The sequence below is a fragment of the Amycolatopsis sp. MEPSY49 genome (genome assembly GCF_051337345.1).
Classification (GTDB): domain Bacteria; phylum Actinomycetota; class Actinomycetes; order Mycobacteriales; family Pseudonocardiaceae; genus Amycolatopsis.
In genome coordinates this window covers 283497-338425 of the sequence record NZ_JBDLYJ010000009.1, presented here as the reverse complement: position 1 = coordinate 338425, position 54929 = coordinate 283497, and the positions used below count along the sequence as shown (strand labels likewise).

Here is a 54929-nt window from a genome sequence, read left to right as displayed (position 1 = left end):
GCGACGGGCGCGATCGCGGCCGGCGCCACGGCGACCGTCGCCATCTCCGGCACGTGGACGGCCACCAACGGCGGTGCCACCCTCACCGCGACCGCCGACGCGACGAACACGGTCGCGGAGACCAACGAGTCCAACAACGAGCTCTCGCGGGCGATCGTGGTGGGTCGCGGCGCGGCCGTGCCGTACACCGAGTACGAAGCGGAATCCGCGCAGTACCAAGGACAGCTGCTGCAGGCCGACGCGCTGCGCACGTTCGGGCACACGAACTTCGCGACCGAGTCCTCGGGCCGCCAGTCCGTCCGGCTCGCGAGCCAGGGCCAGTACGTGGAGGTCACCTCCGCGAACCAGGCGAACTCGATCGTCGTGCGCAACTCGGTCCCCGACGCCGCGGGCGGTGGCGGCCAGGACTACACGCTCAGCCTGTACGTCAACGGGACCTTCGCGCAGAAGCTGACGCTGTCGTCGAAGCACAGCTGGCTCTACGGCACCACCGACGACCCCGAAGGCCTGACGAACACGCCGCAGGGCGACGCCCGGCGGCTGTTCGACGAGTCGCACGCGCTGCTGTCCCAGTCCTACCCGCCGGGCACGAAGTTCAAGCTGCAGCGGGACAACGGCGACAACGCGGCGTACTACGTGATCGACCTGGTCGACCTGGAACAGGTGGCCCCGGCGCTGCCGAAACCGGCCGAATGCACGTCCATCACCGAGTACGGCGCCGTGTCCGGCGACGGCGTCGACGACGCCCCGGCGATCCAGCGCGCGGTCACCGACGACCAGAACGGCAGGATCGCCTGCGTCTGGATCCCGGAAGGACAGTGGCGTCAGGAAGCCAAGATCCTGACCGACGACCCGACCGTGCCCAACGGCGGCGGCCAGTACAACCAGGTCGGCATCTCGAACGTGACGATCCGCGGCGCCGGCATGTGGCGGTCGCAGCTGTACTCGCTGATCCAGCCGCAGGACGCCGGCACGATCAACCACCCGCACGAAGGCAACTTCGGCTTCGACATCGACAAGAACGTGCAGATCTCGGACATCGCGATCTTCGGTTCCGGCCGCATCCGCGGCGGGGACGGCAACGCCGAGGGCGGCGTCGGGCTCAACGGCCGGTTCGGCACCGGTACGAAGATCTCGAACCTGTGGATCGAGCACGCGAACGTCGGTGTGTGGGTCGGCCGCGACTACAGCAACAAACCCGAGCTGTGGGGCCCGGCCGACGGTCTCGAGTTCAGCGGCATGCGGATCCGCGACACCTACGCCGACGGCATCAACTTCACCAACGGCACGCGCAACTCCAAGGTGTTCAACTCGTCCTTCCGCACCACCGGCGACGACTCGCTCGCGGTGTGGGCCAACCAGTACGTGAAGGACCCGTCGGTGGACATCGCGCACGACAACGCGTTCACCAACAACACGATCCAGCTTCCCTGGCGTGCCAACGGTCTCGCGATCTACGGCGGGTACGGGAACCGGATCGAGAACAACCTGGTGTCCGACACGATGAACTACCCGGGCATCATGCTGGCGACCGACCACGACCCGCTGCCGTTCTCCGGGCAGACGACGATCGCGAACAACGCCCTCTACCGCTGCGGCGGCGTCTTCTGGGGCGAGCAGCAGAAGTTCGGCGCGGTCACGTTCTTCGCGCAGGGCAAGGACATCCCGGGGGTGACGCTGCGGGACACCGAGATCCACGACTCGACCTACGACGGCATCCAGTTCAAGACCGGCGGCGGCGTGGTGACCGCGGCCATCGGAGGTGTCATCGTCGACAAGTCGAACAACGGGGCCGGGATCCTCGCGATGAGCGGCGCCCGCGGCAGCGCGACGCTGACGAACGTGCGGATCACCGGCTCGGCGAAGGGTGACGTCGTCGTCGAGCCGGGGTCGCAGTTCGTGATCGCGGGAGCTCCTGTCCCGGCGGTGGTCGCGACGGGCCGCCGCGGGGCCAGGTAGGGGACCGGGTGCCGGGGCGACCCGGCACCCGGCCTGTCATGCGGGGTCTCGACGGCTCGGGCTCACGCGTCGCTGGGGGAGCGGCTCCACACCAGCGCCGCGTGCCAGGCGGCGATCAACGCTTCGTCGTCGGCGTAGCTCGGGCAGGTCCCGACCGGGACCCACGCCTGCTCCACGGGTTCGCCGTCCTCGACCCGCAGCACGGTCACCCCGGCGTATTCCACCACTTCGCGCCCGTGCCCGGCGGGGACCGAAACCGCGCGGGTGCCCAGCCGCAGCCGCACCTGCCGTTCGCCCGTCATCGACCCCGCTTTCCCCTTGGCATTCTCCACGGTGGTGTCGCGCACCGGCCGGGATCTGTAACAGCCCGGCGCCCCCGGCTGCGGTGAACGGCCGGAACGGCCCGCTCAGTGGCGGCCGGCCGACGAACCGATGCGTCCGTTCGTGCTAATTCCCGTGTGAGGGCGCCGCGGATCGGCTATCCGGTTCGAGGGGGGATCGTTCTGGGGGAGGTGCCGAAGACGTGACGCGGGAAAGCTTCGAGTTCGAGGCCGAGCCGGCGCAGATCAGGCTGGTGCGGTCCTGGGTGCGCGAGCGGCTGGCCGCGGGGAACATCCCGGCCGAGGTCGCGGCGGACATCGTGCTGATCACCGGCGAGCTGGCGACCAACGCGGTCCGCCACGCCGCCGGGCCCCTGCGGGCGCTGCTGATCTGCGCCGACGCCGCGGTCTGGATCGGCGTGGAGGACGCCGGCGGGTCGGCGTGGTTCGACCCGGTGGCCCCGGACGCGGCGCCGGCGGGGACCGGGCTCACCCTGGTCGCCGCGTGTTCCGGCCGGCGCGGGCTCTTCCACCGCGACGACGGCGGGAAGACGGTGTGGGCGGAGATCCCGCTCGCGTCCTGAACGGGGTCAGCTCCGGCGCAGGGCGATGGCCACCGTGTCGTCGGCGTAGGTGACGACGTCGTGCATCCGGGTCACCAGCTCGCGGGGCAGGACCGCGGCCGGGCGGGTGCGGAGGTCGCGGGCCAGCGGCAGCAGCCGGGCCTGGCCTTCGTCGAAGTTCTTGCGGCTTTCCACGAGACCGTCGGTGTAGAGCAGCAGCGTGTCGCCCGGCGCGAGCGTGGCCTCGGCCAGCCGCGGGCTGCCGGGGGCGGGGAAGCCGATCCCGCGGCCGACGACGGGTGAGGGCAGCAGCCGCGCGTCGCCCGCCGCCGTGACCAGCAGCGGCTCCGGGTGGCTGCCGTTCGCGAGCCGCGTGCGGCCGGTCGCCGGGTCGACGCGGGCGAGCAGCACCGTGGCCATCAGCCCGGGCTCGATCGCGGCGAGCGTGCGGGCGGCGTGCGCGATCAGGTCCGCGAAGGGGTGGCCTTCCAGGGCGAGCGTCCGGATCGCGTGGGTGACCGTCAGGGCGTGCCGGGTCGAGGTGACGCCGTGGCCGACCGCGTCGACGAGCGTCACGTGCAGGTCGCCGCCGGGCAGGACGAACCAGTCGTAGAGGTCGCCGCCGGTGGGGGAGTCCTGGTCGGTCGGGGAGTAGTGGACGGCCAGCTCCAGGCCCGGCACCACCGGGGGCGGCGGGCGGAGGGCGTCCTCCAGCTCGCGGAAGATGCGCGCGTGCGCGTGCCGCAGCTCCTCGTCGCGTTGTTCGAGGTCGACGTACATCGCGAGCACGCCGCTGTTGGTCTCGGCGAGCTCGTGCTTGAGGTCCCGCTGCTCCTGGGCGAGCGTGTCGGCGCGGGCGATCAACGCGAGCATCTCCGCCCGCGTCGCCGGCCCTTCTTCGAAGTCGTCGGGAACCGCGGGCCGGCCGCCGGTGAGGTGCCAGGTGAGGGTGCCGTCGGCGCCGGCTTCCGGGAGCAGCGGGAGTTCGTTGCGCCGGCGCTGGCTCACGGCGTGGGCGAGCCGGACGGTGACGGCGAGCCGGTGGCCGTCGGCCGTCGTGGTCACGTCGACGGCTTCTCCCGCGGCGAAAGCGGCTTCGGCGAGCAGTGTCACGGCGAGCACGAGACGCGCGCGATCGTCGGCGGGGACGCCGGCCTCGCCGCAGGCGGTGCGCAGCCGCCGCCGGAGCCGGAGGAGGTCGCCGGGCATCAGCCGGGGCGGACCGGGTCGAGGGCGAGCAGGGCGGCGTCGTCGCGCGGGTTGCGGTAGCGGTGGGCGACGTCCGCGGCGAACAGCAGCACGTCCGCCGGCCGCCCGGGACCGCGCCAGCCGCTGCCGACGCCGTCGGTGTGCAGCACGACGGCCTCGTCGCCGGCCAGCGTGAGCTGCCGGACCGGGGCCGCCGGCAGCGAGAACCCGACGATGCCGGGCGTGCTGAGCAGCAGCCGCGACGCGCCGCCGACGGTCGCGCCGCTGACGTTGCCGACGCCGCAGAACTCGAGCCGGTGCGGCGCGACCCGCACCAGCGCGACCGCGGCGCCGCGGGTCGTGCGGAGCGCGCGATGCATGTTCGTCAGCTGGTGCGGCAGCGGCCGGTCCGGGTTCTCGGTGAACACGCGCATGGCGGCGTCCGCGGCCTCGGCGGCGTCCGGGCCGTGGCCGAGCCCGTCGGCGACGCACGCGGTGCGGCTGCCGGTCACCTCGGCCAGCGCGATGGCGTCGCCGCAGAACTCCTCGCCCTCGCGCGGCAGCCGGAAGTGCCCGGCCGAGCCCGAAAACGCCGGTCCGGCCGGGTCGAGGACGCGGGCGGCGGCGAGCGTCCCGGCCGCCGGCGAGGACGTGATCCGGAACCCGGTCGCCATCCGCTTCACCGCACCCAGGCCGGTGCCCAGCGTGGCGGTGGTCGTGTTGCCGTCGACCAGCCAGTGCTCGAGGTCGGCCATGCCCGGGCCGTCGTCGGCGGCCAGCACGTCGATGCCGCGCCCGGTCAGCGACCGCTGCACGAACACCGACCCGCCGCGGGTGTGCTTGTCGATGTTGCCGGCCAGCTCGGCGGCCACGACCGCGGCGCGTTCGGCGAGGACGTCGGGCAGGCCGGCGTCGTGCGCCGCTTCGCGCGCGACCCGGGCGGCGGCGTACGCGGCGCTCGGGTGGTCGACGCGGATCCGGTGGGTCGGCGCGGCGACGGTCGCGGTCACGGTTTCCAGCGCACGACGGTGACCGTGGTGCCGCGGCCGGGCGCGGTGTCGAGGTGGAAGTCGTCGACCAGGCGGCGGGTGCCGCCGAGGCCGTGGCCGAGCCCGGCGCCGGTGCTGAACCCGTCGGTCATCGCCTGCTCGACGTCGGCGATCCCCGGACCTTCGTCGCGCACCTCCAGCCGCAGCCCGACGCGGCCGCGGGCGTCGCCGACGACGCCGACGGTCATGGTGCCCCCGCCTCCGTGGAGGTAGGCGTTGCGGACGAGCTCGCTGGCCGCGGTGACGATCTTCGTCTGGTCGACGATCGAGAAGCCCGCGGCGACCGCGCCGGCCCGCACGGCGTGGCGGGCGGCGAGCAGGTCCTCCTCCACCCGCACCGGGTGGACGTCGTGCTCCTCGCCGATCCGCTCGTCAGGGCGCATGGGGCGCCTCTTCGGCGGGGCGGCGCCAGCCCAGCAGCTCCATGGCCTGCTCGGCGTCGAGCGCGGTCGTGACGCCGGTGAGCCGCAGCCCGAGCTCGGTCAGGGTCAGCGCGACGGCGGGACGTATGCCGGCCACGATCATCCGCGCGCCGAGCAGCCGCCCGGTGCCCGCCAGCTGCATGAGCACGCGGGCGACGAACGAGTCGACGATCTCCAGCCGGGAGATGTCGATGATGACGCCGCGGATGCCCTCGGCCGCGATCCGCTCGGTCAGCTCGTCGGTGAACGCCAGCGCGGTCTTGTCGTCGAGGTCGTTCGGCAGCCCGGTGAGCAGGATGTCGCCGAGCCGGAGGATCGGCAGGCCGGCGTTCACCCGGTCACCCCGTCCGAGCGGGTGCCCTCGTCGATGAGCCGGATCGCGGTGGCCAGCGCGTCGGCGAGCGAGCCGCGGGTGACGATGTGCGAGAGGTCGATGCCCAGCTGGGTGATGGTCTGCGCGATCGACGGGCGGATGCCGCTGACCACGCACTCGGCCCCCATCAGCCGGACCGCGCCGACGGTCTGCAGCAGGTGCTGCGCCACGGCGGTGTCGACGGTGGGGACGCCGGTGATGTCGATGATCGCGACCCGCGCCTGGTGGGCCTGGATCGCTTCCAGCAGGCTGGTCATCACGACCTGGGTGCGGGCGCTGTCGAGCGTGCCGATCAGCGGGACCGCGAGGACGTGGCGCCACAGCCGCAGGACCGGCGTCGACAGCTCGAGCACCTGGCTGTGCTGCTCGCGGATGATCCGTTCGCGGCCGCTCGCGTACACGGCGAACGTCAGCACGCCCGCGCTGTCGAGCAGCTCGTTGACCAGCAGCGCCGCCCGGTAGCGCAGCGCGGAGTCCTCGGTGTGGCGCTCGATCGAGCTCAGCATCGTCCGCTTCAGCGCGAGCATCGCCATCGCCGTGGCCGACGGCTCGGCGCCCACGCGCGCCCGGCGTTCCGACCACGACGTCAGCGCGTCGCGCACCGCCGGGTCCTGCTCGACGATCCGCGCCACCGGCAGCGTGCCGCCGACGGCGCCGCGCAGGGCTTCCAGCAGGCCGGTCGCCTCGCGCCGCAGCTCGGGACCGCTCTCCGGACCGGCGCCCGCCTGCTGCCCGGCCCAGTCGCGCACCAAGGTGGCCTGGTCCTCGGCCAGCATCCGCGCCAGCACTTCCCGGACCTGGCTTTCGTCCGTGCCCAGCACCGAACCCCTCCTCGACCCTCGGGGCGCGCGCTGCTGTACGCCGGATGACTGTTGTCATGCAACAACAATTATTCCGACTATACAACGAGGGGTTCAGGGCATCCCGGCGGACTCGCCGTCGGCGAGCGCGCGGTACTCGCGCAGCCCGGCGGCCAGCCCGGCCCGGCCCGCCGGGGTCATCTTCGCCAGCAGCGCCTCGACGTTCTCGCGGCGCCGGGCCCGCAGGTCCCGCAGGTAGGCGCGGCCGCGGTCGGACAGCCGCAGCGACAGCTCCCGCCTGCTGCGCGCGCTGGGCAGCCGTTCCAGGAAGCCCACCGCCTCGAGCCGGTCGCAGAGCCGGCTCACCAGCGGCGGCGTCGAATCCAGCTGTTCGGCCAGTTCCCGCAGGTTGACGCCGTCGTGGCGGTCCAGCGCGACGACCGCGCGTAGCTGCGCCACCGAGAGCGGCCGCGGCGACACGTCCCGCCCGCGCTCGAACACCGCCTCGAACAACTCGGCGAGGGTCGACTCGGCAGCCGCCCCGTCCGGGGCGGCCTGCTCGCGGGATCGATCCACGGCCTCCACTCTGGCATCTCTATGCTGAACCGGCAGCACGGCTCACGCGACTCGCCGTGGACCGGCCCGCCGGGACGGCGCTGACCCGTCCGGCCGGCGCCGGCGTGCGCACGGTGGACGGTGAGCAGGAGGCGGGCGTTGGACAGATCCCTGGCGGTGGAACGGCTCCTGCGTGACGTCCCGCCGCACGACCTGCCGGCCGCGCTGCGCTCGGCGCTGCGCGAGCACTTCGGCGCGCCGGCCGTCGAACTGCTGATGGCCGACTACGCGCTGACCGAGCTGTGCCGGGTCGGCCGGGAGCCCTACACCACCGAACCGATCCCGGTGACGGGCACGACACCGGGGGCCGCGTTCGTCGCGCAGGCGGCGACGTTCGACTCCGCGGGCGACGGCGTCACCGGGTACCTGCCGGTCAGCGTCCGCGGCGACCGGCTCGGCGTCCTCGCGGTGACCCTGCCGGCGGAGCCGGAGCCGTCCGTGTGGGCCGAGCTCGAGCGGTTCGCCGAGGCGGTGGCGCACGAGCTGTTCGTCGCCGACCGCGACACCGACCTCTACGTCCAGGCGCGGCGGTCGTCCCGGCTGACGCTGGCGGCGGAGATGCAGTGGCAGCTGCTGCCCGGCCGCGCCTGCACCCGCCCGGAGTTCGCGCTCGGCGGCCAGCTCGAACCGGCCTACGCCATCTACGGCGACTGCTTCGACTGGTCGGCGTCCGCGCGCAAGCTCGCCGTCACGCTGATCAACGGCATGGGGGAGGGCAGCGAAGCCGCGCTGCTGACCAACTTGGCGATCAACGCGCTGCGCAACGCCCGCCGCGCCGGGATCCCGCTCGACGCGCAGGCCGAACTGGCCGACCAGGCGGTCTACGCGCATTACCGCGGGGCCCAGCACGTGGCGGCGCTGCTGCTGGAGTTCGACCTCGCGACCGGCGCGGTGTCGGTGGTCGACGCCGGTTCCCCGCGGCTGTGGCGGCTGCGCGACGGCAAGGCCGAGCGCGTGTTCTTCGACGAGCAGCTCCCGCTGGGCACGTTCGACGGCACGCTCTACGAGTCCGAAGGCTTCCAGGCGACCGAAGGCGACCGGTACGTCTTCGTGAGCGACTGCGTGTACGACGCGCTCGGCCCGCACGGCGAGCACTACGGCGACCGCGAGCTGGCCGAAGCGGTCACGGCGACGGCCGACCTCCCGGCGGCGCACGTCCCGGGCGCGGTGCTGCGCGAGCTGTCCGGCCGCCGGCGCGGCGGCCAGGCCGAGGACGACTCGATGGTGGTGTGCCTCGACTGGTTCGGTCCGGTCCCGTCGCTCGGGGCGGCCCCGGCGGTGACGGTCCGCCGCGCCGAAGGGGCGCAGTAGGGCTTTCGGATTATCTCGCGCGGGGGCTTGAAAGAACCTGCGGTGGCTGCTATAGAAAATAGTGAAGCGCAGGACATGACCTGGTGATATCGCGAGACGATCCGGGGAGTGGAAGACGATGACCGTTCGTTCGGCAGGCGGGTTCGCCGACCTGGTGCTGGCGGACCCCGCGTGGCTCGAGGCGGAGTTCGAAGCCATCGTGGCCGCGAACTTCGGCCCGCCGCCGAAGCCGTCTCCGCCACCGCGCGCTTCGGGCCCGTCCCACCCGTCCGCCGGCCGCACCCGGTCGCGGCGGCCCCCGCGCGTCCGGGCCCGGGCCGGGAAGTGCCCGCGGCGGGAGCGTTCTCCGCCGGCCACAGTCGTCAGTTGCCGGTAACGAGCGGGAAAGGGGTGATGTGGTGACGGCACCGGGGCTTCCGGCGCAGGCCGCCTGCCCTGATCGCGGCCGGTGAGCGAGCACAGCCCGGCCCCGCGCCTCCAGGCGCACCTCCGCGGCGGCCACGTCCCGCGCCCGGTGCCGTCGAAATGCCAGTCACGACAACCGGTTCGACACGCAGTGTCTCCGCGCGGGGCACCGCGCCCCGCGCGGAGGACCGACGGCGGTCAGCCGGTCTGCTCACGGATCCAGTCCGCCACGACGTCGACCCGCGCGATCGTCTCCGCACCCGGGCCCGGGCACGGCGGCCCGGTGTTCACGATGGCCACCAGGGTCCCGCTGCGGTCGCCGTCGTCCGAAACGAAGAACGGGCCGCCCGAATCCTCCGGGCACGGGCCGTTGTCCACCGTGCGCGTGCCGATCGGCAGTGCCTCCAAAGTGGACTGCGCGATGCCGGAAACCCGGAACCGGCCGCGTTTGAGGTGGTCCGACGGGCCGAGCACGGTCGCCGAGTGCGAGCCCCAGCCCGCGAACTGCAGCTCCTCGCCGACCTTCGGCCGGGTCGAGGCCAGCGTCACCGGCGCGATGCCGGCCACGGGTGTGCTGAGCTTCGCCACCGCGAGGTCGTTGACCGGCGACTGGCGGACGTCGACGACCACGGCCGTGTGCCCGCCGGGGTCGGTGTCCTTGAGCCGCCCGATCGTCACGGTCATCGTGTACGGCGGCCGGCCGCCGATCCGGGCGTCCTTCAGGTCGTGGAAGCAGTGCCCGGCCGTGACGACCCACTGCGGCGCGACCAGCGAGCCGCTGCAGGCGCCGTCGCGCACGCCTCCACCGGGGACCGGGATGTCCGCGGACGTCAGCTTCGCGTTGAACGGCAGGATCGGCGCCGGCGCCGGGCTCGGTGGGGCGGGAGCCGGGCTGCGGCCCAGCGCGGTGGCGTCGGGCAGGTGGTGGCCGCCGGGGCCCGAGGCCAGCGCGGGTCCCCCGGCCGGCGTGCCGATGACGGCGCCCGCGCCCGCGATACCGGCCCCCACCAGCACCGCCAGGGTCACGGCCCGCGCGCGGAAGCGGCGCCGTCGATCCGAAGTCGTCCTCACACCTCTAATGCACGGATGGGAGCCCGGAATGGTTGCGCGCGGAGCTCACTTGCGTTTGCGAGGTGCCTTCGCGATGGCGGGCCACAGCACCGAAACGACCGCTTCGGGAATCTCGTCCCGGCCGTCGCCCCGGTAAAAGGCGGCGAAGTAGCTGCCGAAGCACAGCGTGGCGATGGTGTGCTTGTCGATGTCGTCCCGTACGGCACCGCTGTCCTGAAGCTGCGTCAGGACGTTCTCGACGAGCGTGACCCGCGGTTCGACGGCGTGCTCGCGGAGGATCCCGAGCAGCTCCGGCGTGCGGATGGCCTCGCCGGCGAAGTTGCCCATGAGGACCATGGCGTCCGGGTTGAAGTACGCGGGGTCCAGCCGCCGGACGGCCTCGGCGAACGCCTCGCGTGGCGCGAGGCCGGCCAGGTCCACGGCGTAGCTGTCCCGCTGCTTGCGGAAGCCGTAGTCGAGGGCGTCGACGACCAGCTCGAACTTCGTGCTCCACCGCCGGTACAGCGTCGGGCGGCTGACCTTGGCGTCCGCGGCGATGTCGCCGATGGTCATGAGCGAGTAGCCGTCCCGGACGAGCCGCTCCCGGGTGGCGAGGATGATCGCCTCGTCGAGCGCGGCGTCGCGGGGCCGGCCCCCGGGTCGCGAGGCATCTGCTGCTGCCATACCGGGAGCGTAGCGGATACGTTACGTCCTCTGGCTGTTAAGTTACGATACTTGACTGTAACGAAACATCGGCCTACCTTCGGGGCACCACGGAAGGAGCCCCCGATGACCACCGCCCAGCAGCTGATCGACCGCAGCATCCCGTTCCTCGACGCCGTCAAGAACCGGACGGCGGGCGGGGAGCTGGAGACCTGGCTCAACACGAACCACGGCCCCGGCAGCCCGCTCTACGACGACCTCGCCCGGATGATCACCGACGGCGTCCGGGACGGCTGGGCGGCGAACATCGAAGTCGACGGCCCGAAGTACCGGCGCAGCCGGATCGCCGACCCCCAGGACGTGCTGAACTACTTCAGCGTCACCGCCGTCTACATGGACAGCGTCGAGCCCTACCGCGGCCAGTACCACCAGCACCCCTACGGCGAGCTCAACCTCGTCGTGCCGCTCGACCCGGGCGCGCGGCTGATGGGCCCGCGCGGCTGGAGCGGCCCGGGCTGGACCGCGCCGGGGCCCGGCAGCCACCACTACCCGGAGGTGAAGGGCGGCGCGCTGATCGCCCTGTTCTACCTGCCCGCGGGCCGCATCTCCTACGACATCACCCCGCCGGCCGAGTGAGCACCACCGTCGAGGACGCGCTGCTGACCCGCCGCAGCTGCCGCGCGTTCCGGCCGGATCCCGTGCCCCGCGCGGAGATCGAGCGGCTGCTGGCGCTGGCGGCCCGCTCGGCCAGCAACTCCAACTGCCAGCCGTGGCGGGTGCACGTCCTGACCGGCGCGGCCAAGCGGGCGTTGAGCGCGGACCTGCTGCGCGCGCACGACGAAGGCCGCCGGGCCGCGAGCGAGTTCGGCTACCAGCCCGCCGCCGACGAGTGGCCCGAGCCGTTCCGCTCCCGCCGTCGCCGCTTCGGCGAAGGGCTCTACCGGGACGCGCTCGGCATCGAGCCCGGCGACACCGCCGGCCGCCTCGCCCACCACCGGCGCAACTACGACTTCTTCGGCGCGCCGGTCGGCATGGTCCTCACCGTCAGCAAGCTGCCCCTGCGCGGCGCGCTGGTCGACGCCGGCCTGTTCCTGCAGGGGCTCATGCTCGCCGCGCGCGGAGCCGGGCTGCACACGTGCGCGCAGGCGTCGCTGATCGACTACCACCCGGTCCTGCGCCGGCACCTGGACGTGCCGGCCGACCACGTGGTCGTCTGCGGGATCGCGCTCGGGTACGCCGACGAGGACCACCGGCTCGGGGCCCACCGCACCACCCGCGAGCCGGTGTCGGCGTTCGCGACCTTCCACGACCGCGTCACCGGTTAGGGCCGCTGTCCCGCCTCGTCGACGAAGGTCTTCACGGTCACGGCGCTGTCCTCGGTGCCCAGGAACTGGTACGTCGTGGCGTCGAAGACCAGCACGATCGGCTGCGCCTCCGGTGAGGAGCCCGGGGGCACCGGAAACGTGATCCCGACGCCCGGCCGGCCGGCGCCGTCGGTGACGTGGTCCAGCGCCTTCAGCCCCGGTGCCTTCGCCGCGGCCTGGTAGACGGCCGCGTAGGAGGCGGGGGTGAGGGCCCGCTCGCCGACGAGGCCCAGCACGTTCTTGCCCATCGTGCTGACGCTGTCCTTGCCGCCGGGGATGGTGCGCAGGTAGGCGAGCATCGCGTCGGCGGTCGTCGGCAGGTCCGCGCGGTAGGCGGGGGTGGGCCGGCAGTCCTCCAGGGTGCCCTTCTTCTTCGGGTCGTACGGGCCGGAGTACGGGGCCTTGCCGTCGTGGCAGCCGGGCAGCGGGGTGTCCTTGGCCAAGAGGCCGTCGCGGGTGCCGTCGACCGACAGCCAGATCTCGCGGACGTGGTGGTCGGGGTACTCCGTCTTCACGTACAGGAACTGGTCCGGCCGCGGTGGCGTGGCCGGTTCCCGCAGCGCCGCGCTCGCCGCCTCGGTCAGCACCTTGACCGGGTCGGCGTGCGCGACGCCGGCGCCGATGCCCACCCGGTCGGCCGGGGCGAGCGCGACGACCGCGGTGATCGCCGCGGCCAGGCCGATCGCGGTGCCGGCGGCCCAGAACCAGCGGCGGGACCGGTGCGGTCGTTCGCCGCGTGCCGCGGCCAGCAGCCGTTCCCGGGCGGGGGCGAGCTGCTCCGCCGGCGCGAAGCCGACAGCCTGCGCGCGCTCGCGGATCAGGTCGAGGTCATCCATGGCTGGCGGTCTCCTTCACGAGGTCGAGGGCGTCGAGCTCGGCGCGGACGCGGCCGCGGGCCCGGTTGAGCCGCGACTTGACGGTGCCGACGGGGATGGCGAGGGCTTCGGCGACCTCCTGGTAGCCCAGCCCCTCCGCGGCGACGAGCAGCAGGACGTCCCGCTCGCGCGGGCGCAGCTTGGCCAGCGCCCGGTCGAGGTCGGCACCGAGGGCCTGGGCGGTGACCTGCTCGGCGACGCGGTCGGCGTGCCCGGCGTCGACGTCGGGCGGCCCGACGGCTTGGCGGAGCTTCAGTTCGCGCACCTCGGACCGCCACTGCCGCGAGACGAGGTTCGTCGCGATGCCGTAGAGCCACGGCCGCGCGTCCGGCCGGGCGAGGTCGAACTTCGCCCGCTTGCTGAAGGCGACGAGGAACGTGTCGGCGAGGACGTCGTCGGCCGCGGTCGGCCCGAGCCGCCGGACGAGGTAGCGGTGGATGTGCCGCGAATGGCGGTCGAAGATGACCGCGAACAGGCTCGGTTCCGTCCGCGACCGCCCGATCACGCTCGCGTCGTCGTCGGCTTCGGTGTCTTCCGGGGTCATCGCCCGCCTTTCGCTGCGCCCAGTGTCATCTGCTGTTCTCACGGGCCGGCGAACGGGTTCCGGCGGCGGCGACCGAGGTGACGCAGGTCACGGGCGGGGGGCCGGTACGGTCGATCTTGTGAAACCCGTCTTCGTCCAGCCCAACCTCGACGGCCCCGCGATCGCGCTCGCCGACGTCGAGGTCCGCGTCGGCCGGACGCCCCTGGTCTCGGGGGTGAACTGGCACGTCGGCTACGGCGAGCGCTGGGTCGTGCTGGGCCGCAACGGCGCGGGCAAGTCGACGATCCTGTCCGTGGCCTCGACGCAGCGGTTCCCCAGCGCCGGGCGGGCGGTCGTGCTCGGCCACCGGATGGGCACGGTCGACCTGCGCGACGTCCGGACGCACATCGGGTTCGTCGGCGCGAACCAGCGGCTGCCCGACGCGGAGAACCACACCGCGCACACCGTGGTGCTGACCGGGCACAGCGGCAGCGTGCTGCCGTTGTGGGAGCGCTACGACGACGCGTTGCGCGACCGGGCGGCGAAGCTGCTGGACCTGGTCGGGTGCGCCGAGCTGGCCGACCGTCCGGTGCGGGTGTGCTCCCAGGGCGAGCGCGCCCGCGTCCGGCTGGCCAGGGCGCTCATGGCCGACCCGCTGCTGCTCCTGCTGGACGAGCCGTTCGCCGGCCTCGACCTGCCCGGCCGCGAGGACCTCCTGCTGGCGCTGGAGAACCTGACGCGCGCCCAGCCCGAGCTGGCGACGGTCACCGTGACCCACCACCTCGAGGAGGTGCCGGCCACGGCGACCCACGCGCTCCTGGTGCGCCGCGGCCGGGTCACGGCCGCGGGCCCGATCGAAGAAGTGCTGACCGGGCCGGGGCTGTCGGACTGCTACGAGCGGGACGTCGAGGTGCACCGCGTGGCCGGACGCTGGGTGGCGCACGCCCGCCGCCGGTCCTTCTGACGGCACCAGGTCCCGGTGCACTGACCACTTTGGACACTTCGGCCGGCCACCGCTCACCATGTGGAACGCGGCCCCGTCCGGGAATAGCCTCGCGATGATCCGGTTTGACCGGGGACGACGCGAGCCCGGAGAGCACGGAGAGCCACGCCATGAGATTCCAGGTCCTGGACATCCTGCCCCACCTGACCAACCCGGTGACGGGCCGCCGGGTCCGCACCGACGAGCGCTTCGCCCAGGCCCTGACGTCCGCGCGGTACGCGGAGGAGTTCGGCTTCGACGCCGTCGCGCTCGGGGAACGCCACGCCGGGCACTTCCTGAGCAGCGGCGTCACCGTCCTGCTGGGCGCGATCGCCGCGACGACGAGCCGGGTCCGGATCCAGACCGGCGTCTCGGTCCTGTCGGTGCACGACCCGCTGCGGGTCGCCGAGGACTACGCCACCGTCGACCAGCTCTCCCGCGGCCGGCTCGAGCTGGTCATCGGCAAGGGCAACGAGCTGCGCCAGCTGCCCATGTTCGGGATCGAGAACGGCGACCAGTGGGCCGCGCTCGCCGAGAAGTACGAGCTGCTGCGCCGGCTCTGGCGCGAAGAGGACGTCACCTGGGAAGGACGTTTTCGCGGCCCCCTGACCGAAGTGACCAGCCTGCCGCGCCCGTTCGCCGGCGCGCCCCGCGTCTGGCACGGCTCGGCGACCACGCTGACCTCGGCCGAGCTGGCGGCGAAGTGGGGTGATCCGCTCTTTTCGGCCAACGCGATCCAGCCGCGTGACAACTACACCGTGCTGATCGAGCACTACCGCAAGCTGTATGCCGAGCACGGCCACGACCCGCGGTTCGCCTTCGTCGGCGCCGGAGCGGGCTTCCTCTACCTCGCCGACACCACCCAGGAGGCGCGGGAGGCGTTCGGTCCGACCTACGAAAAGATCGTCGAGTTCTTCAACCAGCCGGGCAACCACACGCCGGGCAACGCGATGGAGTTCCCGACCATCGACGACGCGATCGCGCGCGGGCCCGTGCTGGTCGGCAGCCCGCGGCAGATCGCCGAGAAGATCCTCTGGTGGCACGAGGCGTTCGGGCACGACTTGCAGTCCTTCAGCCTGCCGACCATGATCCCGCACGAGCAGCAGCTGGCCATGCTCGAGCGCTTCGCCGCCGAAGTCGTGCCGGTGGTCCGCGCGGCCGCGCCGACGGCACTGTGGACCGACCAGGACCCGTACGGCGGCCGCCCCGCCGTCCACGGCCGCACCACCGCCGACGCGGCGGGCCGCATCGAAGGAGCCTCACTGTGACCGGGAAGTCCCTGCACTTCAACGCCTTCATCTGGCCGAACGGCTACCACGAGTCCGCGTGGCGGGTCGTCGAGGACGACGTCCGCGGCGTGCTCGGGCTGCCGTACTACGCGGACATCGCGCGGACCGCCGAGCGCGGCCTGATGGACTCGATCTTCCTCGCCGACAACATCGCCATCGCCGAGTACCGCGTCACGCACCTGCCGCAGACGCAGTTCGACCCGATCTCGGTGCTGTCCGCGCTGGCCGCGGTCACCGAGAAGATCGGCCTGATCGGGACGGGCTCGACGACCTACAACAAGCCCTGGGAGCTGGCCCGCCGGTTCGCCACGCTGGACCACCTCAGCGGCGGCCGCGCCGGCTGGAACATCGTCACCACCATCACCTCGCTGGCCGCGGCGAACTTCGGCGAGAAGGCCCACCCCGACCACGCCGACCGGTACGAGCGCGCCCACGAGTTCGTCGACGTCGTCACCCGGGCCTGGGACAGCTGGGACGACGACGCGATCGTCGGCGACCGCGAAAACGGCGTGTGGGCCGACCGCTCGAAGCTGCACGCGCCGCGGTTCCACGGCAGGTTCTACGACGTCGAAGGTGTGCTGCCGTTCCCGCGGTCGCCGCAGGGGCGCCCGGTGCTCGTCCAGGCGGGGCAGTCGGCCGCCGGGATCGGGCTCGCCGCCCGGTACGCCGAGCTGGTGTTCTCCGGGCCGCCGTCGCTGGAGGCGGCGGTGAAGTTCCGCGCCGAGCTGGACGCCCAGGTCGGCGCGGCCGGCCGTGACCCCGCACAGGTGCGAGTCCTGCCCGCGCTGATGGTGACGCTGGGCGGCACCGAAGCCGAGGCGAAGGCCCGGGCCGAGCGGCTCGAAGAGCTGGCCAGCCCGGAGTTCCGCTGGCAGAACGCGCTCTACACCGCGGGCCTCGACCCGGACGCGTTCGACCCGGACGCGCCGCTGCCCGCCGAGCTGCGGGCCGAGGGCGGCTCTTCGCGGCTGCAGCAACTCGCCGCGGCGGCCCGGGAGCGTCCCGAGGCGTCGCTGCGCGAGATCGCGCAGAAGGTGACCGGGGGAGCGGGGCAGGTCCACTTCGTGGGCACACCCGAGCAGCTGGCCGACCACGTGCTCACCTGGCAGGACGCCGGCGCCGTCGACGGGTTCACCATCATGGGCTCGACGCTGCCCTACGAGCTGGCCGCGTTCGTCGACCACGTCGTGCCGATCCTGCAGGCCAAGGGCCGGTACCGGACCGAGTACGCCGGCTCGACGCTGCGTGCGCACCTCGCCGGGTGAATCCCAGGATGTGGTTTCTGTCGGTGGGTCTCGTTAGGGTCCTGACCGTCGATCGTGATTGAGGAGTGTGGGACGTGGGCTGGACCCGGAACATCCGAGTGGCCGCGCTGGTGGCGGTGGCCGCTCTGGGCCTGACGGCGTGCGGCGGTGGGGACGACAAGCCCGCCGCGGCGGGCAAGGGCGGGGCGCCGATCGTCGTCGCGTCCTTCAACTTCACCGACAGCCAGATCCTGGCGGAGATCTACGCCCAGGCCCTGGAGGCCAAGGGCTACCCGGTGACGCGGAAGCTGAACCTGGGCTCGCGGGAGCTGATCTACCCGTCGCTGAAGTCCGGTGAGCTGCAGTTCATCCCGGAGTACCAGGGCTCGGCGATCGCCGCCGGGTTCGGCAAGGACCCGGTGAAGGACGCCAAGGGCGAGCACGAGCAGCTGGCGAAGCTCCTGGAGCCCAGCGGTGTCTCGCTGCTGGACTACGCGGCGGCCGAGGACAAGAACACCTACATCGTGAAGGCCGACCTCGCGCAGTCGAAGGGCCTCACGACCATCGGTGACCTGAAGAAGCTCGACAAGGTCGTGCTGGCCGGTGGGCCGGAGTGCGAGAAGCGCCTGACGTGCTTCAAGGGCTTCACCGACGTCTACAAGCTGACGAACGCGACGTTCCAGACCGTCCAGGAGCTCGGGCCGCGCGTGCAGCAGCTCGACTCCGGTGGTGTCACGGTCATCCCGGTCGACTCGGTGAGCCCGCTGGCCGGTGACCCGAAGTACGTCGCGCTGAAAGACGACCTGTCCATGGTGCCGACCGAGAACGTCGTCCCGGCCGTCACCAAGAAGGTCCTCGACGAGCGCGGCGCGGACTTCGCGGCCGCGGTCAACGCGGTGAGCGCGAAGCTCACGACGGAGGGGATGCGCGACCTGAACAAGCGCGTCGACTCCGACGGCGAGAAGGCCGCGGACGTGGCGAAGGACTGGCTCTCGCAGCAGGGCCTGGGCTGAGCCGGGGAGGACCTCAGCCGGGTGCCTGCCGGCTGAGGTCCTCCCACTTCGCGTACTGCTCCGCGCGCAGCCGGGCCAGCTCCCGGACCATGTCGAACGACGCGCCGCCGACGACGAGCCGTCGCGGCGGTTCGTCCATGGTGGCGACCCGCAGCACGACCGGTGCGGCCGTCTCCGGTGCCGGCCCGGCGTCGTCGCCCCACATCTCCGCCAGCTCGTCGCGCAGCTCCTGGTAGGCGGGGTCGGGCGCGGTGGTCGTCGTGCCGCTCGTGAAGAGTTCGGTCGCGTACCCGCCCATCTGCAGGTTCGTCACGCGCACGCCGAAGCGCTCGACTTCCATGGCCAGCGCCTCGGTCAGCGCGTCGAGCGCCGCCTTGCCGGCGCCGTAGAACCCGACCGACGCCATCCCGCCGCCGCTGCCCATCGACGTCACCTGCAGCAGCCGGCCGCCCCCCTTGAGGTGGGGGAGCACGGCCTGGGCGACCCAGAGCGCGCCGAAGAAGTTGACGTCGAAGTGCGCGCGGACCTGCTCTTCGGTGGCCTCCTCGACCATCCCGTAGAGCATCACCCCGGCGTTGTTGACGACGACGTCGAGCCAGCCGAAAACGGTGGCCGCGCGCTGCACCGCGTCGAACACGGCCGCGCGGTCGGTCACGTCCAGCGGGATGTGCACGAGCCGGCCGGAATGACCGTCTCCGAGCGTGCCTTTCGTCCGGGACGCGGCGATCACGCGGTGGCCGGCCTCGAGCGCGGCTTCGGCGATGGCCCTGCCCAGGCCGCGCGAAGCCCCGGTGACGAACCAGACCTGATCCTCGGTAGCCGTCATGGCTGCACCCCCGTCGTGTCGTCACGAGACGATTCGTCTCGTCTTGCGACAGCGAGTCTGCCTGGCTCGCCACAGCGTGTCAAGACGGAACGGTTCGTCTCGTCGTGCGCTAGGCTCCCGCCATGGCCACCAAGAAGCCCGACGCGGCCCGGCGCAGTGAACGGTCCCGGCAGGCGATCCTCGCGGCGACCCGCGAGCTGATCGTCGAGCTCGGCTACGCGAAGGTGTCGATCGACGCCATCGCCGCGCGCGCCGGCGTCGGCAAGCAGACGATCTACCGGTGGTGGCCGAACAAGGGCGCGGTGGTCTTCGACTCGGTCCTGGAACTGAGCGCGGACCCGTCCGGCGCGGTCGCCGCGCTGCCCGACACCGGCGACCTGGAAGCCGACCTGCGCCTGGTCATGCGCGCGACCGTCGCCGAGTTCGCCGACCCGGCGTTCGAGGCGCCGATCCGCGCGCTCACCACGGAAATCGCGAACGACCCGGACCTGGCCGCGCTCTACCACGAGCGGCTCGCCGCCCCCGTCGACGAAGCCAAGAAGGACCGGTTGCGCAGCGCTCAGCAGGCGGGTCAGCTCGCCGCCGACGCCGACCTCGACTTGGTGCTCGAAGTGCTCTACGCGCCGCTGTACCAGCGCTGGCTGCTGCGGACCGGCCCGCTCACCGAAAGCTACGCGGACGCCTTGGTCGCGACGGCGTTGAAGGCGTTCCGCCCCTAGCGGAACTCGACGCGGCCCAGCAGCTCGTCGATCAGCTCGGGCAGCGGCTGGTCCGCCGATCCCTCGAGCCACAGCACGCTCGCGGTCCGCACGGCCGCGAGGAACGTCGCCGTCATCAGGCGCGCCAAGGTTTCGTCGAGGTCGTGGCCGCGCGCGACGAGCACCGCGGCCAAGTCGCGCTCCAGGGCGATCTGGTCGCCGGCCTGCTGCGCGAGCAGGGACGGGTGGCGCCTCAGCAGGCGCAGCTGGGCCACCCATTCGCGGTCGGGGACCGCGCGCCCGTGGTACAGCTCGCGGCTGGCCGTCCGCAGCGCCCGCCATGGCGGCTCTTCGGCCGGCCGGTGCTCGACCAGGGACACGAGCACGCCGGTCCGTTCCCGGTCGGCGTGCAGGATCGCGTCTTCCTTGTTCGTGAAGTAGTTGGAGAACGTCCGGCGCGAGACGCCCACCGCGTCCGCGATGTCCTCGACCGTCACGCCGTCCAGCCCGCGCTCCATCGCCAGACGCAGCGCGGCCTCGTGCAACGACTGCCGCGTCGCCGCCTTCTTGCGGCTGCGGAGCGTGTCGAGGGTGTCCATGCGCACAGAGTAACCCCCGGAATAGTTTGCCCATTGTGCAAGTTTGCCCAATGGGCAATGATGGTCCGGAACGTGCGAAGGGATGCCATGAAGTCCGATAGAACCGACTCGTCCGGGTCGATGCGGCACCGCGAGGTGCTGGAGTCGCTGTCCGGGCTGCTGCTCGCGCTGTTCGTGGCCATGATCAGCTCGACCGTCGTGTCGACGTCGCTGCCGCTGATCATCGGCTCGCTGAACGGCACGCAGACGCAGTACACCTGGGTCGTCACGGCCACGCTGCTGGCCGCCACCGCCACCACCCCGATCTGGGGCAAGCTCGCGGACCTGTTCAACAAGAAGACCCTCGTGCAGGTCGCGATCGTGATCTTCGTGGCCGGCTCGATGATCAGCGGGTTCAGCCAGGACACCGGGCAGCTGATCGCCGCGCGGGCGTTCCAGGGCATCGGCGTCGGCGGGCTGCAGGCGCTGGTCCAGGTCGTGATCGCGGCGATCATCCCGCCGCGGGAGCGCGGCCGGTACAACGGCTACCTCGGCGCCGTGATGGCCGTCGCGACCGTCGGCGGCCCCCTGCTCGGCGGCCTGATCGTGGACGTGCCGTGGCTGGGCTGGCGCTGGTGCTTCTTCGTCGGCGTGCCGATCGCGGTGCTCGCGTTCGTCGTGCTGCAGCGCACCCTCAAGCTGGAGACCGTGCGCCGCGAGAACGTCCAGGTCGACTACTTCGGCGCCGGCTTCATCGCCGCCGGCGTGAGCGTCCTGCTGATCTGGGTGTCGTTCGTCGGCAACTCGTTCGACTGGATCTCCTGGCAGACCGGTGTCATGGTCGCGGCCGGGCTCGTGCTGCTCGCGGTCGCCGTGGTGGTCGAGAAGAAGGTCCGCGAACCGGTCGTGCCGCTGCACATCGTCGTCCAGCGGACGCCCGCGCTCGCGATCATCGCGAGCCTCGCGGTCGGCATGGCGATGTTCGGCGGCGCGGTGTTCCTCGGCCAGTACTTCCAGATCGGCCGTGGGTACACCCCGACCGAGGCCGGGCTGCTGACCATGCCGCTGATGGCCGGCGTCCTCGTGTCCTCGACGGTGTCCGGGCGGCTGATCAGCCGCACCGGCAGGATCAAGCCGTACATCGTGTCCGGCGCGATCGTCCTGGTGCTCGGCTTCCTCGGGCTCGGCATGGTCGACCACGCCACGCCGCTGTGGATCGTCGGGATCGCGATGGCCGTCGTGGGCATCGGCGTCGGCATGACGATGCAGAACCTCGTGCTGGCCGTGCAGAACGACGTCCCGCTGCGCGACCTCGGCTCGGCGAGCGCGTCGGTGACGTTCTTCCGCTCGCTCGGCGGCACCATCGGCGTCTCGGTGCTCGGCGCCGTGCTGGCGAACCGCGTCTCCGCCGACCTCGCCACGGCGCTGCACGTGCCCGAAGGGCAGGCGTCGACCGGCGGGGTCAGCGCGCTGAACCTCAAGGCGCTGCCGCCGCAGGTGCAGGCGGTGGTGCACACCGTGTACGGCGACGCGACCGCGCACATCTTCCTGATCTCCGCGGCGGTGGCCGTCGTCGGGGTGATCGCGGCGCTGCTGCTGAAGCCGATCACGCTGCGCACGACCATCGACGTTTCGGAACAGGCCGGCGAACCGGCGTCCGACGCAGTGGTGGGCTAGGGGAGCCGGCGATGGGCGGCCCCGGTGCGTTCGAGTCCACTGTGGAGCGCTTCGGCCCGCGCCGGGACACCCCGGCGCGGGCCATCCTGGCCGGCGTCGACGGCACGGACACGGCCATGCGGGCGGCGGCCTTCGCGTTCGGCATGGCCCGCCGCCAGGGGAGCAGGCTCATCGTCGTGTTCGTGGCGTGCCCCGCGCCGCTGGCCCCGCTGCGGCCGGCGGTCGCAGCGGTCCTGGAGCACGACACGGCGACGCACCTGTATGCCGAGTTGCGCGACCAGATGCGTTCGGCGGCCGAGGAGCTGCGGATCGCGGTGACGCTGGTGAAGACATACGGCGACCCGTACACGGCGTTGCGCGACACGGCCGATCGCTGCCAGGCCGACACGGTCGTGGTCGGCGCGTCCCAGAAGGCCGGCCACCGCTTCGCGGGTTCGGTCGCGACGAAGCTCATCCGGGCGGGCCACTGGCCGGTTCTGGTCGTCCCTTGAGGGAGAAAGAACCGTTCGAGTGACGGGGAAACGCGTGCCGCGGCGTTAGCCTCGAACGATGAAACGATCTTGGGGAGTACTGGTCGTCATCCTGCTGGCGCTGGCTTCGCCGGCGGCCCCGGCCGCCGCGGCGAGCCGTTCGGACGTCTTCTGCCGCGGTGCCGCGGTCGGGTTCCCCGTGAAGTGGGGGGCCGTGTCGAAGTCGTGCAGCTTCACCAGCCCGCCGCAGTGGCGCGGCTACCTCGAAGTCACCTGGTTCGTGGAGGCCGGCACGCAGCAGCGGGCCTGCGTGGACGGCCGGATGGCCAGCGTGCGCTCGCCGCGGCCGTGGGAGTCACTCGGCTGCGGCAAGGGCGCCACCGCGCGGGTGAGCTGGCCCGCGAACACGTTGTCGCTCCTGGAGATCCGGGTCAAGAGCGTCAACGTCGGGCTCGCCGAGGTCACCTACGAGATCTGACCGTCCCGGTAGCGGGTGGCGAGTTCCGTGCTCTGGCCGCCGAAAGCGGCCAGCTCGGCGCGGAAAACCGTCTCCAGCAGGCTCGTGTCCTCGACGCCCGGTGCGCACACGACCTCACCCAGCTCCAGGCCGCGCAGTGACGCCGTGACGACGTCGGCCGCGCTCATCCGGGGGACCGCGCTGAGGTCCATGCCCTGGCGCTCGTGGAACTCCGTCGCGACCACCCCCGGGCACACCACCTGCACCCGGACGCCGGTGCCTTCGAGTTCGGCGCTGAGGGTCTGCGACAGCGTGACCAAGTGGGCGAGCGAACCCGCGTAGACCGCGCGGCGGGGCATCTGCGAGTGCGGCGCCGGGCCGCTGAAAGCGATCATGCCCGCCACGTTGACGATCGCGCCCCGGCCGCGTTCCCGCATGCCCGCGACGGCCGCGCGGGCCAGCAGGGTCGGCGCGAGGACCTTGACCTTGACCAGCTCACGGGCTTTGGCGGCGGGCAGGTCGGCCAGCGGCATGTAGTGCGCGACGCCGGCGTTGTTCACCAGCAGGTCGAGCGGTTCGGCGGCGGCGATCTCCGCGACGGCGTCGATGCCGTCGTCGGTGGACAGGTCGGCGGCCACCGTGCGGACCTTGACGCCGGTGTGGGCGGCGGCGAACGCGTCCAGCCGGTCCTGCCGCCGCCCGACGACGACCAGGTCGTGGCCGTCGGCGGCGAGGCGTGCGGCGTACGCCTGCCCGATCCCGGAGGTGGCGCCGGTGACGAGGGCGAGCTTGCTCATGCGTGGTTTTCCTGTTCGGTCGTGGTGCGGGTGGTGGCCGGAAGGGCCGCGGAGGCCAGCAGGGCGAGCTTGTCCGCGGCGTCCGTGCCGGGGTCGGGGTGGTAGACGGCGAGCACGAGCCCCGGGGCTTCGCTGACCAGCAGCTTTTCCCGGTTCAGCACGAGCTCGCCGACCTGCGGGTGGTCGAACCGCACGGTCGCGCCCCGCCGGTTCGCGACGTCGTGGCGGGCCCACAGCTCCCGGAACCGGGGGCTGGCCAGCGAAAGCTCGCCGACGAGCTCGATGAACCGCGGGTCCTGCGTCTCGGTCCCGACCGACTGGCGGAAGCCGGCGACCAGGTCCCGCGTGGCGAGCTCCCAGTCGGGGAAGAGCGCCTGCTCGGCCGGGTCGAGGAAGACGTCCCGCAGCCGGTTGGCGCCCGCGACGAGGCGGGGCGAGATCGCCGCGGCGAGCGGGTTCGCCGCCAGCACGTCGAGGTAGCGGCCTTCGACGAACGCCGGCAGCGACAGGGCGGCCAGGAACTTGACGGTGCTCGGCGGGACGCGTTCCTTGCGGCGCCGGCGCGGCCGGCGGGGTTTCGCTTCGGTGAGGCTGACGAGGTACGCGGTGGTGTCGTCGTCGAGCTGCAGCACGCGGGCCAGCGACTCCAGCACCGCGCGGGACGGGTTGCGGTCGCGGCCCTGTTCCAGGCGCAGGTAGTAGTCGGCGCTGATGCCGGCCAGCATCGCGACCTCTTCCCGGCGCAGGCCGGGCACCCGCCGCACGCCGCCGACCGGGATGCCCGCCTGCGCGGGGGTGAGCAGCTCGCGGCGGGCGCGGAGGTGGTCGCCCAGCAGGTTCGGCTCGTCGGTCATGCCTCGACTGTAGGTCGCGCCGCGGGCCCGCGCCTGGTCCTGTCACTCCCAGGACCGCGAGGGCCGCCGGATTCTCGCGGGCCGCACGGAAATCGCCGTGATCGGCGGTCTCGCCACCGCCGCCTTCCTGAGCCGGGCCGGGCTGTGGTCCACTGTGTACGAAGGGGGTCGGCCGGCTTGGTCGTCGCGCCGAACCTGGCGCGTCTCCTGCGTGAGCTGGACGCGTTGCCCGCCGACGCGGTGTGCCGTGCGAAGCGTGGTACGGCGAGCGTACGTACACGGTCCATCGGGCGGCGCTGCGTGTCGGTCGAAGGCGCCGCCTCTGGCCCGCCGTCCCGCGCAGACGTTGTGGATCGGGCCGGGGCACCATTTGGTGCACTACCCGGTGTCGGGTGGCAGGCCGGTCAACTTGGTGGCGTTCGCCCCGGCGGGAGGCTATTCGGTGGAGTCCTGGACGGCGACGGCCACGGTCGAGGAGTTCCTGGCCGAGTTTTCGGGCTGGGACCCGCGGTTGGCCGAGTTGATCCGCGCGGGTGGGACGCCGGGTCGTGGGGCGTTGTCGGATCGTCCACCGCCAGGGAGCCGCTCAGTCGGTCGAGGACGCGGCGGTGCTGGCTCAGTGCTTGGCATCGGCTTCTTCAGAGGAGGCTTTGCGGCGGTACGAGGCTTTGCGGATGCCACGGACCACGCGGTTGCAGGAGGTCAGCCATGGGCGTGCGGAGGTGAACCATCTCCCAGACGGTGGCGTTCGCGGTGGGGGATCCGTTGCGGGACAACGGGTGGATCTACGGTTACGATGCTTTGCGGGCTTGCTTTCTAAAGACGACGGCTTCGCCGGGGCGCGGGAAATCGGCGCTTCTCATGGTCTTTCGCCGCTGGGTGCGAGAGCGCCGATTCCCCACGCAGTGGTGCCTCTGCTGGAGTCGTGTTCGGCACCTGATCGTGTGATGATCATGCGTTCGGGTTCGGCTAACCTTGTTGTATGGCAACGGAAGCGGTGTGGCAGACGGATGCGACGGTGCTGGCCGATCGCATCTCCGCGCTGCTCACCGTGGTGCGTTCAGCCGAGGCTTCGATCGGTGCGTTGCTGGTGGAGATCGAGTCCCGCGGGGTGATGGAGCTGTTCGGCTACCGCTCGGTGGCGCGCTTGCTCGAGCACCTGGCCGACATCCCCAAGTCCGCCGCGGAGACGATGGTCAAACGCGCCCGCTCCCTCCACCCCGGCCATCACCTCGACAGCACCCCTACCGTCGCCCCCGCGACCGCTGCTGCCGCCGCGGAAGGCCGCCTGAGCAACCCGATGATCGACACCATCGTCGGTGCCCTGACTCAGATCCCGCCCGAGCATCGCGAGGACGCCGAACACCACCTCCTGGGGTTGGCCGCCGACGCGGGCCACAAACAGGTCGCCGCCCTGGGCGCCCGCATCATCGCCCACCTCGACCCCGACGGCCCCGAACCCGACACCACCGAACCCACGATCCCCGACCGCGAACTGTCCCTCCGCCGCAAAAGAACCGGGGTCTGGGAGCTGCACGGCCGCTTCGACGACGAAACGGGAACCCGAGCCAGCGCCCTGCTCGACGCGCTGGCCGAACGCCGCACTACCACCGGCGAAGGCGCCGACCTGCGATCGCCGCAGGAACGCTACGGCGACGCCTTCTCCGACGCGATCGACCTGGCCCTCAACTCCCCGAACCTGCCGATGCAGGCCGGCGAACGAGCCCACGTCATGGTCGCGGTACACCTCAACGACCTCAAGTCCGGTCTCGGGCAGGCCACCCTCGGCGACACCGGCACCATAACCGCGGCCGAGGCCCGGGTCCACGCCTGCGATGCCATGATCATCCCCGCGGTGCTGGGCGAGAAAAGCGAGCCACTGAACCTGGGTCGCCTCCGCCGCCTGATCTCCGCTGGCCTGCGCCGAGCGCTTTACCTGCGTGACCGGGGCTGCGCGTTCCCGGGTTGCCACCGCCCGCCGAGGCATTGCCAGGGGCATCACATCCATCACTGGTCCGAGGGCGGCCGGACAGATTTGAACAACCTGGTGTTGATGTGCGCCCACCACCACCGGCTCCTGCACCGCTCCGGCTGGGAAGTCCGCATCGCCGCCGACGGCCTCCCCGAGTTCCTGCCACCAGCGTTCTTGGACAAGGAACGAAAACCCAGGCGCAACAACTTGCATGACCCGCTGCCCTTCGCAGCATGAGATAACCGAACACGGGAAAGGCCCGCAGCCAGACGGCTACGGGCCTACACCCACGCCCAGATCACAAACCCGCCCAAGCGTCGGCTCACATCACCGCTCATCTCCCAAGGCAAAGTCAACCCGAGCTGCACTTCCCGCCGAACGGGGAAACTCCAACCACTGCACCGGCTAAGGGCACAGCACCTCAGATCGCCGTTCGCGCTGAACGCCCGCCGAGCCCACGAGGCTCCCCGCGCCAGAACCAAATTCGCCGGTCGAGCGACTCTGGCCGCTGCTCCGACTGAACGCCAACAAACCGGCGTAGACCCCGCACGCCAGAGCCAAACACGCCAGCCGGGCAGAGCAGTCAATCCGCTGCTTGCGCTGTACACCGGCCGTGCCCACTAGGTTCCGTGCATCAGGACTAACTGCGCCAGTCTGGCGCAGCAGCTCAGACCGCTGCCCGCGTCAAGCAACAGCCGTGCTCACTGAGGTTCCCTGCATCAGGACCAATTACGCCAGCCCGGCACAGCACCTCAGACCGCCGCTCGCGCCGAGCATCAGCGAAGCCCGCCTGGCTCCGAACGCCAGAACCAACTACGCCGGACCGGCACAGTAGCTAGGCCGCCGCTCGCGCCGAGCATCGGCCGAGCCCGCCAGGCTCCGCGCACCAGGACCAACTACGCCAGCCGGGCGCAGCACCTCGGCCGCCGCTCGCGGTGAACGCCCGCCGCGCCCACAGGGCTCCGCGCGCTGAAGCCCAATTACCGAGCGCAGCGAGTCCGGCCGCGGCTCCGGCTGAACGCCAACAACCCCACTTGGACTCTGCGCACCAGAGCCGACCACGGCAGTCAAGTGCAGCAACTCCGATCGGAGCCGAGGCCATCGGTCAGCCAGGTCGGTCCAGACTTCGCGAACCAGAGCCAACCAGGCCGGCCGAGCATCGCAACTCCAACCACAGCCTCGGGCGTAGGCCGGCCAAGCCGCCGAGACTGCGCACATCAGAGCCGGCCGCAGCCGGTCATACCGCCCGCGAGCAGCCAACCAGGCACCAGCTCCCGTCCCCAGACCGAATCTACCGAAGGGTTCAAATCCGAACCCCCTGTTAGGGTCGGCACGTCGGTCCGAAGGAGTCGCGTGTCCGAAGCCTTGACGTTCGATCCGGGAGCCGCTGCCCGGGTGCGGTTGTGCAGCCGCCGGGACAACGGCTGGTCCGGGGTGCTCGTCCGGCTTCTCGACAACGCCGAAGCCGCCGAACTCGACCTTCCGGCCATCGATGACCAAATCCTCGTGCTCGTCAACCAAGGCTCCAACACCATCGAGTCGCGGCACGGCGCGACCTGGCGGCGGGCGGACTACGGGCCCGGGTCGATCGGGCTCACCGCTCCCGGGCATCCGACGCGGATCCGCTGGCGCGGTGCCGATCGCACGCAAACCACGCATGTGCACCTCCCCGGGGCCCTCGTCGACCGCACCGCCCTCGACCTCTGGGGCCGGGACGCCGGCCGGCTCGGCCGGCCCGATGCCCTCTCCGTCGAGGATCCCGTGCTGGCTTCCGTCATCGGGGCCCTCCGGTCCGCCGCCCTCGCCGGGGCCGATGAGCTGTACGCCGAGTCCGCCGCCACCTTTCTCGCCGTTCACCTGCTCACCCGGCACGCCGCCGCGCCGGCGCCTCGCGAGTTCGGGCGGGACGAGCTGCGGACGCGGCGGGCCGTTCAGTTCATCCGCGACAACCACCACCTGCCGCTGTCGCTGGCGGACATGGCCGCCGCCGCGGAGCTGAGCCCGTTTCACTTCCTGCGCGTCTTCAAGACCGCCACCGGGCAGACCCCCTACCGGTACCTCACCCGCATCCGGGTGGAACGGGCCTGCCGGCACCTCGAACGCGGTGAGCTCTCCGTCACGGAGATCGCACAGGCGTGCGGATTCGCGACCCCCTCCCGGTTCGCTTCGGCCTTCCGGGCCCAAATCGGACAGTCGCCGTCGGCCTACCGGGCCGCCGTGCGGTACCAGCAATAAACGGCCCCTCCCATCGCAATCACGGGAAAGCGCCGGGCCCCGGACGCGGGTTAGCGTCGCCGGCGTGTCCACTCCGGAAATCATCGTCAACGGCGAGGCCGTCCGGCTCGAGCTCGATCCGCGTGAGTCGCTCCTCGACGTGCTGCGCGAACGGCTCGGCCTGACCGGCACCAAGAAGGGCTGTGACCAGGGCCACTGCGGTGCCTGCACCGTGCACCTCGGCGGCCGTCGCGTGGTCTCCTGCCTGACCCCGGCCGTGCAGGCCGCCGGGCAGGATGTCACCACCATCGAGGGCGTCGCCGGCCCCGGCGGGGCGCTGCACCCGCTGCAGCAGGCCTTCGTCGACAACGACGCGCTGCAGTGCGGCTACTGCACGCCCGGCCAGATCATGTCCGGCCTCGCCTGCATCGCCGAGGGCCACGCGGAAGACGACGACCAGATCCGCGAATACCTCAGCGGCAACCTGTGCCGCTGCGGTGCCTACGTCGGCATTGTTGCCGCCGTCCGGCAGACCGCCGACGCACGGAAGGAGGGCTGATGCGTCCTTTCGCCTACGTCGCGCCCGGCAGCCTCGCCGACGCCGTCGACGCCCTCCGCGACGCCGTCCCCGGCACGAAGGTCCTCGCCGGCGGTACGACGCTCTACGACCTCATGAAGCTCGGCATCGAGACCCCGCCCGCCGTCGTCGACGTGCACCGGCTGCCCGAGCTGACCACCATCGACGCCGGCGACGACGAGCTTTCCTTCGGCGCCGGCGCCCGGATGGCCGACGTCGCCGACCACCCGGCCGTCCGCGACGGGTACCCGGCCCTGTCCGAGTCGCTCTGGCGGGCCGCGTCCCAGCAGCTGCGCAACATGGCCACCGTCGGCGGGAACCTGCTGCAGCGCACCCGGTGCGGCTACTTCCGCGGCGGCCCGGAGTTCCCCTGCAACAAGCGCGAACCCGGCAGCGGCTGCGCGGCGCGGGACGGCCACGACCGCACCCACGCGCTGCTCGGCACCAGCGACGCGTGCATCGCCACCTACCCCGGCGACTGGGCCGTCGCGCTGCTCGCCTTCGACGCGGTCGTCGACGTCGTCGGTCCCCGCGGCGAACGCACGGTCGCCCTCGAGGACCTGCACGTCGAACCGGGCGACGACCCGGCGCGCGAACACACCCTCGACGCCGACGAGCTGATCCTGCGGATCCGCGTCCCGGCGACGCCCGCCGGCCGCGGCTCCACCTACCTGAAGATCCGCGACCGCGAGTCCTACGCCTTCGCGCTCGCCTCCGCCGCGGTCGCGCTGACCGTCGAAGACGGCGTGATCGGGGACTGCCGGGTCGCGCTCGGCGGCGTCGCCACGCGGCCGTGGCGGGCCGAGGACGCCGAACGCGCCCTGCGCGGCGCGCCCTTGACCGCCGAAGCCGCCCGGCACGCCGGGGAGATCGCCTTCGCCGGCGCGCGGCCCGGCACCTACAACGGATTCCGAGTCGAGTTGGGCATCCGCACGGTCGCCGACGCCGTGCGCATCGCCGGGGAGAGAGCCACCCGATGACCGACACGCGCCGCGTGGACGCCTACGAGAAGGTCACCGGCCAGGCCGCCTACGGCACCGACCGCGTCCCGGACGGCGTCGCCCACGCCACGCTCGCCCTGGCGAAAACCGGCCGCGGCCGGGTGTCGCATGTGGACACCACGGCGGCCGAGGCCGTGCCGGGCGTCCTGCTCGTCGTGACCCGCTTCGACGCCGAAGAGCTGGGCGGGCCCGGGTTCATCATGGGCGGCGGGTTCTCCTTCCAGAGCCTGCAGCCGCTGCTGGACGACCACATCGCCTACCGCGGCCAGCCGATCGCGCTCGTCGTCGCGGACACCCTGGTCGCCGCGACCGAAGCCGCCGAGCTCGTCACCGCCGAGTACGAGCCCGAGCCCTTCGCCGTCCACCTCGACGCCGAAGGCGCGACCACCCTGGTCCAGGAAGAGGCGATCCCGCTGCCGTTCCTCGCCGACATCAAGGTCGGCGACGCGGACGCGGCGGTCGACGCGAGCCCGGTCCGGATCGAGCGCACCTACGAGCACGCCGCGCAGCACGCGGTGCCGATGGAGCTGAACGGCGCCGTCGTCGAGTGGCGGGGCGAGACGCTCGTCGTGCACGAGGGCACCCAGAACGCCGCCGCGGTCCGGGCCGGGCTCGCCCAGCAACTCGGCTTCGACCCCGCGCACATCGAAGTGCGCTCGCCGTACGTCGGCGGCGGCTTCGGCCAGAAGAACTCGCTCCAGCCGCACCTCGGCCCGCTCGCCCTGGTGGCGCGGCGGCTCGGGCGGCCGGTCAAGCTCGTGCTGGCCCGCACCCAGACCTTCCACAACGGCAGCTTCCGGCCCGCGACGCGGCACCGCGTGCGGCTCGGCGCGGACGAGTCCGGCAAGATCCTCGCCGCCGTCCACGAGGTCGACCAGCAGACGTCGCGGCACGACCTGTTCCCGGCGATGCACACCGAGGTCACCTCGCGGCTCTACGGCTTCCCGGCCTTCCGGGGCCGGCACCGGCTCGTGCAGACCGACGTGCAGACGCCTGGCTACATGCGGGCGCCGTTCGAAAGCTCGGCGATGTTCGCGTTCGAGTCGGCGGTCGACGAGCTGGCCTACGCCACCGGCCAGGACCCGGTCGCGCTGCGCCTGGCCAACGACACGATGACCGACCCGGTGACCGGGCGGCCGTTCTCCACCCGGTTCCTCGCCGAGTGCCTCCGCCGCGGGGCCGAGCGGTTCGGCTGGGCGGACCGGAACCCGGAGCCCGGCTCGATGCGCGCGGCCGATGGTTCGCTCGTCGGCTGGGGCGTCGCCGCGGGCAACTACCCCGGCAACGTCGCGCCCGCTGTCGCGCACCTGACCGCGTACGCCAACGGCCGCGTGACGGTCGGCGTCGACGGCCACGAGATGGGCCAGGGCATCCGGTCGGCGATCGCGCTGCTCGTGTCCGGGGACCTCGGTATCCCGGTGGGCGACGTCGAAGTCCGCGTCGGCGACACCCGGTTCGCGCCGCAGCACCTCACGGCGGGTTCGTGGGGGACGGCGACCGCGCTGCCGGCCGTCCACGCCGGACTGCGGGAACTGCGCAAGCACCTGGACGCCGCGGACACCGGCGCGGTCGACGTCGCCCAGGCCGTCGGACGCGCGGGGCACCCGGTCGAGGTCGAAGCGGCCACGGTCGGGCCGGGGCAGGGCCCGGAGATGGTGGACCAGTCGAAGTCGGGGCACCTCGCCATCGCCGGCCCGGTCTACCCCGAGTTCAGCACGTTCAGCTGGATCGCCCACTTCGTCGAGGTCCGCGTGGAGCCGACGACGTGCCGGATCCGCGTGCCGCGCGTGGTCAGCGTCGTCGACTGCGGCCGGGTGGCCAGCCCGGTCACCGCGGCGAGCCAGGTCCGCGGCGGCGTGGTGTGGGGCATCGGCGGGGCGCTGCGCGAGGAGAGCCTGGCCGACGACCGGTTCGGCGGCTTCCTCAACTCGACGCTCGAGGAGTACCCGATCATGGTCAACGCCGACGTCCACCGGATCGACGTCGACTTCGTGGACGAGCCCGACCTGCGGTTCAACCCGGTCGGGGTGAAGGGGCTCGGCGAGGTCGCGATGGTCGGCGTCGCGGCCGCGGTGGCCAACGCCGTGCACCACGCCACCGGACGGCGGCACCACCGGCTGCCGATCCGCCTCGATGACGTCCTCTGACCAGGCGTCCTCCGCGCGGAAGACGGACGACCGCCCGGCGGTCTGCCGGCCGGACGCGCTGAGCCCGGAAGCCCTGGCCGGTGCGCGCCGGGCGCAACCCCGGCGCGGGCTGCTCGGCCTGGTGTTCGTCCTGCCGGTGGCCGCGCTGCTGGCGGCGGGCGCCGGCGGCCCGGTGCGCTCGCTGGAGGTGCTCGGACCGCCGGTCACCTTCGCGCTGCCGATCGTCGCGATGATCGCGTTCTGGTGGGAGGACTGGCCGGGCACGCTCCTGCGCGGCGGCTGGCCCGGCCTCTCCGACACGGCGCTCGTGGCGGCCGGGGGAGCGGCGCTGACGCTGCTCGGCCGAGCCGTCACCGGGACGGCGGCCGTACCGCTGGCGGCCGGCATCTTCACGCTGATGCTGCAGGTGACGCTGGTCGGCGAGGGCTGGCCGGTGCGCGGCCGGGGTGTGCGCTGGCCGGGCGTCGCGGCCTTGGCGGTGTGCTGGATCGCCGGGTGGGTGCTGTACCGGGGCCTGGTCGGGACCGGCCTCGTGCCGGGCGAGGACTACGGCGCGTGGTTCGCGGTGCTGGGTGCCGCGCAGATGGTCTGGTACGTGGCGTTGCGCGGCTGGCCGTTCGCCCGGATCCGGCGGCGCGCGGTCCGGCTCGCGACGGCGCACGCCGCGGTCGTCGCCTGTGCCTGGGCGGGCTACCTCGCGCTACCCGGGGACTGGACCGCGCCGGTCGCCGGTGCGGTCATCGCGTCGGTGCTCGTCGTGGCGATGCTCTTCGAGGCGTGGCCGGGGATCCGGCTGACGCCGGTGCCGGGCCGCGGCACGGTCCTGGTGGTGGTGACGCTGCTGACGGCGGCGCTGGGGTGGCTCGTCCCGCTGGTGGCGCGCGGGGCCGGGGTGCCGGACCGGCTGGTCGCGGCGTGGACGACGCACACGACGTTGAACGCGCTCAGCCTGGCGGTGATCCTGCACGTGGCGGTCTGGCGCCGCTGGCCGGTTTCAGCGCCGTGACGCGGCGGTCGCCAGCTGCTCGGTGATCTGGGCGAGCAGCTCGGTCGCGGCCTGGCCCAGCGCGGCCAGGTCGGCCAGCGTCGTCTCTTCGGACTTCACAGGTCTTCCTCGAAGGCTTCGTGACGGGCGATGACGGCTTCGGCGAACGCCGTGTGCACGCGGAGGTACTCGTCGCGGCCGACCGCCGCGTCCGCCCACTCGTGCCAGCGGATGTGCGCCTCGGCCACGTCGATCTGCGCGGCCGCCGCGACCGTGGCGGGCGCCGTGCCGGCGAGGATCGCGTGGTGCATGAGGGACGGCGAAGACCGCCGGGCGAGCTCGGCCAGCGCGGCGAGGCGGCCGAGTTCGGTGAGCGCGTCGGAGGCAACCGGACGGCGACGCGGCACGGGGACCGGGCGCGAGCTTTCGAGGCCGTCGGTCAGGACGCTGGTCATCAAACGACTCCTGGGCGGAAGCGGCGAACAGACACCAACGGCGGACGTTTACCCCGCTCATACCGGGGTAAACGCCACCGCTGGTGATCTCCGTCTCACCGGTTCGGGTGGCCCCGCGTCAGCTGTAGCGGACCTTCCCCCGGCACTGCGGGATCCGCTCCGGCCGCACGCTCTCCAGCGTCGGCGTCACCGGCGCGATCGTCCCGTCGCGCCGGAACGTCAGCTTGTCGATCGTCGTCTCGCGGTGGGTGCCGTCGCCGCCCGGGATGCCGAACCGGTGGTACGCGAGGTACCAGTCGTCGGTGCCCGGGACCTGCAGCATCGAGCTGTGCCCGGTGCCGAGGACGCCCAGGTGCGCGTCCTTGCTCAGGATCAGGCCGTGGTTGGTGAACGGCCCCGTCGGCGACGGCGCCGTCGCGTAGCCGACGCGGTAGTCCTCGCTGCGGGTGTCGTCGATCGACCAGCTCAGGTAGTACGTCCCGTTCCGCCGCGCCATGAACAAGCCCTCGCGGAACCCGTCCAGGCCGGTGAGCCGGGTGATCTTCGCCGGGTCGAACGACACCATGTCGTCGTTCAGCGGCACCACGTACGCGTTCCCGTTGCCCCAGTACAGGTACGGCTGCCCGCCGGCGTCGACGAACACCGCCGGGTCGATCGCCTGGCCGCCGTCGGGGTTGGTCGCGATGAGCGGCTTCCCCGAGTCGACGAACGGGCCGGTCGGCGAGTCGCTCACCGCCACGCCGATCTTGGCCTCCGCGCAGAAGTAGAAGTAGTACTTGCCGTTGCGCTGCGCGATCGTCGGCGCCCAGGCGTTCTTGTCGGCCCAGGAGACGTCCGGGCCGAGGTCGAGGACGACGCCGTCGTCCGTCCAGTTCACCAGGTCCTTCGACGACCACGCCGAGAACTTCGTGCCGCTCCAGCCGTCGAAGCCGTCGGTCGTCGGGTACAGGTAGTACGTGTCGCCGAACGCGACGATGTTCGGGTCGGCGTGGTAGCCGGGCAGGACCGGGCTGCGCGTCTCGTGGGCCTCGACCGTCCACACGCGACGGTCACCGCCCGTGCCGGTCACGGTGAACCGCCGCGGCCGGCTCAGGTCCACGGTCCGGGTGTCCGGCGTGATCGTGGCGCCCGGGGCCAGCCCGAACTTCGGCGACAGCCGGTGCAGGTCCGTTCCGGGCTTGACCGGCAGCACGACCGTCGACGCGCCGGAGTCGATGACGGCCGGTGTCTTCAGCGAAGCCAGTTCCACCGAGCGGATCGTCGTGCTGTTGGACGGCAGCGCGGAGACCTCGAGTCCCGACAGGGCACGGTTGTAGAGCCGCACGTCCTTCATCTTGCCGCGGAAGTACTTGTCGCCCGCGTACACCGACCGGCCCAGGTAGTTGGCCGCGGTCACGCCGTCGCCGAGGTCGGCCGGCTTGATCGTCGCGTTCGCGTTGCGCCCCACTTCGACGCCGTCGAGGTAGAGCACCGCCACGCCGTCGCCGACGGTCAGCGTCAGGTTCTTCCAGACCCCGCGCGGCAGTCCGCCGCTCGCCGCCACCTGCTGTTCGGTCGTCCAGTTCCCGGTCGCGATCGCGCCGCGCAGCCCGCCGCTCGCGGTGCCGCCGGTGGTGAACAGGTAGCCGTCGCCGGTCCCGTCCTTCGCGGTGTTGCCCAGACCCCACAGGAAGTACGGCGTCTGCTGGGCCGGGTCGACCAGGACGTCGGCGGACACGGTCGCCGCGGCCGCGCCGGTCAGCAGGTTGTTCGGCAGCTGGACGTGGCCGTTCGTGCCACCGAAGGCCAGCGAGCCGCCGGCCCAGGAGACGTCCCCGGCGAGGGCGCCGTCGTAGCCGTGGCCGGTCGTGTCGGCCGCGACCGGGCCGGACTTCGCGTCCAGCGGCCAGTGCGCGACCAGGCCGTCCGCGTCCGCGCGCACGGGCGCCGGGGGAGCGCTCAACCGGTCCATTTCCGCCCGCGTGACCGGCAGGACGGTGCCGTGCCGCGGCGACGCGGGCAGGTGCGCGCCCGCGGACATCGTCCACTTGCCCGAGTTCAGGTCGGTGGATTCGAACGGGACGTAACCCCGGCCGCCGAACTCGTCGATGAACAGGTACCACTTGTCCTCGGTGTTGGACTTGAACCCGGTGGGGCCTTCGCCCGCGGACAGACCGGGACTGGTCGCGGTCGCCTTGCCGATGCAGTCGGCGACGAAGCCGTAGTGCGGGTCGAGCAGGTCGGTGGACTTCTCTTCGGTGATGAACTTGCTGCACGGCGTCGACGAGGTGTTGTTGCGCTCGTCCTTGGTGAAGCGATAGTAGGTGTCCTGGTTCTTGATGACCGTCGAGTCGATCACCGAGTAGCCCGGGTCGTTCCACACCTGCGGCGCGGTGAAGGTGACGAAGTCGCGCGTGGTCGCGTACATCATCCGGTTGTAGCTGTCCCCGGTGTGGTTCGGGTCGCTCTCGGCGTAGAGCTTGGAAGCCCAGTAGACGACGTAGGTTCCTCGCTTGGCGTCCCAGAACGCTTCGGGGGCCCAGGTGTTGCCGGCGGCCGGCGGGGAGACCTGGACGCTGCGCTGGCGCGACCAGTGCGCCAGGTCGGTGGACTCCCAGACCATGATCGACCGGCTGCCGGTGCGCTGGGCGGCGTCCCAGCCGCGGCCGGCGTAGATCCGCAGGTCGGTGGCGAGCAGGTAGAACTTGTCGCCGTCGGGGGAGCGGAGGATGAACGGGTCGCGCACGCCCCGCTCGCCGAGACTCGACTTGAGCACCGGGCGGCCGTGGTTCAGCTCGGTCCAGTTCAGCGGGTCGTTGCCCTTGCTGAGCGCCGAGTAGATCTGCTCGCCGTCGGAGGTGCCTTCGCCGGTGAAGTAGAAGAAGCTGTAGCCCGCCAAGGGTTCTTGCTTCGGCTTCGGGACGACGGTGGCGGTGAACCGCCGCGTCGTGCTCTGGCGGCCGAGGCTCACTTTCGCGGTCAGGACGACCTTCGCGGGCTGAGCGCCGGTCGGCGGCCGGGTGACCTCACCGGTCGGGGTGATGACGGCGGGCGCGGACGACGTCCAGGCGACGCTCGTGCCGTCCGCGCCGCTCGTCGGCAGGGTCAGGTTGCCGCGGACGTCGTCGATGCCGGGCACGGACAGGGTGCTCGCGGCTTCCCGGACTCCGTCGGACGGGGGCGCGGCGCCGGCACCGGCGGTGCCCAGCGGGACGAGTGCGGCCGCGACGGCCAGCACGACGCCGAAACGGCGCGGGGAGAACAACTTCATCGTTGTCGGTTCCTTCGGGGGCGCGTCGGGGACCAGTGAATGTTAACGTTAACATCGAATGGAGCACGCTGACCTTAGAGTCCGTCGTGTCCGCTGGTCAAGAGGCCGCCCGGGTTCCGGCACCGGTCAGTCGCGGCGAGGCGCTCCGGAAATACGCGGAAGCGTTGCCGACGACTCCGCGACGAGCGATGCCGCGGCACCTCGACCGGGCACCGCGGCATCCTTTGTGGACGGTCGGGTCAACGGGGCGTGGCGGACGTCCCGGCCGGCGTTCGCGAGGCCTGCCGCGCTCGCTTCCGCTGGATGGCTTCCTGTTCGCGCTGCAGTTTGGCGTGCCAGGCTCCTGAGTCGTTGGTCATGGTGCACTCCGGTGGGCGAAAAATGTGCGTGGCTGTGCCGTGCCGCGGGCGAACCCGGTCACGGGCGGAGGGGCGGCCCGGCGAAGGAGGACCTGGGATCCGGGGTGCCGTGCCGTGTCCCCGAAGTACCCAGGCTTCCCGCCGGTCAACCACGATTTTGTGGTCCGACCTGCGGATCTTCGCTGCGCGACCGGGGTTCACACGTTCGGCGCAAGGAGTGCTCCAGGCGGGCTAAGTGTGTTCCGCACCCGGCTCACGCGTAGCGGCCAGGCCGTCGAGGAACACCCGCACCAGGCGCTCGGCCGGTTCCGCCGCCACCAGCGCCGCCTCGTGCATCTCGAACAGCAGCGCCAGATCCGCCGGTTCCAGGTCCGCGCGCACACTGCCTTCGCGTTGCGCTTCCTCGAAAGCCGGGCGCAGCAACGAAACCAGCGCCTGCGTGTACTGGCGTTGGCTGCGCTCCGGCAGTTCGCGGAACAGCCGGACGAGCGGGCGCCGCCGGGCCTGCATGGCCAGCACCGTCCGCAGCAGCTCGCGGAACGGCTCCGGCCCGCGCGCCCGGTTCTTCAGTGCCGCCAAGTGGTGGGCCGCGACCGCGAGGGCCAGTGCCGTGCGGTCGGGGAAGTGCCGGTAGACCGTCGCGCGGCCGAGCCCGGCGCGGCGGGCGACCTCGTCCAGGACGACGTCGGCGTCCTCGCTGAACGCCTCGTCGGCGGCGCGGAGGATCGCCTCGCGGTTGCGGCGGGCGTCGACGCGCCGGGGCACGGCCGCGGACGGTCGCACAGCGCGCATGACCCCGGACCCTACTCGCGAGTAGTGAGACCGGCAATCCGTTCCATCTCTCGGTTCGGATTCCTAAGGTCACCGAAAGTCACCGTCGCCGAAGGAGCCGCCCCATGCGCAGCCTGAACCGCCGAACCGTCCTGCGGGGCGCGGCCGCCGTCGCGGGCGTCGCCGCGCTCGGGGCGGGCCGGGTGCCGGTCACCCGGGAAGAGCACCGGGTCGTCGTCATCGGGTCCGGGTTCGGCGGCGGGGTCACGGCGCTGCGGCTCGCGCAGGCCGGCGTGCCGGTGCTGGTGCTCGAACGCGGCCGCCGCTGGCCGACCGGGCCCGGCGCCGAGACGTTCCCGCACCCGACGTCGGCGCCCGACAAGCGGATCTTCTGGCTGGGCTCCGCCCCAGCGCTGCCAGGACTGCCGTCGCTGCCGCCGTTCGAGCGCTACACCGGGCTGCTCGAGCAAGTCAGCGGTCAGGGCATGAGCATGATGTGCGCGGCCGGCGTCGGCGGCGGGTCGCTCGTCTACCAGGGCATGACGCTGCAGCCGACGGCCGAGCTCTTCCACGCCTGCTTCCCCGAACAGCTCGACTACGCGCGGCTGGACGCCGAGTACTACCCACGCGTCGCCCGCATGCTGGGCATCGCGCCCGCCCCGGACGCCCTCATCGAAAGCAAGTCGTACAAGGCGTCACGGGTCTTCGCCCGCAACGCGCGCAACGCCGGCTACGCGGTCGAGAAGATCCCGATGCCGATCGACTGGGACTTCGCCCTGCGCGAGCTGAACGGCGAGATGAAACCGTCCTACACCAACGGCGACTGCGCGCTCGGCGCCAACAACGGCGGCAAGCACTCGGTCGACGTCACCTACCTCGCCGCCGCCGAGGCCACCGGCCGCTGCACGGTGGCGACCCTCCACAACGTCACCGACGTCGCCCTGGCCCCGGACGGCCGCTGGGAGATCCGCGCCGACCGCATCGACACCGCCGGAACCGTGCTGGAGCGGAAGGTCCTCACGGCGAAAGCGCTCGTCATGGCGGCCGGCACGGCGAACACGACCCGGCTGCTGATGCGCGCCGGCGCGAAGGGCGACATCCCCGACCTGCCCGACGCGCTCGGCGCCGGCTGGGGCAGCAACGGCGACCGCATCTACACCTGGACCGACCTCGCCGACGACTTCGGCGCCCCGCAGGGCGGCCCGGTCGTCTACGGCAGCAAGGAGTGGGCCGACCCGGCGACGGCCAACACCGTCATCCAGGCGTCGCTGCCGCCGCTGCCGGACCTGCGGACCACGATGCTCGTCGGGTACGGGATCAGCGGCGGCCGCGGCCGGTTCGTCTACGACGCGGCGAAGGACGACGCCGTCCTGCACTGGCCGGCGAACGCCGACGCGAAGCTCGGCGCGCGCATCCACGAACGCGTCTCCCGCATCGCCGGCCCGCTCGGCGTGCTGCTCGACACGACCGCCGTCGCGCCCAGCACGTGGCACCCGCTCGGCGGCGCCGCGCTGGGCTCGGTCTGCGACCTCGACGGCCGCGTGCTCGGCCACCGCGGCCTCTACGTCCTCGACGGCGCGCTGATGCCCGGCACGACCGCCGCCTGCAACCCCTCGATGACCATCGCCGCGCTCGCCGAGCGCGCGCTGGACCACCTGATCGCCGAAGACGTCGATCGCGTCTTCTGAAGCCCTGGAGATCTCATGCGTCGCTTGTGGACGGTCCTGCTGGCCGTCGTCCTGGTGCTCACCACGGCCGGCCCGGCGATCGCCGCCGATCCGCCGCGCGGGCCGGACGGCGACGCGTTCTACACGCCGCCGAGCCCGCTGCCGGCCGGCGCCGACGGCGACGTCGTCTGGTGGCGGCCGCTGCCGGACTCCGGCCCGGCCAAGGGATTCCTCGTGCTGTACCGGTCGAGGTCCGCGACCGGCAATCCGATCGCGGTGTCGGGCCGCGTCCTGGTCCCGACGGCGCCGTGGACCGGCGCCGGCCCGCGGCCGATCGTCTCGGTGGCCGGCGGCACCCGCGGCATCGGCGACCGCTGCGCACCCTCGAAGTTCCAGCCGGACTACGAGAAACCGCTGTTCGTCGACGCGATGCTGAGCCGCGGCTGGGCCGTCGCGATCACCGACTACGAGGGCCTCGGCACGCCGGGCCTGCACACCTACGTCGTCGGCCGCTCGGAGGGGCACACGGTGATCGACGCGGTCCGCGCGGCCACCCGGCTGCCGGCCGCGGGGCTCGCGGCGGGCGGGCCGGTCGCGTTCTCCGGCTACTCCCAGGGCGGCGGGGGAGCGGCGTGGGCGGGTGAGCTGGCGCCGTCGTACGCGCCGGAACTGCACGTCGCCGGCATCACGGCCGGCGGGACGCCCGCGGACCTGAACGTCGTGGCGAAGAGCCTCGACGGCGGTGTCGGGTTCGGGTTCCTGCTGCTGTCGGCGCTGGGCCTGGACGCGGCGTACCCGGAGCTGGACCTGCCGGACTACCTCAACGACCGTGGCCGCACGCTGTACGAGACGCAGCAGGACGCCTGCGTCGACGCGGTGTTCGGCTACGCGTTCGGGCGCATCGCCGACTACACGACGGCCAACCCGCTGACGACGGCGAAGTGGCAGGCGAGGCTGGCGGAGAACGAACTGGGCGCCCGGCCGCCGCACGCGCCGGTCTTCCTGTTCCACGGCAGCCTCGACGAGATCATCCCGCTGTCGCAGGCCCAGACGCTGCGGCGTGAGTACTGCGCGGCCGGGGTGGACGTCACGTGGGGCACGTACCTCGGCGAGCACGTGACGACGCTGGCGTTTTCCGCCGGCGACGTCGTGAACTACCTCGGCGACCGGTTCGCGGGCAAGCCCGCGCGCTCCAACTGCTGAGCGATCTCGTCCCGCGGGTACGGCGTCTTGCGGCTTTCGGTGTGGAGCGCGAAGTAGAAGGCGTTGACGACTGCGGCCAGTTCGGCATAGCCACGGAGGCCGGTGTCGTCGAGGTCGTGCCGGACGGCCCAGTTCAGCAGGCGGGTCAGCACGTAGGCCCGGTCGTGCGCGGAGTGGTCGGCGAGGAACTCCGCTTCGGCCGCCGAAAGCGCGAAGCCCGGCATCACGGCGAGGCCGAAGTCGGTGAGGTAGAGCCGGTCCCCGTCGGTGAGGATGTTCGCGAAGTGCGCGTCGAAATGCTGAACCCCCTGGCCCGCCAGGAACTCCGTGACGCGACGGAGGTCCCGGTGGGCCAGGGCCAAGCCGCCGGGGTTGGCGGTGAGCCAGCGCGCGAGGTCCTGCGGCAGGTGTTCGAGGAACAGCACGAGATCGGTGGTGGCGCCGGCGAGCGCTTCGAGCCGGCGCCGGACACCCGCGTCGCCGTGCCAGAACGCGACGTCCCGCTCGATGTCCGTGCTGGGGCGCGGCACACCGGGCAGCACCCGCCAGTGGTGCAGGAGCGGGAAGTTCTCGCAGGCGCCGGTGCTGACCCAGTCGGTCGCCGCCAGGTGCGCTTCCAGCTCGCGCCACGCCCCGCCGCCCGCCGAGCCGACGCCGTAGTGCGACCACGGCGGCAGCCCGTAGAGGTCCGCCGTGGAACGCGGGTTCGCCAGTTCGATGTCGGTCAGCGCGACCCGCTTCACGAACACCGGCTCGCCCGCCACCTCCAGCAGCCAGGTCGACCCGCCGATCCCGGTGCCGAGCGGGCGAGCCGAATCCAGCAGGTCGTCGGGTGCCTCGGCGAGGGCCGCGGCGATCTTCGCGTGGCGGTCGAGCCGGGTCATCCTTCGAAGCTACTCAAGGACGCACCACCGTGACGGCGAAGCGCGTCGTCGTGCCGGCCGCGTGGTCGAGCGCCGCCGCGATGTCGTCGAGCCCGAACTCGGTGACGGCGAACAGGTCCAGGTCCAGCAGGCCGGCGCGCGCGAGCGCGATCAGGCTCGCGTTCGCCGTCCGCGGGGCCAGCCACTGGCCGCGCAGGGTGATGTTGTTGCGCATGAGCCACGGGTACGGCAGGGCGAGGTCGTCGCCGCCGAGCATGCCGACCCCGCCCATCAGCACCACCCGGCCGTGCTCGCGGACGGTCATCGCCGCCACGCGCACGGGCGCCGTGCCCGCCGACGGCGGCAGCAGGTCCAGGACGACGTCGATCGGACCGGGCGCCGCGTGGCGCAGGCGGGCCGTGTCGTCGTCGCCGGTGAGCCGCACGGTCCGGACGCGCGCGCCGAACCGCCGTTCGAGGTCGTCGAGAGCCGCCTCGTTCCGGCCCGGCGCGACCACGCACGCCGCGCCCATCGCGAGCGCGACGGCGACGGCCGCGCTGCCGAAGTTCCCGGTGGCGCCGCTGACCAGCACGGTCTCGCCCGGCCGCAGATCCGCCGCGAGCAGTCCGCCGTACGGCACGAGACACAACGTGAGCGCGGTCCACCGGCCGGCGTCGGCGGGGTCGATCGGGCCGAGCGGGACCGCGTTCTCGGTCGGCACGAGCACCTGCTCGGCGTACGAGCCGTGGCCGAAGTGCCGCTGCAGGAACAGGCCGCCGTCGCCGCGTGCGCTCAGGCCTTGGAGCGTGATGTCCGGGGTGAGAGCGTCATCGCGGGAGCGGACGGTGGGATCGCACAGGACCCAGTCGCCGGGCTTCAGCCGGGTCGCGTCCGGGCCGGTCGCGCGCACCCGGCCGACCGCGCCGGCGCCGGGCACGACCGGCAGCGTCAGCAGGTAGTTCCGCTCGCCGCGGAACACCTCCGCCGCGTAGGGCAGCACGCCCGCCGCGACGACGTCGACCAGCACTTCGCCCGTGCCGAGCACCGGGTCGGGGACATCGCACACCGACAGCGGCTTACCGAATTCTTCGAGGACAGCGGCTTTCATACCGCCATCCTCGGGAAGATCGGGAGCGGTAACCAGACCTGGTATTGTCCTGGGACTGTCGAGTGCCACGGAGGTCCTCATGCCGGACGCGGCGCGAGCGGGGCTGGGAGAGTTCCTGCGGTCCCGGCGCGAGCGGCTGAACCCGGCAGCGCTCGGGCTGCCGGACCGCCGCCGGCGCCGGACGCCCGGGCTGCGTCGCGAAGAGGTCGCCGAACTGGCCGGCATCGGCGTCGACTGGTACATCCGGCTCGAGCAGGGCCGCACGGTCAGCCCGTCGGCCGCGACGGTCGAAGCCCTCGCGGGTGCCCTGCGGCTGGACGACGCCGAGCGCGCCCACCTGCGTGCCCTCGCCCGGAACCCGGCCCGGACCCCGTTCGCGCGCGAACAGGTGCCGGCAGCCACCCGCCGGCTCGTCGAAGGCCTGAGCGAGCCGGCGTACGTGACGGGCCGCCGCTGGGACGTGCTGGCCTGGAACCACGCGGCGGCCGAGCTGTTCACCGACTTCGCCGCGCTGCCGGAAGCGGACCGGAACGTCCTGGTCTTCCTGCTGCTCGACGCGCGCGGCCGGCTGTTGTTCGGCCGGGGCTGGGCCGCGCAGGCCGAGCACGCGGTGGCGCAGTTCCGCTCCGCGCACGACCTGTGGGCCGGCGACCCGGCGTTCACCGGGCTGGCGGCGCGGCTGCGCTCGGGCTGCCGCGAGTTCGCGAAGTGGTGGGACCGCCACGACGTCGGCCGGAGCGGTCCGGGCCGGAAGACGTTGTACAGCCCGGATCCGGCGGACTTCGACTACGCGACGTTCCAGGTCGCCGAGGATCCGGCGCTGCGCCTGACGATCTACGCGCCCACCAGCGGCAAGTAGACGTCGTCGACGATCCCGACGAGCACCGAATCGTCCACAGTGGTCAGTCCGCGCGTGAGGAATTCGTTGCGCAGCAGCACGAGCGCCACAGTGGCGACGCGCGGGTTCCGGGCTTCGGGGCGCGCCTCGCCGCGCGCGACGGCCCGGTCGACGAGCGTGAGCCACGGCTTCGTCCCGCCCTCGGCGGCCTGGTCGTGCAGCCGCTGCCGGAGCTCCGGTTCGTCGCCGACGCCGGTCAGCAGCCCGCGCAGGATCCGGGCGGCGGGGGAGGACTGGCCGCAGTTGATCGCGCGCAGCAGGGCCAGCGCGTCGTCGCGGAGGCTGCCGGTGTCGGGCGGAGTGAGCCGGTCCTCGGCGACGTGCCGGTAGGCGGCGACGCCGAGCGCGGCGCGGTTCGGCCAGCGGCGGTAGATCGCGTTCTTGTTGGTGCCGGCCCGGTGCGCGACGCGTTCCATCGTCAGGCCGGGGTAGCCGGCTTCGGCGAGCTCGTCCGCGGCCGCGCGCAGGATCGCGTCTTCCAGTTCGGCGCCGCGGCGGCGGGTCTTCTCGGCCATGTGCGGCAGTGTACCGCTTTAGGGTACGGTACGGACCGTACCCTAAATTTCCGGAGGAACTGTGAGAGCCAAGGGCATCGGCTACGACACGGGCTTGGCGCGCGGCGGGCGGTTCAACCGCCCGTTCGACCCGGACCTGGTCCGCCGCGAGCTGACGATCATCCGCGACGACCTGCACTGCACGGCGGTGCGGCTGATCGGCACGGACCTGGACCGGATCGAGCACGCCGCGCGTGAGGCGGCCGCGCTCGGCCTGGAGGTCTGGTTCTCGCCGTTCCCCTGGGACCTCCGCCCGGCGGAGATCCTGGACCTGCTGGCCGACGGCGCCGCGCGGGCCGAACGCCTCCGCACGGTCGGCGCCGAGGTCGTGTTCGTCACCGGGGCCGAGCTGAGCCTGTTCAACCACGGCTTCCTGCCGGGCGACGACCTCCCCGCCCGGGTGGCCGGGCTGAAGGCGTCGCGGGAGCTCGTCGCGGGACTGCCGGCGCAGGTGAACGCATTCCTGGCGCGCGCGGTCGAGGCGGTCCGGGCGCGGTTCGGCGGCCGCGTCACGTACGCGTCGGTGCCGCTGGAGCGGGTGGACTGGACGCCGTTCGACATCGTTTCGGTGGACGCGCACCGGTCGAAGGAGGTCGAGCACGTGTATCGCGAGGGCGTCCGCACGCTGGTCGCCTCGGGCAAACCGGTGGCGATCACGGAGTTCGGCGTGACGCCCTACCGCGGCGCGGCCGACCTCGGCGCCCGCTGCGGCGAAATCGTCGAGTACGAGGGCGACGAGCCGGTCCGGCTGAACGGCTCGTACGTGCGGGACGAAGAGGAGCAGGCGCGGTACTTCCGCGAGCTGCTGGAGGTGTTCGAGACCGAGGGCGTCGACGCGGCGTTCGCCTGCACGTTCGTGTGCTACGGGCTGGTGCACCGGGCCGATCCCCGGGCGGACCTGGACATGGCGAGCTGGGGCGTGGTGAAGGTGCTGGCGGAGGGCAAGGGGGAGACGTACGCGGACGTGCCGTGGGAACCGAAGGCGGCGTTCGGCGCCTTGGCCGAGTGCTACGCCGGTTGACGAATCCGCCTACGCCGAACCGGCCCGGCTGCTAACGTCCGGCGAAGGATGCACCGGGGGCGGCCCGCTCGCCGGCGAGCGATCACGCGTCGGCGAGGAGAGGCGATGGCGCAGCTCCTCCGGGGGCGGTACCGGCTCGGCTCGGTACTCGGCGAAGGCGGCTTCGGCAAGGTGTGGCGCGCGACCGACGAGCTGATCGGGCGGGTCGTCGCCGTCAAGGAACTGCGCCCGCCGGCCGGCCTCCCTTCCGACGGCCGGGAACTGATCGCCCGGCGCGCGTTGCGTGAGGCGCGCACCGCCGGGCAGATCAGCCACCCCGGTGTCGTCGCGATCCACGACGTCCTGCCCGCGACCGAAGACGACGACGCGGTGTACGTCGTCATGGAGCTGGTCGACGCTCCATCCTTGGCGGAGGTGCTGGATCGCGAAGGGCCGCTGCCCGCGAAGCGGGTCGCCGCGCTGGCGGTGCGGATCCTCGAAGCGCTGGCCGCGGCCCACCGGATCGGCGTGGTGCACCGGGACATCAAGCCGGGCAACGTGCTGGTCCTCCCCGGCGACCGGGTGAAGCTGATCGACTTCGGCATCGCCCACGCCGTCGACGAGACCCGGCTGACCCGCGACGGCGTGACGGGCTCCGCCGGCTACCTGGCTCCGGAGCTCCTCGAAGGCGAGGATCCGACGCTGGCCGCCGACCTGTGGTCCGTCGGGGCCACGCTCTTCCACGCCGTCGCGGGCCGGGGTCCGTTCGACCGCCCCGCCGCCGCGGCCGTCCTGCACGCGGTGCTGTACGCCGAGCTGCCGGCTCCACCGTGCGACGGCCCGCTCGCGCGGGTGATCACCGGGTGCCTCGTCCGCGATCCCGCCGCGCGCCTGACGGTCGAGCAGGCACTGGCGCTGCTGCGGCCCGGGGCCGCGAGCCCGCGGCCGGCCGATCCCGAAAAGACCGTGCCACAGCGGACGACCACGGTCGCCGCGACCGAGCCGATCGGGGCGAAGCCGCCTTCGCGCCCGGCGATGAAGCTCCCGGTGCTGTTCGCGATCGTGGGTCTGGTCGTCGCGCTGTTCGTCGCGTGGGCCGTGGCGGACTCCGGCGACGGGAAACCGCCGGTACCCGCGGCCGCGCTCGGCGCGCTTCCCGGCGCAGTGTCGTTGAGCGGGAACAACGTGCCGCACGCGGTGGCGTTCAGCCCGGACGGCCGCGTGCTCCTCACCGGAGCCGAGTCCGCGGCCCAGTTCTGGGACCTGGCCGACCCGGGCCATCCCCGGCCGGCTGGCCGGATACCGCGTCCCGGGCTGGGCGAGCCGTACACCGAGCTGGCCGCCTTCCGTCCCGACGGGCACGTCGTGGCCGTCACGGACCAGGAGATCGTCCAGCTGTGGAGCTCGGCCGACCCGGCGCACCCCGCGCCGCTCGGGCAGTTCACGACCCGGACGATGCCGTGCTGCGCCATCGACGCGCTGGCGTTCAGCCCGGACGGCCGGACGCTCGCGGTCTCCCGCACCGGAACGGTGGCGCTCTGGAACGTCGCCGACCCCGCCCATCCGGTGGAGCTGGGGTCTTCGCCGCGGCTGACCGGCGTTTCGTCCGCCGGCCTGCTGGCGTTCGGCCCCGACGGGCGCACCTTGGTGGTCGCCCAGGAAGACGTCGGACCGGCGCTGGTGCTGGACGTGGCGGACCCGGCGAAGATCACGACGCTCAGCGGCACGGACCCGGCCGACACGGCGGACGTGGCGGTGCGGCCCGACGGCCGCGGTTTCGTGGTCGGCAAGGCGAGTGCGTTCCAGCTGTGGACGACGTCGGTCCCCGCCCGGCCACAGGCCGTCGGCGCGGAACAGAAGCACGGGTACGGAGTGAGTTTTCTGGCGTTCGGCGCGGGTGGTCACCTCCTCGCCGTCGCCGGTTTCACCGGCACCATCGGACTGTGGGACGTTCCGGACGCCGGCGACGCGACGTTCAAGGGCGAGGCGGAGCTGCCCAAGGCGGGCGCGATCGACGGCGTGGTGCTCGGTCCGGACGGGCATCTCGTGGTTTCCGTGGCCCGGGACTCGAACGCGATCTCGTTGTGGCGGATCGGCTGACTCAGCCGGGCGCCAGGAACTCCACCATCGCCGTGGTCAGCTCCGGGCTCGACATCGCCGTGTAGTGGTCGCCCGGTACCCGGGCGAACCGGCCGTTCGGCAGGGCCGCGGCCAGCGCGTCCGCCGTCGCGTGACTGTGGTCCTCCTCGCCCACCACTACGAGCGTCGGCGTCGTGATCCGGTCGAGGCCGGTCGTCGGGACGTGCGTGCCCAGCACGTGCCGCAACACGACCGGGTCGCCGCCGGCCTGCCCGATCCAGTACGCCGGTGACCCGGGTGCCACGGATTCGCCGTCGATCAAGGCGGTCAGCGCCCGGTGGTAGACGCCGGTCCGCGAGGTCGCGCGCTGGACGGCGTCGAGGCTCTGGCCCGCGATGACCGCACGGCCGGGCCGGGCACCGCGGGCCAGCAGGCGCAGCACCACCCGGCCGCCGAACGAATAGCCGCCCAGGTCGTAGTCGTCGAGACCGAGTTGCTCGAGGAGTGCGAAGCCGTCGTCGGCCAGGACGTCGGGCGGGTAGGCGGCCGGGTCGTGCGGGTGGGCGCTCGTGCCGTGGCCGCGCAGGTCGGGCAGCAGCACGCGGTGCCCGTGGCCGGCGAGAACCTCGGCCGGGCCGAGCCAGTCGCGGCCTGAGCCGGTGAAGCCGTGGAACAGCACCAGCGGCCGGCCCGCGCCGAGGTCGCGGTAGGTGAGCTCCACGCCGTCGTAACCCCGGAAGTGCGGCATGGCACCAGCTTATCCATCAGATGAATCGCCGACCAAGAAGACCTGCATCTTGCCAACCACTGCCGGATAGCGCTAACTTCGTGGCGCCAGACATCGGATGTCCAACCCGGTTCGCCGGGTCCGTCCGCCGACCGATGTGCACCCCTGCCGACCACCTCGTCAGGAAGGACACACCGACGATGCCCCAGTTCCCCCGCAGGACGGCCCTCGCCGTCGCCGCCCTCGCCGTCCCGATCCTGTTCAGCCCGCTCGCGCAAGCCGCCCCGCTCTGGCACCCCGACCCCGCCACCGACGGGCTCAAGGCCTTCGAGGGCATCGAAGCCGACCGCGGCAACCACCACCCGGACCGCAAGTACGTCGTCGTCGAGGGCGACCACTACCGCTTCAACATCTGGAAGGACGACCGCGACACCACCGGCGGCGGCGACCGTCAGCGCACCGAATCCAAGGGCATGGTGCAGAGCGGCACGACGCTCAAGATGCGCGACGGCGAGACCTGGACGCTCTCCTACGAGATGTACATCCCCGGCACCCTGCACGGCACCAGCAAGTTCACCCACATCTTCCAGACGAAGACGCCGTCCACCAACGGCGGCCCGTGGGTGACGCTGGACCTGACCCGCAGCGGCGGCAAGGAAATGCTGAACGCCCGCGCGTACGCCAACTCGGGTTCGCCGAGCATCGCGGCCACCGACCTGTCGCCGCTGCGGAACAAGTGGATCACCATCGAGTGGACGTTCACCCCGGGGGCCAAAGGCAAGGCGTCCTGCGTCATCCGCAACGGGACCGGGTCCGGCGCGCCGGTCGCGGCGCAGGGCAGCATGTCGAACGTGAACATCCCGGACCAGGGTGACTACGTGCGGCCCAAGTGGGGGATCTACCGCTCGGTCGAAAGCGCGTCGTCCGACATCCTGGACACCTACCTGCTGTTCCGGAACTACACGGCCGCGCGCAAGTAGCCTCATCGAAGCCGACGGTCCCGACGCCGCGCTGGGGTGGGCCGCCCGGGTCACCGCCGCGATCCACGCGCCGATCGAGGTGCGCGCGCTCGCCGGGTTCGCCGCCTGAGCCGTGGCGGCGGACCCCGGACCGGGGTGACACTGGCGCCATGAGGGTCGTCGACGGGTATCCCGGCACACGCCGCCCGTCGACGGCCGCGCGCTACCCCGACCCGCCACCGCTCAGGCGGGGACCGGTGCTGGTCACGGCCGCTTTCGCCGCCCTCGGCGGCGCTCTGATCCCGGCCGCCTCGGTGCCCGCGCTCTGGCGGGTCTGGCAGTTCTACGCGATGTTGTTCGCCCTGGTCGCCGCCATCCAGTTCATTTCCTTCGTGGCGGTCCTCGGGTGGCCGACCCGCAAGACCGCCCACGCCGGCGCGTTCACCGCCGCCGGCGGCCTCGCGCTGTGGGTGGCGAGCCGGCCGCTCGGGCTGCTCACGCGGTTCGACCCGTGGCAGCCCGCGGACACCGTCGTCGGCTTCACCGACTACGTCGCGGCCGCGCTGCAGGTCATCGCCGTCTTCGGCTTCCTGATCGTCGCACGGCGGCGCGCGCACCCGCGGCCCTCGCTGCCCCGGCGCGTGACGGCGTGGATCCTGCTGTTCCCGGTGCTGCTGGTGGTCCTCGCGGCCGGCGCGGCGGGCACGGTCGCGGCCGGTGACCGCATCAGCGGAACGGCCGCTTCGGCACTCTTGGACGGCAGCACCGTCGAGTACTGCCGTCCGGACGGCATCCCGCTCGCCATGGACCTCGCTCGCCCGGCCGGCCGAGCAGCCGCCCCGGTCGCACTCTTCCTGCACGGCGGCGGGCTCGTCTCCGGCAACCGCCGGCCGTCGGGCCCAGGCGCGCTCCTGGCCGGCTCGCGGCTGGTTCCCCTGCGCGACGCGCTGACGGCGCGCGGGTTCGCCGTCGCCTCGATCGACTACCGCCTCGCGCCCGCCGCACAGTGGCCGGCACCGCTGGAGGACGCCCGTTGCGCGGTCCGGTTCCTCAAGGCCAACGCGGAGGCGCTGAACCTCGACCCGGCGCGGATCGCGGCCGTGGGTACGGGAACAGGCGGCACCCTGGCGTCGCTGCTGGGCGTGGCCGGGAAGCCGGAGGTCCGCGCGGTGGCGGTGGTCGACGCCCCGGCGGACTTCGACTTGGCGGGCCTGGACCCGGTCACGCGCGCGTCGGTGCTGCTGGCACTGGGCCGTTCCCCGGCGACGCTGCGCGAGGCGAGCCCGCTGACGTACGCGGGTGCGGGCGCGCCACCGTTCCTGATCGCGGGCGGCCGGAAATCGGCCGAGTTCGCGGACCACCTGCGCGAGGCGGGCGTCCCGGTGACCACCGGCGGCGGCGATCCGGCCGAGGTGGCGCAGTTCCTGGCCACCGGCTGACGCTCACTCCCAGACGACGACGTTGCGCCGCGTCGGGACGGAGTCCGGGTCCGCGCTGAACAGCTCCGGGGACCGCTCCCGGATCCGCTCCACGTCCTCGAACACCGCGCGCAGGTGCCGCCGCATCGCCGTGCGGGCCACCGGGATGTCGCCCGCCCGCACCGCGTCGAAGATCTCCACGTGCTGCGTCGCGAACTCCGCCGGGGACTGCGCGTCGTAGAGGCCGAGGCGGCGGGCGCGGTCCAGGTGTCCCTTCGCCGACGCGACCGTCGTCCACGCGTTCCCGTGCCCGCTCAGCTTGAGCAGCCCCTGGTGGAACGCCTCGTCCAGCGCGAAGAACTCCTCGAGCCCGATCTCCGGGTGCCGCTGGCGCGCCAGGTTCTCCAGCAGCTCCTCGACCACGGTGTCGTCCAGCGAAGCGGGCAGGTCGTCGAGGGCCGCCAGCTCCACCGCTTCCCGCAGGAACTGCGCGTCCGCGACGCGCTGCGGGTCGACCCGCGAGACGAACGAACCGATCTGCGGGAACACCTGCACCAGGCCCTCGTCCGACAGCAGGATCAGCCCTTCGCGCACCGGCGTCCGGCTGACGCCGAGGCTCGCCGCCAGCTCGTTCTCCGACAGCGCGGCGCCGGGGGGCAGCTCCAGCGTCAGCACCTTGCGCCGCAGCGTCTCGTACACCGCGCGCCGGTTCGTCCCGCGCTTGTTCCGTTCGGTCACCCTTGACATCCTAGCCGACAGGGGCTTGTATACAAGTGCTGATGAACAGGAGCCGCCAGTGAGCAGGATCGAACGCGTCGAGGTGCTGGTCGCCTCGCCGGGCCGCAACTACGTGACGCTGCGGATCACGACGTCCGACGGCGTGACCGGGCTCGGGGACGCGACGCTCAACGGCCGCGAGCTGGCCGTCGCGAGCTACCTGCGCGACCACCTCGTCCCGCTGCTGATCGGCCGCGATCCCGCGCGCATCGAAGACACCTGGCAGTACCTGTACAAGGGCGCGTACTGGCGCCGCGGGCCGGTGACGATGACCGCGATCGCCGCCGTCGACACCGCGCTGTGGGATATCAAGGGCAAGGTCGCCGGCCTGCCCGTCTACCAGCTGCTCGGCGGCCGCGCCCGCGACGGCGTGCTGGTCTATTCCCACGCCAGCGGCGAAGACGTCCCGCAGCTGCTCGACGACGTCGCCCGCTTCCGCGACCTCGGCTACCGCGCGATCCGCGCGCAGGCCGCCGTCCCCGGCATCGCGGGCAGCTACGGCGTCCGCCACGGCAAGGTCTACGAACCGGCCGCGACCGCGCTGCCCGACGAGCAGCCGTGGAGCACCGAGGCCTACCTCGACTTCGCGCCGACGTACCTGCGCGAAGTCCGCGAGCGCTTCGGCTTCGACTTCCACCTGCTGCACGACGTCCACCACCGGCTCAGCCCGATCGAGGCCGCCCGGTTCGGCAAGAGCGTCGAGGACTGCCGCCTGTTCTGGATGGAAGACCCGACCCCGGCCGAAAACCAGGAGGCCTTCCGGCTCATCCGCAGCCACACGACGACGCCGATCGCCGTCGGCGAGGCGCTCACCTCCATCTGGGACGTCCAGCACCTCATCACCGAGCAGCTCATCGACTACGTGCGCACCACCGTCGTGCACGCCGGCGGGATCAGCCACCTGCGCCGCATCTTCGACCTTGCCGCGCTCTACCAGGTGCGCACCGGCTCGCACGGCGCCACCGACCTCTCACCGGTCACGCTCTCCGCGGCGGTGCACGTCGACATCTCCGTGCCGAACTTCGGGATCCAGGAGTACATGGGCTTCGCCGACGAGACCGCCGAGGTCTTCCACGGCGGCCCCATGTACGCCGACGGCGTGCTGCTGCCGTCCGAAGAACCCGGGCTGGGAGTCGAGTACGACGACGAAGCCGCGGAGAAGTTCCCGTACGATCCCCGCTACCTGCCGGTGGCGCGCCGCCTCGACGGCTCCGTCCACGACTGGTGACGGCGATGAAGCGACTCAGCTGGTCCACGGTGGACATCGACCGCGCCGGCCGGCGGCCGAAGATCGTCCATTTCGGACTCGGTGCGTTCCATCGCGCCCACCAGGCCGTGTACACCGAGGCCGCGGGGGAGCCGTGGGGCATCGCGGCAGTGGCGCCGCGTTCCACGGACGTCGTCACCGCGCTGCGCGAGCAGGACTGCTTCTACACGGTCACGGACACGACAACACGCGTCGTCGGTTCGATCGTCGAGGCGCTGCATCTGGGCAACGACGCCGCTCGGGTCGGCGAACTGCTCGCGTCGGAAGACGTCACGGTCGTGACGCTCACGATCACGGAAAAGGGCTACCGCGGCGGCCCGGTCATCGGCGCCCTCGCCTCGGGACTGGCCGGCCGGTTCCGGCGCGGCGGCGCGCCGATCACCGTGATCTCGTGCGACAACATGACCGGCAACGGCCGCGTGCTGGAGCGCGCCGTCCGAGAGTCCGTGACCGGGCCCGGCCGCGACCGGGTGCTGGCCTGGCTGGCGGAGTCGGTGGCGTTCCCGTCCACTGTGGTCGACCGGATCGTCCCGGCCACGTCCCCGGAACACCGTGCGAGAGCCGCCGAAGCGCTCGGCCTCGACGACGCCGTGCCGGTGTTCGCCGAGCCGTACCGCCAGTGGGTCCTCGAAGACGTGTTCGCCGCCGAAATCCCGCCGTGGGACGGCGCCCGGTTCGTCCCCGACGTCACGCCGTTCGAACAGCAGAAACTGCGGCTGCTCAACGGAACGCACTCGGCCCTGGCCTACCTCGGATCCGCCGCCGGGCACGAGACGATCGCCGAAGTCCTCGAAAGCCAGTGGGGCGAGCGGTTCGTCCGCGGTTTCGGCGCCGAAGCCGCCGCCGCCCTGCCCGGGGACCACGGGCCGTACGTCGAGCAGCTCGTCGAACGGTTCCGCAACCCGGACATCCGGCACCGGCTGAGCCAGATCGGCTCGGACGGTTCGCTGAAACTGCCCGAACGGTGGTTCGGCACCCTTCGTGACGCCGGCGGCAAACCCTTGCTGGAACTCGCGCTCGCCGGCTGGGCGCGCGCCACCGAACCGGACGTGAAGACCGGCATGACCGACCCCCTCGCCGAGGAACTGGCCACCTGCTGGCGCGCACCGGACGACGTAGAAGCCGTCCGGCGGCTGCTGCGGCTGGTCGGTGCCCCCGACGACGTCACCCTCCCGAAATCGGTCGCCCGCCACCTGCCCGCCCTGCGGGCCGGGCGCGTCGAATTTCTGACCCACCTGATCACGAGCAACGGAGCACAGTGATGACGGACAACCCACCGGCGGTGGCCGTGCAACGCCAGCAGAACCGCACCACCCGCGACCTGGTCCGGGCCGCGGTGTCCGGCTGGCTGGGCACGGCCATGGAGTTCATGGACTTCCAGCTGTACTCCCTCGCCGCGGCCATCGTCTTCAACAAGATCTTCTTCCCCGACGTCAGCCCGGCCATCGGCCTGATCGCGGCGATGGCGACCTACGGCGTCGGCTACGTCGCCCGGCTCGCCGGAGCCGTCTACTTCGGACGGATGGGCGATCGGCTGGGCCGCAAGAAGGTCCTGTTCATCACCATCTCGCTGATGGGCGTGTCGACGACGCTGATCGGCGCGCTGCCGACGTACCAGACCGTCGGCATCCTGGCCCCGATCCTGCTGGTCGCGCTGCGGCTGATCCAGGGCTTCGGCGCGGGCGCGGAGATCGCGGGCGCCACCGTGATGCTCGCCGAGTACGCGCCGGTGCGCCGCCGCGGCCTGATCGCCTCGCTGGTCTCGCTCGGCACCAACTCCGGCACGCTCGCCGCGTCGGCGTTGTGGGCGCTGCTGATCGGCGTGCTGTCCGACCAGCAACTGCTGTCCTGGGGCTGGCGGCTGCCGTTCCTGCTCAGCTTCGTGCTGATGGTCTTCGCCGTCTGGCTGCGCCGCAACCTCAAGGAGAGCCCGGTCTTCGAGGAACGGCCGGACGTCGTCGACGGCGTCGCGCTGTCCCGCACCGAGCTGGCGGACCAGGGCGTGCTGGAGGCGGGCCTGCGCCAGCGCAAGGGCAAGGCGTTCTTCCTCGCGCTGGGCCTGCGGTTCGGGCAGGCGGGCAACTCCGGCGTCGTGCAGACGTTCCTCGTCGGCTTCGTCGCGACGACGCTCGCGGTCAGCAAGTCGGTGCCCACCACCGCGATCGTCTACGGCTCCTTGCTCGGGTTCCTGACCGTGCCGCTGGTCGGCATGCTCGGCGACCGCTTCGGCCGCCGCCCGGTCTACATCGCGCTGACACTGCTGACGGCCGTGCTCGCGTTCCCGCTGATGTTCCTGATCACCAGCGGCACCAC

At 72.4% G+C, this 54929-nt stretch carries 53 protein-coding genes (2 of these 53 cut by a window edge); 30 read left to right on the top strand and 23 right to left on the bottom strand.

From position 1 onward, the window contains the following. Nucleotides 1-1959, top strand: partial view of a CARDB domain-containing protein gene (locus tag ABFJ78_RS34730; RefSeq protein WP_436391298.1) — the 3' portion only. The gene continues 1725 nt to the left of window position 1, outside the view; the window shows 1959 of its 3684 coding nt (coding positions 1726-3684); its start codon lies off the left edge, out of view; its stop codon occupies nucleotides 1957-1959. Nucleotides 1960-2021: 62 nt separating this feature from the next. Here the strand turns inward: ABFJ78_RS34730 and ABFJ78_RS34725 are convergent, their stop codons facing one another. Beyond that, nucleotides 2022-2261, bottom strand: coding sequence for a hypothetical protein (locus ABFJ78_RS34725; protein WP_436391296.1), 240 nt, complete (start codon nucleotides 2259-2261; stop codon nucleotides 2022-2024). A gap of 221 nt (nucleotides 2262-2482) precedes the next feature. On the opposite strand from ABFJ78_RS34725, the gene ABFJ78_RS34720 reads away from it, so the two are divergent. Continuing rightward, on the top strand, nucleotides 2483-2863 hold the full coding sequence (locus tag ABFJ78_RS34720) for an ATP-binding protein (protein WP_436391294.1): 381 nt from the start codon (nucleotides 2483-2485) through the stop codon (nucleotides 2861-2863). A gap of 6 nt (nucleotides 2864-2869) precedes the next feature. Here the strand turns inward: ABFJ78_RS34720 and ABFJ78_RS34715 are convergent, their stop codons facing one another. The 6 genes from ABFJ78_RS34715 to ABFJ78_RS34690 form a co-directional block, all read right to left on the bottom strand. Then, a complete protein-coding gene (locus ABFJ78_RS34715) occupies nucleotides 2870-4051 on the bottom strand; it encodes a PP2C family protein-serine/threonine phosphatase (RefSeq protein WP_436391292.1) in 1182 nt (393 codons plus the stop codon). Then, nucleotides 4051-5040, bottom strand: coding sequence for an ATP-binding protein (locus tag ABFJ78_RS34710; protein ID WP_436391290.1), 990 nt, complete (start codon nucleotides 5038-5040; stop codon nucleotides 4051-4053). Before ABFJ78_RS34710 ends, ABFJ78_RS34715 begins: the two co-directional genes overlap by 1 nt. Further along, on the bottom strand, nucleotides 5037-5462 hold the full coding sequence (locus ABFJ78_RS34705) for an ATP-binding protein (RefSeq protein WP_436391288.1): 426 nt from the start codon (nucleotides 5460-5462) through the stop codon (nucleotides 5037-5039). The genes ABFJ78_RS34710 and ABFJ78_RS34705 overlap by 4 nt, the downstream gene beginning before the upstream one ends. Then, entirely contained in the window at nucleotides 5452-5835 is a 384-nt protein-coding gene (locus ABFJ78_RS34700; protein WP_436391286.1) for an STAS domain-containing protein, read from the bottom strand. The genes ABFJ78_RS34705 and ABFJ78_RS34700 overlap by 11 nt, the downstream gene beginning before the upstream one ends. After that, a complete protein-coding gene (locus ABFJ78_RS34695; RefSeq protein WP_436391284.1) occupies nucleotides 5832-6695 on the bottom strand; it encodes an STAS domain-containing protein in 864 nt (287 codons plus the stop codon). The genes ABFJ78_RS34700 and ABFJ78_RS34695 overlap by 4 nt, the downstream gene beginning before the upstream one ends. Before the next feature lie 93 nt (nucleotides 6696-6788). Beyond that, entirely contained in the window at nucleotides 6789-7259 is a 471-nt protein-coding gene (locus tag ABFJ78_RS34690; RefSeq protein WP_436391282.1) for a MarR family transcriptional regulator, read from the bottom strand. A 129-nt stretch (nucleotides 7260-7388) separates the two neighbouring features. Here ABFJ78_RS34690 and ABFJ78_RS34685 point away from each other — a divergent pair, with 129 nt between their 5' ends. Together ABFJ78_RS34685 and ABFJ78_RS34680 are read left to right on the top strand one after the other, a co-directional pair. Further along, the gene (locus ABFJ78_RS34685) at nucleotides 7389-8600 is read left to right on the top strand and encodes a PP2C family protein-serine/threonine phosphatase (RefSeq protein ID WP_436391281.1); all 1212 of its coding nucleotides are present in this window, start codon (nucleotides 7389-7391) and stop codon (nucleotides 8598-8600) included. A gap of 118 nt (nucleotides 8601-8718) precedes the next feature. Continuing rightward, the gene (locus ABFJ78_RS34680) at nucleotides 8719-8976 is read left to right on the top strand and encodes a hypothetical protein (protein WP_436391279.1); all 258 of its coding nucleotides are present in this window, start codon (nucleotides 8719-8721) and stop codon (nucleotides 8974-8976) included. 227 nt (nucleotides 8977-9203) lie between these two features. On the opposite strand, the gene ABFJ78_RS34675 is transcribed toward ABFJ78_RS34680, so the two are convergent. Continuing rightward, a complete protein-coding gene (locus ABFJ78_RS34675) occupies nucleotides 9204-10076 on the bottom strand; it encodes a S1 family peptidase (protein ID WP_436391277.1) in 873 nt (290 codons plus the stop codon). A gap of 45 nt (nucleotides 10077-10121) precedes the next feature. Then, the gene (locus ABFJ78_RS34670) at nucleotides 10122-10739 is read right to left on the bottom strand and encodes a TetR/AcrR family transcriptional regulator (protein ID WP_436391275.1); all 618 of its coding nucleotides are present in this window, start codon (nucleotides 10737-10739) and stop codon (nucleotides 10122-10124) included. Nucleotides 10740-10844: 105 nt separating this feature from the next. Between ABFJ78_RS34670 and ABFJ78_RS34665 the strand changes: the two genes are divergently transcribed. Both ABFJ78_RS34665 and ABFJ78_RS34660 read left to right on the top strand, forming a co-directional pair. Further along, complete coding sequence (locus tag ABFJ78_RS34665; protein ID WP_436391273.1) at nucleotides 10845-11354, top strand: DUF4863 family protein; 510 nt, start codon at nucleotides 10845-10847, stop codon at nucleotides 11352-11354. Then, nucleotides 11351-12043, top strand: coding sequence for a nitroreductase (locus ABFJ78_RS34660; RefSeq protein ID WP_436391271.1), 693 nt, complete (start codon nucleotides 11351-11353; stop codon nucleotides 12041-12043). Before ABFJ78_RS34665 ends, ABFJ78_RS34660 begins: the two co-directional genes overlap by 4 nt. Here ABFJ78_RS34660 and ABFJ78_RS34655 read toward each other — a convergent pair. Together ABFJ78_RS34655 and ABFJ78_RS34650 are read right to left on the bottom strand one after the other, a co-directional pair. Further along, nucleotides 12040-12918 carry a CU044_5270 family protein gene (locus tag ABFJ78_RS34655; protein ID WP_436391269.1) on the bottom strand — a complete coding sequence of 293 codons (879 nt, stop codon included), beginning with the start codon at nucleotides 12916-12918 and terminating at the stop codon, nucleotides 12040-12042. The two genes, ABFJ78_RS34660 and ABFJ78_RS34655, sit on opposite strands and share 4 nt — an antisense overlap. After that, complete coding sequence (locus ABFJ78_RS34650; RefSeq protein ID WP_436391267.1) at nucleotides 12911-13501, bottom strand: RNA polymerase sigma factor; 591 nt, start codon at nucleotides 13499-13501, stop codon at nucleotides 12911-12913. The genes ABFJ78_RS34655 and ABFJ78_RS34650 overlap by 8 nt, the downstream gene beginning before the upstream one ends. A 118-nt stretch (nucleotides 13502-13619) precedes the next feature. Between ABFJ78_RS34650 and ABFJ78_RS34645 the strand changes: the two genes are divergently transcribed. From ABFJ78_RS34645 to ABFJ78_RS34630, 4 genes are all read left to right on the top strand, one after another. Then, nucleotides 13620-14444: an ABC transporter ATP-binding protein gene (locus tag ABFJ78_RS34645; RefSeq protein WP_436391265.1), complete on the top strand. Its 825-nt coding sequence runs from the start codon at nucleotides 13620-13622 to the stop codon at nucleotides 14442-14444. A gap of 149 nt (nucleotides 14445-14593) precedes the next feature. Continuing rightward, nucleotides 14594-15730: an LLM class flavin-dependent oxidoreductase gene (locus ABFJ78_RS34640; protein ID WP_436391263.1), complete on the top strand. Its 1137-nt coding sequence runs from the start codon at nucleotides 14594-14596 to the stop codon at nucleotides 15728-15730. Then, nucleotides 15727-17016 (top strand): LLM class flavin-dependent oxidoreductase, encoded by a 1290-nt coding sequence (locus tag ABFJ78_RS34635; protein WP_436391261.1) that lies wholly within the window; start codon nucleotides 15727-15729, stop codon nucleotides 17014-17016. The genes ABFJ78_RS34640 and ABFJ78_RS34635 overlap by 4 nt, the downstream gene beginning before the upstream one ends. Nucleotides 17017-17090: 74 nt before the next feature. After that, the gene (locus ABFJ78_RS34630; RefSeq protein WP_436391260.1) at nucleotides 17091-18008 is read left to right on the top strand and encodes an ABC transporter substrate-binding protein; all 918 of its coding nucleotides are present in this window, start codon (nucleotides 17091-17093) and stop codon (nucleotides 18006-18008) included. Between the two features lie 13 nt (nucleotides 18009-18021). Here the strand turns inward: ABFJ78_RS34630 and ABFJ78_RS34625 are convergent, their stop codons facing one another. Continuing rightward, nucleotides 18022-18834, bottom strand: coding sequence for an SDR family NAD(P)-dependent oxidoreductase (locus ABFJ78_RS34625; RefSeq protein WP_436391258.1), 813 nt, complete (start codon nucleotides 18832-18834; stop codon nucleotides 18022-18024). Nucleotides 18835-18956: 122 nt separating this feature from the next. Here ABFJ78_RS34625 and ABFJ78_RS34620 point away from each other — a divergent pair, with 122 nt between their 5' ends. Further along, nucleotides 18957-19553 carry a TetR/AcrR family transcriptional regulator gene (locus ABFJ78_RS34620; RefSeq protein WP_436391256.1) on the top strand — a complete coding sequence of 199 codons (597 nt, stop codon included), beginning with the start codon at nucleotides 18957-18959 and terminating at the stop codon, nucleotides 19551-19553. On the opposite strand, the gene ABFJ78_RS34615 is transcribed toward ABFJ78_RS34620, so the two are convergent. After that, on the bottom strand, nucleotides 19550-20131 hold the full coding sequence (locus tag ABFJ78_RS34615; protein ID WP_436391254.1) for a TetR/AcrR family transcriptional regulator: 582 nt from the start codon (nucleotides 20129-20131) through the stop codon (nucleotides 19550-19552). The two genes, ABFJ78_RS34620 and ABFJ78_RS34615, sit on opposite strands and share 4 nt — an antisense overlap. Before the next feature lie 87 nt (nucleotides 20132-20218). Between ABFJ78_RS34615 and ABFJ78_RS34610 the strand changes: the two genes are divergently transcribed. From ABFJ78_RS34610 to ABFJ78_RS34600, 3 genes are read left to right on the top strand one after another with little or no spacing between them, the layout of a single operon-like run. Beyond that, nucleotides 20219-21787, top strand: a complete 1569-nt coding sequence (locus ABFJ78_RS34610; protein ID WP_436391252.1) for an MDR family MFS transporter — start codon at nucleotides 20219-20221, stop codon at nucleotides 21785-21787. Between the two features lie 11 nt (nucleotides 21788-21798). Then, the gene (locus tag ABFJ78_RS34605) at nucleotides 21799-22278 is read left to right on the top strand and encodes a universal stress protein (RefSeq protein ID WP_436391250.1); all 480 of its coding nucleotides are present in this window, start codon (nucleotides 21799-21801) and stop codon (nucleotides 22276-22278) included. 58 nt (nucleotides 22279-22336) lie between these two features. Next, entirely contained in the window at nucleotides 22337-22735 is a 399-nt protein-coding gene (locus ABFJ78_RS34600; protein ID WP_436391248.1) for a hypothetical protein, read from the top strand. Here ABFJ78_RS34600 and ABFJ78_RS34595 read toward each other — a convergent pair. Together ABFJ78_RS34595 and ABFJ78_RS34590 are read right to left on the bottom strand one after the other, a co-directional pair. After that, nucleotides 22723-23511, bottom strand: coding sequence for an SDR family NAD(P)-dependent oxidoreductase (locus tag ABFJ78_RS34595; protein ID WP_436391246.1), 789 nt, complete (start codon nucleotides 23509-23511; stop codon nucleotides 22723-22725). The genes ABFJ78_RS34600 and ABFJ78_RS34595 overlap by 13 nt on opposite strands. Beyond that, nucleotides 23508-24365 (bottom strand): helix-turn-helix domain-containing protein, encoded by an 858-nt coding sequence (locus tag ABFJ78_RS34590; protein WP_436391245.1) that lies wholly within the window; start codon nucleotides 24363-24365, stop codon nucleotides 23508-23510. The genes ABFJ78_RS34595 and ABFJ78_RS34590 overlap by 4 nt, the downstream gene beginning before the upstream one ends. Before the next feature lie 982 nt (nucleotides 24366-25347). Here ABFJ78_RS34590 and ABFJ78_RS34585 point away from each other — a divergent pair. The 6 genes from ABFJ78_RS34585 (at nucleotide 25348) to ABFJ78_RS34560 (ending at nucleotide 33282) form a co-directional block, all read left to right on the top strand. Further along, nucleotides 25348-26574, top strand: a complete 1227-nt coding sequence (locus ABFJ78_RS34585; RefSeq protein WP_436391244.1) for a DUF222 domain-containing protein — start codon at nucleotides 25348-25350, stop codon at nucleotides 26572-26574. A 1116-nt stretch (nucleotides 26575-27690) separates the two neighbouring features. Then, nucleotides 27691-28572, top strand: coding sequence for a helix-turn-helix domain-containing protein (locus ABFJ78_RS34580; RefSeq protein WP_436391243.1), 882 nt, complete (start codon nucleotides 27691-27693; stop codon nucleotides 28570-28572). A gap of 64 nt (nucleotides 28573-28636) precedes the next feature. Next, complete coding sequence (locus tag ABFJ78_RS34575; protein ID WP_436391242.1) at nucleotides 28637-29110, top strand: (2Fe-2S)-binding protein; 474 nt, start codon at nucleotides 28637-28639, stop codon at nucleotides 29108-29110. Further along, a complete protein-coding gene (locus ABFJ78_RS34570; protein ID WP_436391240.1) occupies nucleotides 29110-30108 on the top strand; it encodes an FAD binding domain-containing protein in 999 nt (332 codons plus the stop codon). Before ABFJ78_RS34575 ends, ABFJ78_RS34570 begins: the two co-directional genes overlap by 1 nt. Further along, on the top strand, nucleotides 30105-32276 hold the full coding sequence (locus ABFJ78_RS34565; protein ID WP_436391238.1) for a xanthine dehydrogenase family protein molybdopterin-binding subunit: 2172 nt from the start codon (nucleotides 30105-30107) through the stop codon (nucleotides 32274-32276). The genes ABFJ78_RS34570 and ABFJ78_RS34565 overlap by 4 nt, the downstream gene beginning before the upstream one ends. Then, nucleotides 32263-33282, top strand: coding sequence for a hypothetical protein (locus ABFJ78_RS34560; protein WP_436391236.1), 1020 nt, complete (start codon nucleotides 32263-32265; stop codon nucleotides 33280-33282). Before ABFJ78_RS34565 ends, ABFJ78_RS34560 begins: the two co-directional genes overlap by 14 nt. A gap of 95 nt (nucleotides 33283-33377) precedes the next feature. On the opposite strand, the gene ABFJ78_RS34555 is transcribed toward ABFJ78_RS34560, so the two are convergent. The 3 genes from ABFJ78_RS34555 to ABFJ78_RS34545 form a co-directional block, all read right to left on the bottom strand. Next, nucleotides 33378-33716: a hypothetical protein gene (locus tag ABFJ78_RS34555; RefSeq protein WP_436391234.1), complete on the bottom strand. Its 339-nt coding sequence runs from the start codon at nucleotides 33714-33716 to the stop codon at nucleotides 33378-33380. 118 nt (nucleotides 33717-33834) lie between these two features. Further along, nucleotides 33835-36966, bottom strand: a complete 3132-nt coding sequence (locus tag ABFJ78_RS34550) for a family 43 glycosylhydrolase (RefSeq protein WP_436391232.1) — start codon at nucleotides 36964-36966, stop codon at nucleotides 33835-33837. Nucleotides 36967-37556: 590 nt separating this feature from the next. Next, entirely contained in the window at nucleotides 37557-38117 is a 561-nt protein-coding gene (locus tag ABFJ78_RS34545) for a TetR family transcriptional regulator (protein WP_436391231.1), read from the bottom strand. A gap of 104 nt (nucleotides 38118-38221) precedes the next feature. Here ABFJ78_RS34545 and ABFJ78_RS34540 point away from each other — a divergent pair, with 104 nt between their 5' ends. Further along, nucleotides 38222-39784 carry a GMC oxidoreductase gene (locus tag ABFJ78_RS34540; RefSeq protein WP_436391229.1) on the top strand — a complete coding sequence of 521 codons (1563 nt, stop codon included), beginning with the start codon at nucleotides 38222-38224 and terminating at the stop codon, nucleotides 39782-39784. Nucleotides 39785-39799: 15 nt separating this feature from the next. Next, nucleotides 39800-40966: a lipase family protein gene (locus ABFJ78_RS34535; RefSeq protein WP_436391227.1), complete on the top strand. Its 1167-nt coding sequence runs from the start codon at nucleotides 39800-39802 to the stop codon at nucleotides 40964-40966. On the opposite strand, the gene ABFJ78_RS34530 is transcribed toward ABFJ78_RS34535, so the two are convergent. Both ABFJ78_RS34530 and ABFJ78_RS34525 read right to left on the bottom strand, forming a co-directional pair. Next, nucleotides 40918-41850 (bottom strand): hypothetical protein, encoded by a 933-nt coding sequence (locus ABFJ78_RS34530; RefSeq protein WP_436391225.1) that lies wholly within the window; start codon nucleotides 41848-41850, stop codon nucleotides 40918-40920. The genes ABFJ78_RS34535 and ABFJ78_RS34530 overlap by 49 nt on opposite strands. 13 nt (nucleotides 41851-41863) lie before the next feature. Further along, the gene (locus tag ABFJ78_RS34525) at nucleotides 41864-42937 is read right to left on the bottom strand and encodes an alcohol dehydrogenase catalytic domain-containing protein (RefSeq protein WP_436391224.1); all 1074 of its coding nucleotides are present in this window, start codon (nucleotides 42935-42937) and stop codon (nucleotides 41864-41866) included. Between the two features lie 79 nt (nucleotides 42938-43016). Between ABFJ78_RS34525 and ABFJ78_RS34520 the strand changes: the two genes are divergently transcribed. Next, nucleotides 43017-43796, top strand: coding sequence for a helix-turn-helix transcriptional regulator (locus ABFJ78_RS34520; RefSeq protein ID WP_436391223.1), 780 nt, complete (start codon nucleotides 43017-43019; stop codon nucleotides 43794-43796). On the opposite strand, the gene ABFJ78_RS34515 is transcribed toward ABFJ78_RS34520, so the two are convergent. Beyond that, nucleotides 43772-44350, bottom strand: coding sequence for a TetR/AcrR family transcriptional regulator (locus ABFJ78_RS34515; RefSeq protein WP_436391222.1), 579 nt, complete (start codon nucleotides 44348-44350; stop codon nucleotides 43772-43774). The genes ABFJ78_RS34520 and ABFJ78_RS34515 overlap by 25 nt on opposite strands. A 61-nt stretch (nucleotides 44351-44411) precedes the next feature. Between ABFJ78_RS34515 and ABFJ78_RS34510 the strand changes: the two genes are divergently transcribed. Both ABFJ78_RS34510 and ABFJ78_RS34505 read left to right on the top strand, forming a co-directional pair. Further along, entirely contained in the window at nucleotides 44412-45410 is a 999-nt protein-coding gene (locus ABFJ78_RS34510; RefSeq protein WP_436391221.1) for a hypothetical protein, read from the top strand. Between the two features lie 105 nt (nucleotides 45411-45515). After that, nucleotides 45516-47489 carry a WD40 repeat domain-containing serine/threonine protein kinase gene (locus ABFJ78_RS34505; protein ID WP_436391220.1) on the top strand — a complete coding sequence of 658 codons (1974 nt, stop codon included), beginning with the start codon at nucleotides 45516-45518 and terminating at the stop codon, nucleotides 47487-47489. Nucleotide 47490: 1 nt separating this feature from the next. Here the strand turns inward: ABFJ78_RS34505 and ABFJ78_RS34500 are convergent, their stop codons facing one another. Beyond that, nucleotides 47491-48216 (bottom strand): alpha/beta fold hydrolase, encoded by a 726-nt coding sequence (locus ABFJ78_RS34500; RefSeq protein WP_436391219.1) that lies wholly within the window; start codon nucleotides 48214-48216, stop codon nucleotides 47491-47493. A 179-nt stretch (nucleotides 48217-48395) separates the two neighbouring features. On the opposite strand from ABFJ78_RS34500, the gene ABFJ78_RS34495 reads away from it, so the two are divergent. Then, nucleotides 48396-49175, top strand: a complete 780-nt coding sequence (locus ABFJ78_RS34495) for a hypothetical protein (protein WP_436391217.1) — start codon at nucleotides 48396-48398, stop codon at nucleotides 49173-49175. A gap of 149 nt (nucleotides 49176-49324) precedes the next feature. Continuing rightward, the gene (locus ABFJ78_RS34490; RefSeq protein ID WP_436391215.1) at nucleotides 49325-50593 is read left to right on the top strand and encodes an alpha/beta hydrolase fold domain-containing protein; all 1269 of its coding nucleotides are present in this window, start codon (nucleotides 49325-49327) and stop codon (nucleotides 50591-50593) included. A 3-nt stretch (nucleotides 50594-50596) separates the two neighbouring features. On the opposite strand, the gene ABFJ78_RS34485 is transcribed toward ABFJ78_RS34490, so the two are convergent. Continuing rightward, nucleotides 50597-51319: a GntR family transcriptional regulator gene (locus ABFJ78_RS34485; protein ID WP_436391213.1), complete on the bottom strand. Its 723-nt coding sequence runs from the start codon at nucleotides 51317-51319 to the stop codon at nucleotides 50597-50599. 49 nt (nucleotides 51320-51368) lie between these two features. On the opposite strand from ABFJ78_RS34485, the gene manD reads away from it, so the two are divergent. The 3 genes in view from manD to ABFJ78_RS34470 are tightly spaced (at most 5 nt apart) and all read left to right on the top strand, a layout consistent with a single transcriptional unit that may run on beyond the window. After that, entirely contained in the window at nucleotides 51369-52577 is a 1209-nt protein-coding gene (manD, locus tag ABFJ78_RS34480) for a D-mannonate dehydratase ManD (protein ID WP_436391211.1), read from the top strand. A gap of 5 nt (nucleotides 52578-52582) precedes the next feature. Then, nucleotides 52583-53878 carry a mannitol dehydrogenase family protein gene (locus ABFJ78_RS34475; protein WP_436391210.1) on the top strand — a complete coding sequence of 432 codons (1296 nt, stop codon included), beginning with the start codon at nucleotides 52583-52585 and terminating at the stop codon, nucleotides 53876-53878. Then, nucleotides 53878-54929, top strand: partial view of an MFS transporter gene (locus ABFJ78_RS34470; RefSeq protein WP_436391209.1) — the 5' portion only. 316 nt of this gene lie beyond the right edge of the window; the window shows 1052 of its 1368 coding nt (coding positions 1-1052); its start codon is at nucleotides 53878-53880; its stop codon lies off the right edge, out of view. The genes ABFJ78_RS34475 and ABFJ78_RS34470 overlap by 1 nt, the downstream gene beginning before the upstream one ends.

What these genes read in the sequence shown, in the direction of transcription:
- ABFJ78_RS34725 (WP_436391296.1), bottom strand. Translation starts at nt 2,261, where the DNA reads ATGACGGGCGAACGGCAGGTGCGGCTGCGGCTGGGCACCCGCGCGGTT.
- ABFJ78_RS34715 (WP_436391292.1), bottom strand. Translation starts at nt 4,051, where the DNA reads ATGCCCGGCGACCTCCTCCGGCTCCGGCGGCGGCTGCGCACCGCCTGC.
- ABFJ78_RS34705 (WP_436391288.1), bottom strand. Translation starts at nt 5,462, where the DNA reads ATGCGCCCTGACGAGCGGATCGGCGAGGAGCACGACGTCCACCCGGTG.
- ABFJ78_RS34680 (WP_436391279.1), top strand. Translation starts at nt 8,719, where the DNA reads ATGACCGTTCGTTCGGCAGGCGGGTTCGCCGACCTGGTGCTGGCGGAC.
- ABFJ78_RS34670 (WP_436391275.1), bottom strand. Translation starts at nt 10,739, where the DNA reads ATGGCAGCAGCAGATGCCTCGCGACCCGGGGGCCGGCCCCGCGACGCC.
- ABFJ78_RS34665 (WP_436391273.1), top strand. Translation starts at nt 10,845, where the DNA reads ATGACCACCGCCCAGCAGCTGATCGACCGCAGCATCCCGTTCCTCGAC.
- ABFJ78_RS34655 (WP_436391269.1), bottom strand. Translation starts at nt 12,918, where the DNA reads ATGGATGACCTCGACCTGATCCGCGAGCGCGCGCAGGCTGTCGGCTTC.
- ABFJ78_RS34650 (WP_436391267.1), bottom strand. Translation starts at nt 13,501, where the DNA reads ATGACCCCGGAAGACACCGAAGCCGACGACGACGCGAGCGTGATCGGG.
- ABFJ78_RS34640 (WP_436391263.1), top strand. Translation starts at nt 14,594, where the DNA reads ATGAGATTCCAGGTCCTGGACATCCTGCCCCACCTGACCAACCCGGTG.
- ABFJ78_RS34625 (WP_436391258.1), bottom strand. Translation starts at nt 18,834, where the DNA reads ATGACGGCTACCGAGGATCAGGTCTGGTTCGTCACCGGGGCTTCGCGC.
- ABFJ78_RS34620 (WP_436391256.1), top strand. Translation starts at nt 18,957, where the DNA reads ATGGCCACCAAGAAGCCCGACGCGGCCCGGCGCAGTGAACGGTCCCGG.
- ABFJ78_RS34615 (WP_436391254.1), bottom strand. Translation starts at nt 20,131, where the DNA reads ATGGACACCCTCGACACGCTCCGCAGCCGCAAGAAGGCGGCGACGCGG.
- ABFJ78_RS34610 (WP_436391252.1), top strand. Translation starts at nt 20,219, where the DNA reads ATGAAGTCCGATAGAACCGACTCGTCCGGGTCGATGCGGCACCGCGAG.
- ABFJ78_RS34605 (WP_436391250.1), top strand. Translation starts at nt 21,799, where the DNA reads ATGGGCGGCCCCGGTGCGTTCGAGTCCACTGTGGAGCGCTTCGGCCCG.
- ABFJ78_RS34600 (WP_436391248.1), top strand. Translation starts at nt 22,337, where the DNA reads ATGAAACGATCTTGGGGAGTACTGGTCGTCATCCTGCTGGCGCTGGCT.
- ABFJ78_RS34595 (WP_436391246.1), bottom strand. Translation starts at nt 23,511, where the DNA reads ATGAGCAAGCTCGCCCTCGTCACCGGCGCCACCTCCGGGATCGGGCAG.
- ABFJ78_RS34590 (WP_436391245.1), bottom strand. Translation starts at nt 24,365, where the DNA reads ATGACCGACGAGCCGAACCTGCTGGGCGACCACCTCCGCGCCCGCCGC.
- ABFJ78_RS34585 (WP_436391244.1), top strand. Translation starts at nt 25,348, where the DNA reads ATGGCAACGGAAGCGGTGTGGCAGACGGATGCGACGGTGCTGGCCGAT.
- ABFJ78_RS34570 (WP_436391240.1), top strand. Translation starts at nt 29,110, where the DNA reads ATGCGTCCTTTCGCCTACGTCGCGCCCGGCAGCCTCGCCGACGCCGTC.
- ABFJ78_RS34565 (WP_436391238.1), top strand. Translation starts at nt 30,105, where the DNA reads ATGACCGACACGCGCCGCGTGGACGCCTACGAGAAGGTCACCGGCCAG.
- ABFJ78_RS34560 (WP_436391236.1), top strand. Translation starts at nt 32,263, where the DNA reads ATGACGTCCTCTGACCAGGCGTCCTCCGCGCGGAAGACGGACGACCGC.
- ABFJ78_RS34555 (WP_436391234.1), bottom strand. Translation starts at nt 33,716, where the DNA reads ATGACCAGCGTCCTGACCGACGGCCTCGAAAGCTCGCGCCCGGTCCCC.
- ABFJ78_RS34550 (WP_436391232.1), bottom strand. Translation starts at nt 36,966, where the DNA reads ATGAAGTTGTTCTCCCCGCGCCGTTTCGGCGTCGTGCTGGCCGTCGCG.
- ABFJ78_RS34545 (WP_436391231.1), bottom strand. Translation starts at nt 38,117, where the DNA reads ATGCGCGCTGTGCGACCGTCCGCGGCCGTGCCCCGGCGCGTCGACGCC.
- ABFJ78_RS34540 (WP_436391229.1), top strand. Translation starts at nt 38,222, where the DNA reads ATGCGCAGCCTGAACCGCCGAACCGTCCTGCGGGGCGCGGCCGCCGTC.
- ABFJ78_RS34535 (WP_436391227.1), top strand. Translation starts at nt 39,800, where the DNA reads ATGCGTCGCTTGTGGACGGTCCTGCTGGCCGTCGTCCTGGTGCTCACC.
- ABFJ78_RS34530 (WP_436391225.1), bottom strand. Translation starts at nt 41,850, where the DNA reads ATGACCCGGCTCGACCGCCACGCGAAGATCGCCGCGGCCCTCGCCGAG.
- ABFJ78_RS34525 (WP_436391224.1), bottom strand. Translation starts at nt 42,937, where the DNA reads ATGAAAGCCGCTGTCCTCGAAGAATTCGGTAAGCCGCTGTCGGTGTGC.
- ABFJ78_RS34520 (WP_436391223.1), top strand. Translation starts at nt 43,017, where the DNA reads ATGCCGGACGCGGCGCGAGCGGGGCTGGGAGAGTTCCTGCGGTCCCGG.
- ABFJ78_RS34515 (WP_436391222.1), bottom strand. Translation starts at nt 44,350, where the DNA reads ATGGCCGAGAAGACCCGCCGCCGCGGCGCCGAACTGGAAGACGCGATC.
- ABFJ78_RS34505 (WP_436391220.1), top strand. Translation starts at nt 45,516, where the DNA reads ATGGCGCAGCTCCTCCGGGGGCGGTACCGGCTCGGCTCGGTACTCGGC.
- ABFJ78_RS34500 (WP_436391219.1), bottom strand. Translation starts at nt 48,216, where the DNA reads ATGCCGCACTTCCGGGGTTACGACGGCGTGGAGCTCACCTACCGCGAC.
- ABFJ78_RS34495 (WP_436391217.1), top strand. Translation starts at nt 48,396, where the DNA reads ATGCCCCAGTTCCCCCGCAGGACGGCCCTCGCCGTCGCCGCCCTCGCC.
- ABFJ78_RS34490 (WP_436391215.1), top strand. Translation starts at nt 49,325, where the DNA reads ATGAGGGTCGTCGACGGGTATCCCGGCACACGCCGCCCGTCGACGGCC.
- ABFJ78_RS34485 (WP_436391213.1), bottom strand. Translation starts at nt 51,319, where the DNA reads ATGTCAAGGGTGACCGAACGGAACAAGCGCGGGACGAACCGGCGCGCG.
- ABFJ78_RS34475 (WP_436391210.1), top strand. Translation starts at nt 52,583, where the DNA reads ATGAAGCGACTCAGCTGGTCCACGGTGGACATCGACCGCGCCGGCCGG.